49 protein-coding genes and 1 tRNA gene are annotated in these 52,776 nt (G+C 61.7%); 27 read left to right on the forward strand and 23 right to left on the reverse strand.

Features of this window, described 5'->3' with window-relative positions; genetic code table 11:
* Positions 1-1,119: 1,119 nt before the first annotated feature.
* From K9B37_RS22950 to K9B37_RS22960, 3 genes are all read right to left on the reverse strand, one after another.
* Complete coding sequence (locus K9B37_RS22950) at positions 1,120-1,257, reverse strand: hypothetical protein (protein WP_224315879.1); 138 nt, start codon at positions 1,255-1,257, stop codon at positions 1,120-1,122.
* 281 nt (positions 1,258-1,538) lie between these two features.
* Positions 1,539-2,735, reverse strand: a complete 1,197-nt coding sequence (gene uxuA, locus K9B37_RS22955) for a mannonate dehydratase (RefSeq protein ID WP_224315881.1) — start codon at positions 2,733-2,735, stop codon at positions 1,539-1,541.
* Positions 2,736-2,859: 124 nt separating this feature from the next.
* Entirely contained in the window at positions 2,860-3,576 is a 717-nt protein-coding gene (locus K9B37_RS22960; RefSeq protein ID WP_369414411.1) for a GntR family transcriptional regulator, read from the reverse strand.
* A gap of 239 nt (positions 3,577-3,815) precedes the next feature.
* Here K9B37_RS22960 and K9B37_RS22965 point away from each other — a divergent pair, with 239 nt between their 5' ends.
* From K9B37_RS22965 to K9B37_RS22985, 5 genes are all read left to right on the forward strand, one after another.
* On the forward strand, positions 3,816-4,103 hold the full coding sequence (locus K9B37_RS22965; protein WP_224315885.1) for a hypothetical protein: 288 nt from the start codon (positions 3,816-3,818) through the stop codon (positions 4,101-4,103).
* A gap of 318 nt (positions 4,104-4,421) precedes the next feature.
* Positions 4,422-4,826 (forward strand): DUF1236 domain-containing protein, encoded by a 405-nt coding sequence (locus K9B37_RS22970; protein WP_224315887.1) that lies wholly within the window; start codon positions 4,422-4,424, stop codon positions 4,824-4,826.
* Positions 4,827-5,044: 218 nt separating this feature from the next.
* Positions 5,045-5,287 (forward strand): hypothetical protein, encoded by a 243-nt coding sequence (locus tag K9B37_RS22975; protein WP_224315889.1) that lies wholly within the window; start codon positions 5,045-5,047, stop codon positions 5,285-5,287.
* A 464-nt stretch (positions 5,288-5,751) separates the two neighbouring features.
* On the forward strand, positions 5,752-6,843 hold the full coding sequence (locus tag K9B37_RS22980; protein WP_224315891.1) for a glycosyltransferase family 4 protein: 1,092 nt from the start codon (positions 5,752-5,754) through the stop codon (positions 6,841-6,843).
* Between the two features lie 2 nt (positions 6,844-6,845).
* Entirely contained in the window at positions 6,846-9,083 is a 2,238-nt protein-coding gene (locus K9B37_RS22985; RefSeq protein ID WP_439651781.1) for an amylo-alpha-1,6-glucosidase, read from the forward strand.
* Between the two features lie 69 nt (positions 9,084-9,152).
* On the opposite strand, the gene K9B37_RS22990 is transcribed toward K9B37_RS22985, so the two are convergent.
* A complete protein-coding gene (locus tag K9B37_RS22990) occupies positions 9,153-9,803 on the reverse strand; it encodes a glutathione S-transferase family protein (RefSeq protein WP_224315895.1) in 651 nt (216 codons plus the stop codon).
* Positions 9,804-10,143: 340 nt separating this feature from the next.
* Here K9B37_RS22990 and K9B37_RS22995 point away from each other — a divergent pair, with 340 nt between their 5' ends.
* From K9B37_RS22995 to K9B37_RS23035, 9 genes are all read left to right on the forward strand, one after another.
* Positions 10,144-11,016: an urea carboxylase-associated family protein gene (locus K9B37_RS22995; RefSeq protein WP_224315897.1), complete on the forward strand. Its 873-nt coding sequence runs from the start codon at positions 10,144-10,146 to the stop codon at positions 11,014-11,016.
* Positions 11,017-11,343: 327 nt separating this feature from the next.
* The gene (gene coaD / locus K9B37_RS23000) at positions 11,344-11,844 is read left to right on the forward strand and encodes a pantetheine-phosphate adenylyltransferase (RefSeq protein ID WP_224315974.1); all 501 of its coding nucleotides are present in this window, start codon (positions 11,344-11,346) and stop codon (positions 11,842-11,844) included.
* A gap of 29 nt (positions 11,845-11,873) precedes the next feature.
* Entirely contained in the window at positions 11,874-12,425 is a 552-nt protein-coding gene (locus K9B37_RS23005; protein WP_224315899.1) for a peptidylprolyl isomerase, read from the forward strand.
* Positions 12,422-12,928: a UCP034077 family protein gene (locus tag K9B37_RS23010; protein ID WP_224315901.1), complete on the forward strand. Its 507-nt coding sequence runs from the start codon at positions 12,422-12,424 to the stop codon at positions 12,926-12,928. The genes K9B37_RS23005 and K9B37_RS23010 overlap by 4 nt, the downstream gene beginning before the upstream one ends.
* 53 nt (positions 12,929-12,981) lie before the next feature.
* The gene (locus K9B37_RS23015; protein WP_224315902.1) at positions 12,982-13,449 is read left to right on the forward strand and encodes a peptidylprolyl isomerase; all 468 of its coding nucleotides are present in this window, start codon (positions 12,982-12,984) and stop codon (positions 13,447-13,449) included.
* Between the two features lie 144 nt (positions 13,450-13,593).
* On the forward strand, positions 13,594-14,712 hold the full coding sequence (queA, locus tag K9B37_RS23020; protein ID WP_224315904.1) for a tRNA preQ1(34) S-adenosylmethionine ribosyltransferase-isomerase QueA: 1,119 nt from the start codon (positions 13,594-13,596) through the stop codon (positions 14,710-14,712).
* A 13-nt stretch (positions 14,713-14,725) separates the two neighbouring features.
* A complete protein-coding gene (gene tgt, locus K9B37_RS23025) occupies positions 14,726-15,898 on the forward strand; it encodes a tRNA guanosine(34) transglycosylase Tgt (protein WP_224315906.1) in 1,173 nt (390 codons plus the stop codon).
* Between the two features lie 141 nt (positions 15,899-16,039).
* Positions 16,040-16,411 (forward strand): ArsR/SmtB family transcription factor, encoded by a 372-nt coding sequence (locus K9B37_RS23030; RefSeq protein WP_224315907.1) that lies wholly within the window; start codon positions 16,040-16,042, stop codon positions 16,409-16,411.
* Positions 16,408-16,920 carry an SRPBCC family protein gene (locus tag K9B37_RS23035; RefSeq protein WP_224315914.1) on the forward strand — a complete coding sequence of 171 codons (513 nt, stop codon included), beginning with the start codon at positions 16,408-16,410 and terminating at the stop codon, positions 16,918-16,920. Before K9B37_RS23030 ends, K9B37_RS23035 begins: the two co-directional genes overlap by 4 nt.
* Positions 16,921-16,977: 57 nt before the next feature.
* Here the strand turns inward: K9B37_RS23035 and K9B37_RS23040 are convergent, their stop codons facing one another.
* From K9B37_RS23040 to K9B37_RS23050, 3 genes are all read right to left on the reverse strand, one after another.
* The gene (locus K9B37_RS23040) at positions 16,978-19,371 is read right to left on the reverse strand and encodes a thiamine pyrophosphate-binding protein (RefSeq protein ID WP_224315916.1); all 2,394 of its coding nucleotides are present in this window, start codon (positions 19,369-19,371) and stop codon (positions 16,978-16,980) included.
* 78 nt (positions 19,372-19,449) lie between these two features.
* Positions 19,450-20,988 carry a monocarboxylate uptake permease MctP gene (mctP, locus tag K9B37_RS23045; RefSeq protein WP_224315918.1) on the reverse strand — a complete coding sequence of 513 codons (1,539 nt, stop codon included), beginning with the start codon at positions 20,986-20,988 and terminating at the stop codon, positions 19,450-19,452.
* 42 nt (positions 20,989-21,030) lie between these two features.
* Complete coding sequence (locus K9B37_RS23050) at positions 21,031-21,234, reverse strand: DUF3311 domain-containing protein (RefSeq protein WP_224315920.1); 204 nt, start codon at positions 21,232-21,234, stop codon at positions 21,031-21,033.
* A 227-nt stretch (positions 21,235-21,461) separates the two neighbouring features.
* Here K9B37_RS23050 and K9B37_RS23055 point away from each other — a divergent pair.
* A tRNA-Lys gene (locus K9B37_RS23055) sits at positions 21,462-21,537 on the forward strand.
* 15 nt (positions 21,538-21,552) lie between these two features.
* Here K9B37_RS23055 and K9B37_RS23060 read toward each other — a convergent pair.
* The gene (locus K9B37_RS23060; protein ID WP_224315923.1) at positions 21,553-21,750 is read right to left on the reverse strand and encodes a hypothetical protein; all 198 of its coding nucleotides are present in this window, start codon (positions 21,748-21,750) and stop codon (positions 21,553-21,555) included.
* Between the two features lie 46 nt (positions 21,751-21,796).
* Positions 21,797-22,552, reverse strand: coding sequence for an IclR family transcriptional regulator (locus K9B37_RS23065; protein ID WP_224315924.1), 756 nt, complete (start codon positions 22,550-22,552; stop codon positions 21,797-21,799).
* A gap of 109 nt (positions 22,553-22,661) precedes the next feature.
* Between K9B37_RS23065 and K9B37_RS23070 the strand changes: the two genes are divergently transcribed.
* From K9B37_RS23070 to K9B37_RS23085, 4 genes are all read left to right on the forward strand, one after another.
* Positions 22,662-24,362 carry a thiamine pyrophosphate-binding protein gene (locus K9B37_RS23070; protein WP_224315926.1) on the forward strand — a complete coding sequence of 567 codons (1,701 nt, stop codon included), beginning with the start codon at positions 22,662-22,664 and terminating at the stop codon, positions 24,360-24,362.
* 46 nt (positions 24,363-24,408) lie between these two features.
* Positions 24,409-25,218: an amino acid ABC transporter substrate-binding protein gene (locus tag K9B37_RS23075; protein WP_224315929.1), complete on the forward strand. Its 810-nt coding sequence runs from the start codon at positions 24,409-24,411 to the stop codon at positions 25,216-25,218.
* Positions 25,219-25,295: 77 nt separating this feature from the next.
* Positions 25,296-25,964, forward strand: a complete 669-nt coding sequence (locus K9B37_RS23080) for an amino acid ABC transporter permease (protein WP_224315931.1) — start codon at positions 25,296-25,298, stop codon at positions 25,962-25,964.
* A complete protein-coding gene (locus tag K9B37_RS23085; RefSeq protein ID WP_305072173.1) occupies positions 25,949-26,731 on the forward strand; it encodes an amino acid ABC transporter ATP-binding protein in 783 nt (260 codons plus the stop codon). The genes K9B37_RS23080 and K9B37_RS23085 overlap by 16 nt, the downstream gene beginning before the upstream one ends.
* A gap of 182 nt (positions 26,732-26,913) precedes the next feature.
* On the opposite strand, the gene K9B37_RS23090 is transcribed toward K9B37_RS23085, so the two are convergent.
* Genes K9B37_RS23090 through K9B37_RS23100 form a run of 3 tightly spaced genes read right to left on the reverse strand, consistent with a single transcriptional unit; the run spans position 26,914 to position 30,525 of the window.
* On the reverse strand, positions 26,914-28,074 hold the full coding sequence (locus K9B37_RS23090; protein ID WP_224315933.1) for a M20 aminoacylase family protein: 1,161 nt from the start codon (positions 28,072-28,074) through the stop codon (positions 26,914-26,916).
* Between the two features lie 10 nt (positions 28,075-28,084).
* Positions 28,085-29,320 (reverse strand): Zn-dependent hydrolase, encoded by a 1,236-nt coding sequence (locus K9B37_RS23095; RefSeq protein ID WP_224315935.1) that lies wholly within the window; start codon positions 29,318-29,320, stop codon positions 28,085-28,087.
* Positions 29,317-30,525, reverse strand: a complete 1,209-nt coding sequence (locus K9B37_RS23100) for a diaminopropionate ammonia-lyase (RefSeq protein ID WP_224315937.1) — start codon at positions 30,523-30,525, stop codon at positions 29,317-29,319. Before K9B37_RS23100 ends, K9B37_RS23095 begins: the two co-directional genes overlap by 4 nt.
* A gap of 107 nt (positions 30,526-30,632) precedes the next feature.
* Here K9B37_RS23100 and K9B37_RS23105 point away from each other — a divergent pair, with 107 nt between their 5' ends.
* The 3 genes from K9B37_RS23105 (at position 30,633) to K9B37_RS23115 (ending at position 33,408) form a co-directional block, all read left to right on the forward strand.
* On the forward strand, positions 30,633-31,118 hold the full coding sequence (locus tag K9B37_RS23105) for an Lrp/AsnC family transcriptional regulator (RefSeq protein WP_224315939.1): 486 nt from the start codon (positions 30,633-30,635) through the stop codon (positions 31,116-31,118).
* A 301-nt stretch (positions 31,119-31,419) separates the two neighbouring features.
* The gene (locus K9B37_RS23110; RefSeq protein WP_224315941.1) at positions 31,420-31,797 is read left to right on the forward strand and encodes a VOC family protein; all 378 of its coding nucleotides are present in this window, start codon (positions 31,420-31,422) and stop codon (positions 31,795-31,797) included.
* A gap of 327 nt (positions 31,798-32,124) precedes the next feature.
* The gene (locus K9B37_RS23115) at positions 32,125-33,408 is read left to right on the forward strand and encodes a transporter substrate-binding domain-containing protein (protein ID WP_224315942.1); all 1,284 of its coding nucleotides are present in this window, start codon (positions 32,125-32,127) and stop codon (positions 33,406-33,408) included.
* Positions 33,409-33,423: 15 nt separating this feature from the next.
* Here the strand turns inward: K9B37_RS23115 and K9B37_RS23120 are convergent, their stop codons facing one another.
* From K9B37_RS23120 to K9B37_RS23165, 10 genes are all read right to left on the reverse strand, one after another.
* Complete coding sequence (locus K9B37_RS23120) at positions 33,424-35,019, reverse strand: FAD-dependent oxidoreductase (protein WP_369414413.1); 1,596 nt, start codon at positions 35,017-35,019, stop codon at positions 33,424-33,426.
* 3 nt (positions 35,020-35,022) lie between these two features.
* A complete protein-coding gene (locus tag K9B37_RS23125; RefSeq protein ID WP_224315943.1) occupies positions 35,023-35,733 on the reverse strand; it encodes a GntR family transcriptional regulator in 711 nt (236 codons plus the stop codon).
* Positions 35,730-36,458 carry an N-acetylmannosamine-6-phosphate 2-epimerase gene (locus tag K9B37_RS23130; protein ID WP_224315951.1) on the reverse strand — a complete coding sequence of 243 codons (729 nt, stop codon included), beginning with the start codon at positions 36,456-36,458 and terminating at the stop codon, positions 35,730-35,732. Before K9B37_RS23130 ends, K9B37_RS23125 begins: the two co-directional genes overlap by 4 nt.
* Positions 36,458-37,444, reverse strand: coding sequence for an N-acetylglucosamine kinase (locus K9B37_RS23135; RefSeq protein ID WP_224315953.1), 987 nt, complete (start codon positions 37,442-37,444; stop codon positions 36,458-36,460). The genes K9B37_RS23130 and K9B37_RS23135 overlap by 1 nt, the downstream gene beginning before the upstream one ends.
* Positions 37,441-38,460: an ABC transporter ATP-binding protein gene (locus tag K9B37_RS23140; RefSeq protein WP_224315955.1), complete on the reverse strand. Its 1,020-nt coding sequence runs from the start codon at positions 38,458-38,460 to the stop codon at positions 37,441-37,443. Before K9B37_RS23140 ends, K9B37_RS23135 begins: the two co-directional genes overlap by 4 nt.
* Positions 38,444-39,445: an ABC transporter ATP-binding protein gene (locus K9B37_RS23145; RefSeq protein WP_439651783.1), complete on the reverse strand. Its 1,002-nt coding sequence runs from the start codon at positions 39,443-39,445 to the stop codon at positions 38,444-38,446. Before K9B37_RS23145 ends, K9B37_RS23140 begins: the two co-directional genes overlap by 17 nt.
* An 83-nt stretch (positions 39,446-39,528) precedes the next feature.
* Entirely contained in the window at positions 39,529-41,046 is a 1,518-nt protein-coding gene (locus K9B37_RS23150; RefSeq protein WP_224315959.1) for an ABC transporter substrate-binding protein, read from the reverse strand.
* A gap of 44 nt (positions 41,047-41,090) precedes the next feature.
* Entirely contained in the window at positions 41,091-41,972 is an 882-nt protein-coding gene (locus K9B37_RS23155) for an ABC transporter permease (protein WP_224315961.1), read from the reverse strand.
* Positions 41,969-42,892, reverse strand: coding sequence for an ABC transporter permease (locus tag K9B37_RS23160; protein ID WP_224315963.1), 924 nt, complete (start codon positions 42,890-42,892; stop codon positions 41,969-41,971). Before K9B37_RS23160 ends, K9B37_RS23155 begins: the two co-directional genes overlap by 4 nt.
* Before the next feature lie 20 nt (positions 42,893-42,912).
* On the reverse strand, positions 42,913-43,881 hold the full coding sequence (locus tag K9B37_RS23165; protein ID WP_224315965.1) for a Gfo/Idh/MocA family protein: 969 nt from the start codon (positions 43,879-43,881) through the stop codon (positions 42,913-42,915).
* 723 nt (positions 43,882-44,604) lie between these two features.
* On the opposite strand from K9B37_RS23165, the gene K9B37_RS23175 reads away from it, so the two are divergent.
* Positions 44,605-45,312, forward strand: coding sequence for a L,D-transpeptidase (locus K9B37_RS23175; RefSeq protein ID WP_224315966.1), 708 nt, complete (start codon positions 44,605-44,607; stop codon positions 45,310-45,312).
* Between the two features lie 375 nt (positions 45,313-45,687).
* On the opposite strand, the gene K9B37_RS23180 is transcribed toward K9B37_RS23175, so the two are convergent.
* On the reverse strand, positions 45,688-45,987 hold the full coding sequence (locus K9B37_RS23180) for an NUDIX hydrolase (protein WP_224315967.1): 300 nt from the start codon (positions 45,985-45,987) through the stop codon (positions 45,688-45,690).
* A gap of 187 nt (positions 45,988-46,174) precedes the next feature.
* On the opposite strand from K9B37_RS23180, the gene K9B37_RS23185 reads away from it, so the two are divergent.
* The 4 genes from K9B37_RS23185 to K9B37_RS24740 all read left to right on the forward strand — a co-directional run.
* Positions 46,175-47,692 (forward strand): DUF4153 domain-containing protein, encoded by a 1,518-nt coding sequence (locus K9B37_RS23185; protein ID WP_224315969.1) that lies wholly within the window; start codon positions 46,175-46,177, stop codon positions 47,690-47,692.
* 11 nt (positions 47,693-47,703) lie between these two features.
* A complete protein-coding gene (locus tag K9B37_RS23190) occupies positions 47,704-48,405 on the forward strand; it encodes a response regulator transcription factor (protein WP_439651782.1) in 702 nt (233 codons plus the stop codon).
* A complete protein-coding gene (locus tag K9B37_RS23195; RefSeq protein WP_369414414.1) occupies positions 48,402-49,988 on the forward strand; it encodes an ATP-binding protein in 1,587 nt (528 codons plus the stop codon). The genes K9B37_RS23190 and K9B37_RS23195 overlap by 4 nt, the downstream gene beginning before the upstream one ends.
* Positions 49,989-50,444: 456 nt before the next feature.
* Positions 50,445-52,776, forward strand: a 2,332-nt coding sequence (locus K9B37_RS24740; RefSeq protein ID WP_255616755.1) for a beta strand repeat-containing protein, incomplete at its 3' end; no start/stop codon positions are given.

Raw genomic sequence — 52,776 nt, forward strand, 5'->3', positions numbered from 1 at the left:
AAAGGCATCACTCCCGATGCCAAAACCTCAAAAGACCCTGCGGTCCCGAAGCTCGCCGCGCCGTCCGTCCCAGAACCGCGCCGCCGATGAACAGTCATCTACAAAAGACCCACTCCAGTGTCAACACAAAAACGGAAGAAATTTTCAGTTCTTGTAAGGCGACTTCCGAGTGTCATTCGTTTTTGGCAAAGTAATTGCGTTCGCGGAAACGTATAGTCTTCCGCGTTACTTTGCCAAATAGCTTGATGCCATTCGGCCTCTTGAGCGATTTGTCAGAGGAGCCTGTGAGCAGGTTTGAATTGCTTCAAACTCTTCAAGGCTCATGCATTGAGTCCGGAGCATAGAAACCCGCAAGGGAATCCGCTTCGAAAGCGTGCGGCAGAACCGATCGGTCCGAGAGCTGCATGCTTTCGAAAAGGCGCAGCGTTGCTTCCTGGAAGAGACCAGGGCCGACGATTGCCGTATCCGGGAAAAGCGCCTGCCTGCTTTTGCAGCGGCGCGGGGAGGGACACATAATCGATCTCCTGCGCTTTGCAAGAGAAAATGATCATGAGCCCACAAGGGGCCTATTCCACCGCGTCTTTATTGCCCGAAGAGTGTCGGGGTCTTTCAATAGATGGCTCGGCAATCGTCGTTAACAAGATGTAATTAACGGTCGTCACGTATGCAGGTGCGATCTGGATTTCCGCTGGTTCTCAGAGCAAGGCTTCCGGCTGCTTCAATCATGGCCTGTAGGATATTGGTCAAGCACCTGAAGCATCGGCTCATAGACGGACCTAGACCCAGCGTGGCCGATTGCGGACAAAGGCGAATGCCACGGATCTTCCGTGCGACATTGCCGGGACATAAGCGACCATCGTCATAGAGATCGATATGGTGTTCGTTCGTGATCTCGGCATGAAAATGCGCGGGCCTGGACGAAGTTTCTGTCCCCGCGCGGAGGGAGCTTGTCCAACGGGCAGCAGCAACTTGGTATCGGGCGAACGCTGGTGACGCGTCTCGTCATTGCTACCCCGTAACGGGGGCGGATATGGCCGCACTCCTTATACCAGTACAAGGTATTTCCACTTCCCGAGGTCCGACGGACGACTTCACCATTCCAGGCCGGCAGGAGCAGATCTAGTGCTTGGGCTTGGCCTTTTCCTGGAAGGCCTCGCTGACGGCCCAACGTTTTGACTCGCCGTGGAGGTTGTCCTTCGGACGTTCTTTGGCTGGCTTTTTGGATTCGCGGTTGCCGTGCTGTTCGCGGTGAGCCATGGCTCGCCTCCCGAGACAGTTGGATGCACACGAGTCAATCGGGAAAGGGCGAAGCTGTTCCGAGCGCGAGCGGAATTTGTGGCCATTGCCGACAGGCTTGGGATTTCCGCAGTTCCTGAAACCGTCGGGAGTTGGAATGGCAGGCCAGCTGCCTCGGCTACGAGTTCGAGAAGCTTCCGTCCGAGGATGGGCGATCCGACGAGCCGTCTGTTCCTCGACCACGCAACTGAAACCGAAAGGCCGAGATCTGAAGTCCCGGCCTCTCTCTTCCGAAGGGAGTCCTAGAGCGGTAGACCTCGAAGGGACGCGACTGCCGTCATGACTCCCCGTAGTTCCGCAAGGCCCCTGAGGCGGCCGATCGCCGGATAGCCCGGATGCGTCGGCTTGCCTACGTCGTCGAGCAGTTCGTGGCCATGGTCAGGACGCATGGGAATGCGCCACCGCGGATCGCCGAAATCCTTTCGGCGCTTCTGCTCCTCAAGGATCGTCGTCACGACGGCTACCATATCGGTATCGCCACCGAGATGATCGGCCTCCATGAACGATCCATCGGCATCCTTTGTGACATTCCGGAGATGAGCGAAATAGATCTTTTCAGCGAAGCGCCGTGCGATCGCGGGCACGTCGTTGGTGACGCCTGCACCGAGCGAGCCGCTGCACAAGGTAATGCCGTTCGCCGGGGAATTGACAGCGCCGATGATAAAGGCCAGATCATCCTCGTTCGAGACGATACGGGGCAGCCCCATTAAAGGGCGCGGTGGATCGTCGGGATGAATGCACATGCGGATGTTGACCTCTTCCGCTACCGGAATGACTTCACGTAGAAAGCGGGCGAGGTTCTCACGAAGGCGCGTTTTATCGACGTCGCGATAGCGATCGAGGATGCGCCGCAGGCCCGGAATATCGTATCGGTCATAGGCTCCCGGAAGACCGGCCATGATATTGGCCAGAAGTTTGCGGCGATCCGCTTCCGACGAGCGGTCGAACCATATCTTTGCGCGCGCGAGCACGTCCGGCGAGTGATCGCTCTCCGCACCAGTGCGTTCGAGCATGAAGCAGTCGAACGCAGCATATTCGTGAGCATTGAAGCGCAGCGCGGTTCCGCCGCCGGGCAGCGGATGGGCAAGTTCCGTCCGCGTCCAGTCAACCACCGGCATGAAGTTGTAGCACACTGTCGTTACGCCGCACTGTGCTAGGTTGCGCAGGGACTGGCGATAATTGTCGAACAGCGGTCCAAGATCTCCCTCGCCGATCTTGATACTTTCATGGATAGGAAGGCTCTCGACGACGCTCCAGCGGAGGCCCAGCGAAGGATCTGCTGCAATCATCGCCTTTCGAGTCTCGATTTCCTCCACTGTCCACACGACCCCATAAGGGATCTGGTGGAGGGCTGTCACGATTCCGGTCGCGCCGGTCTGACGGATGTGCGGAAGCTGGACGACGTCGTCGGGACCGAACCAGCGCCAAGTCTGTTCCATGGTGGTAACCTCGTGAGAAAACCGGGCCTATGCGCCGGGACTGCGGTTGGGTTTCTGACCGGTAAGGCGAGCTAGGGAGTCAAGCTCTGCTCCAGGGGGGACCGGAAGGAAGGTGAAATCGATTTCATGCGTCATCGAGAATGAGATCCGGATATTCGGCTGCAAGTGCTTCGGCGCTTTTCAGGACTTCAGACAAGTGAACCCTTATGGCCGCCTCGGCTGCGGCTGGGTCTCGCTCGAGAACTGCAGTCAGAATATTTCTGTGCTGGGTGATCAGAGCCGACACCGGCGTAATGACCGGGAGGCTCAAGAAGCGCACACGGTCGAATTGCGATTTTTCTCGTTCAAGAACGGCCCAGATCTGGGCAATTCCGATGTCATCTGCCAGTGCGCGATGAAACGCATCGTCCGCCGCCGTGAACAGTTCGGGGTCGGTCTGGACGCGTTCCTGTTCCTCAAGGGCGGCCGCAATTCTGTCCTGCGCTTCCTGCGAGAGCCCGCGTTCAGTTGCACGTCGAGCGATGGCCACTTCAAGCGACTCGCGCACGAAGCGCGCCCTCTGCATGGCAGCCAGCGAAATGCGACTTACGAAGCTGCCACGCTGAGGCTGAACATCGATCAGGCCCTCTTCGACGAGACGAATGAGCGCCTCTCGGACCGGGGCCCGGCTCGTGCCGAAGCGAAGCGCAAGTTCATTCTCGGAGAGACGGGCGCCAGGTTTTAAGCGGAGGGTCACAATATCATGACGGATCTGACTGTGGATCCCGCGTACCGTTGCAGAGGGGAGGGAGGCTCCAGGGCCTGACAGCCGCTCTACCTGTTCTCGCATGTTTGAGGGCATCAGAAATTCGCTTCCGCGATCCAAAGGATTCTTGTCGACTAGTCGACAAGTAGCACAACATCTTGTCTTGAATCAAGCCGTCCGTAGGCAATTAGAGCTCATGCTGGATGTGCTTCCGGGGACAGCGATAGTCGGAAAGTCTGATGAAAGGAAAGAGATCACCGGGCTAACCCGGAATAACTGCCGTTGATTGACCGGAAGCTGATTATGAATCTGGAAGTTCAGTGGCGGAGTCCCGTATGGCCGACATCATCGCTCTCGCAGATCTAAGGGCAAGCGCGAAGCACAATGAGGTCCTCTCCCTTTTTAAGGGACGGAAGTCGAAAGGCCGATCACGAAAGGCGCTGACGAAGTCGGAATTCCCGAGCGCCCGCCCAGGCATCTCTGGCAATCTGAACGATCTCTATGAGCAAGCAAGCGCCGTCCTCATGAGACATTATGACGGCGATCCAAACGTACCGGACATCGTGGCCGAGAGATGCCTCGACTTGCTGAAAGCTCTTTCCGCACATGCGAAGCCTGAATAGGCCCGCCTCGAAAGATCACATTCTACATATTAGAGAGCGCAGCGAACGTCCTCCGTCTCTCGCTCGATGGACGCGGCTTTGGACGGTGCAGGATGCGGTGAAAGCGAGGGATCATACAGCAGCTTAACCTGTCTTCTGTAACATAAAGTGTGCTCTGGTCAGCATCCACGTAGGAAGATAAGCAAATTTTCTTTTATTCAGGTTCCATTCATACGTCCGGCTGCGGAAACATACTTTAACCTGCTTTGAAACTACTTCAGGTCCTGTGCGTTGCATGGCAACGGGTGAAGAGCCCGGGAAGCTTTTCAGGAGTTGAACATGTCAAGGAAGATCCTTCTCGCGGCTGCCGCCGTTGCCCTTCTTGCGCCTGTGAGCGCATTCGCTCAGGGAGGGGCTGCCGCTGGAGCTGCGACGGGAGCCGTAGGCGGTGCGGTTGTTGGCGGACCTGTCGGTGCTGCCGTTGGTGGTGTCACGGGTGCAATCGTCGGCGGTATTGCCGATCAGCAGCAGCCTGAATTCCGCCAGTATGTGACGACCCAGAAGGTCCCCTCGTACACCTACAAGGAAGAGGTTCGTGTAGGCTCGGTTCTGCCGGAATCTGGGGTGACGTACCACGAGGTGCCCGCCCAGTATAAGGTAAAGGGATATCGATACACGGTCGTGAACAATACTCCCGTGCTCGTTGAGCCGAAGACCCGTAAGATCGTACAGGTCATTCACTAGAAACGATCACCAGACATCCGGCCTAGAAGGATGCCCCGGCAGCGCAATCTTCGCTGCCGGGGATCGTTGCCATGAGGTTTAAGACGCTCAGATCGTGTTGAAACGCAGCTATACTGCTAGTCGGGCGTCGCGGTGCGCTCGAGATCCAAATGCAGCCTTGATAGAGGTGCTCTAATCCCCAGATCGAGACAAAGTCTCGACGGCATTGGGAGACCCCTATGGATGACAGGTTATCACGCGAAGAGGTGAGCGCGTTGGTTGGGCCCGCGGACGACGAGGTGCTGACCGAGATCCTTAAGCTCGGCGTTAATCGAACCGAGCTCACGGAGGCCTATGCATGGCTGGAGAACGGCGAAGTCCTATCGAAGGATGGCAGACATCCACCGTCGGGTCGCGTCGCTCGCCTGATCGAAATTCTTCAAGCCTGCGACGAGGATCTGTCTGAAGCTCCAAAGCCATAAGTCGCAGGCAGTTGTGTAGATATGTCGTTAGAGGCTGTCCTTGGGGGCTGGCGTTTCCGCGAATAGTGAAACTGCTTCGCAGCGATGCATTCTCAAGAAACGCCATTCCACGGGGCCACCATATCGGCGCTGCTCGACCTTATTTCATGAGCTTTGAGCATTCTTGTCTCTGGCATTTAGCATGCCCTGAATCTCATTACGCTCAAAATGACGAAGTGATCTCCATTACTTAGGGAACCGATGAGCGAGATACCCGATATATGTATCGGATGCTGATTGAAGAGCGTGGCTGAGACGTAAAATGAGGAGCGCGCATAGGGCGGACCACTTCGCTTGCCGATAGGTCGCCTTGCGAGCCTGAGTGTGCATCCTGCCTCGTTAGCGCCTTGTGACACGCGGGTCCGCTTGACGCCACCGTGTGAAGCTCACCGTCGATTCTTCGCTCTTCGAGGAGATTTTGGTCGATGAAGATTGCCCAGGTGGCTCCCCTGTACGAAAGCGTTCCGCCGCAACTCTATGGCGGAACGGAAAGGATTGTCTCTTATCTCACCGAAGAACTGGTAAGACAGGGCCATGATGTGACCTTGTTTGCATCCGGTGATTCTGTGACCAATGCCGAGTTGGTACCATGCTGCAGCATGGCTCTTCGGCTCAATTCCGCTATCAGAGATCCGTTGCCCTATCACATCATGATGCTTGATCAGGTTAGGCAACGGGCTCGCGATTTCGACGTCGTCCATTTCCATACCGATCTGCTGCATTTCCCCTTCGTCCGCGAAATTGCGGACAGGGCAGTTACGACAACACATGGGCGTCTTGATCTCGCAGATCTGGCTCCGTTCTATAAAGCATTTTTGGACGCCCCGCTGGTCTCAATCTCGGATGACCAACGTAAACCAATCCCGGATGTAAATTGGATTGATACCGTCCATCATGGCCTGCCTGAGAATCTCCTGCCGTTCCATGCAAATGCAACCGGAGGATACCTTGCGTTTCTTGGGCGGATCTCGCCGGAGAAGGGGCCAGATCGCGCAATTGAGATTGCCGCCAAGACCGGAATGCCGCTCAAGATAGCGGCGAAGGTCGACAGAATCGACCAGGCGTATTGGGACGAAGTCATCAAGCCTATGGTTGAGGCTCAAGACAATGTCGAGTTCATCGGCGAGATCAACGAGAGCCAGAAAGCCGACTTTCTGGGCAAAGCTGCTGCCCTTCTCTTTCCGATCGACTGGCCCGAGCCGTTCGGAATCGTGATGATCGAAGCGATGGCGTGCGGAACACCCGTAATCGCTTTTCGATCGGGGTCTGTTCCGGAAGTTGTCGATCATGGAAGATCCGGTTTCATTGTCGACACGGTGGAGGAGGCTGTCGAGGCCGTTCATGCGCTCAGGCTGTTGGCTCGCGCTGAGGTGCGTCGCTGCTTCCAGGAGCGCTTCACGGTCGAGCGAATGGCTCGTGACTATCTTGAAGTCTATCGTAGCCTGCCCGGCTTACGTCGAGATGCGGTTCACCGCCGGATAAATGGAAAAGCGGCGTCGCTGCATGTGGTGGCATAGTCATGCGTATTGAAGCGACCGTCTTGGGTGAGGGGGACGTGGTGACTGATCTGAAAGTTCAATCGGTGGACGAGACGCCAGATGCATCCCCTGATCAATTTGCAGTCATATCGCAGTCGTCTCTGCAGGAGCGGAGGCCGCGCGTTCTCAAGCATGGCGATACTTTCGGCGTGTTCGATCGCAACGGGGACATTCTTTCGGGCGAGGGAAATCCGGATGGCTTGTTTCACCGTGACACACGGCATCTCTCCCACTTGGATCTTCTGATCAATGGCACGCATCCCATTCTTCTATCTTCCACGCTTCGTGACGATAATGCCGTTCTCACGTGTGATTTGACCAATCCAGACCTGCCAGACGACGCAGGGCGGCTCTTTCTAGAGCATGATGTCATTCATATTCGCCGGTCGAAGTTCCTTTGGAGAGCTGCTGGGTATGAACGTCTGCTGGTTCGCAACTTCGGAGACCGGCCTCAACATCTGACGTTGGAGCTGCGGTTCGAGGCGGACTTCGCGGATCTGTTTGAAGTTCGAGGCATGCGGCGCCAGCGCAGGGGTACATTTTATCCGGCCGAGGTCGGGACCGGAAGCGTCACTCTGTCCTATCGTGGTCTCGACGATGAAACGAGGATCACGCGTCTTCGCTTTGACCCGCCTCCGACGCGCCTTGAATCGCGAAGGGCGGTATTCGATGTGGACGTCAGGCCAGGACAGCGTGCGGTGATCTTCGTCGAAATCCACTGTGATGGCGATCTGCCGCAGCGGCGCCCACGGGAGCACTATCTCCTGTCGATGGTCGAAGCACGGCGACGCGCGCGGCAGTCGTCCTCTCGCGCGACATTGATCAATACCTCGAACGAGATTTTCAACGAGGCCCTGCGCCGCTCCCTTTCCGACCTTTATATGCTGGTAACAGATACGCGTGAGGGGCCCTATCCTTACGCTGGAACCCCGTGGTTCAGTACTGCGTTTGGCCGTGACGCTCTGATCACGGCCTATCAGACCCTATGGATGGATCCGGCCCTGGCGCAGGGTGTTCTCGGATTCCTGGCGGCCAACCAGGCTCAGATCGAGGATCCCGCCGCGGACGCTGAACCGGGCAAGATCCTTCATGAAGTTCGTTATGGCGAGATGGCCGAACTTGGCGAAGTGCCCTTCCGCCGATATTACGGCAGTGTCGACTCGACGCCATTGTTCGTGATGCTGGCCGGCGCTTATCTTGAGCGCACGAACGATGTTCAGACTCTGGAGAAACTCTGGCCCCATATCGAGGCCGCTTTGCACTGGCAAAAAATCTTCGGCGACCGGGATGGAGACGGATTCCTCGAATACGGCCGGCGAACGACGGAGGGGCTCGTCAATCAAGGCTGGAAGGATAGTCACGACTCCATTTTCCATGCGGATGGTAGTATGGCGCGTGGGCCGATTGCGCTCTGCGAGGTACAAGGCTATGCCTTCGCTGCCAAACAGGCAGCATCCCGAATTGCACGCTCTCTGGGAAGGGTTGATCAGGCTATTGTGCTGGAGACGGAGGCTGAAGCGCTGAGGCAGCAGTTCGACGATGCGTTTTGGTGCGAGGATCTCGGCACTTATGCCTTGGCATTGGACGGTGAGAAGCGACCTTGTCGAGTCCGTTCCTCCAACGCAGGGCATGCGCTATTCACGGGCATCGCGCGGCCCGAGCGCGCGGCCCAGCTGGCCGAGACGCTCATGAACTCCGCTTCATTTTCTGGCTTTGGCGTAAGGACGATCGCCTCTGCGGAGGCGCGCTACAATCCGATGTCATATCACAACGGTTCGGTGTGGCCGCACGACAACGCGCTGATTGCGCTGGGTTTGGCCCGATACGGCTTCAAGCAGGAGGCCGCGAGGATCTTTGAAGGGCTCTTCCACGCATCCGTGTATATAGACCTCAGGCGTTTGCCCGAGCTTTTCTGTGGTTTTCCCAGACGCCGCGGACAAGGGCCGACGCTGTATCCGGTCGCATGTGCGCCTCAGGCCTGGGCGGCGGCGACACCGTTCAGCTTGGTGCAGGCCTGCCTTGGCATGGATTTTGATCCTGCGACCAAGGCGGTGCGGCTGAACCGGCCCGTCCTGCCGGATTTCCTCGATGAACTCGTCCTGCGAAACGTCGTCCTTGGGGAATGCCGGCTTGATCTGGCGGTCCAGCGGGCGGGTCGCGAGGTGGCAGCCCACGTCCTGAGCCGGACGGGGGATGTGAAGGTCGTCATTACGAACTGATCTTAAGGTCAGGACCCATCGACTGCGCGAAAGGCTGGGAGACCGCGTCGCGCCCAGAGAGGTCTGTTGTCACCTCGTCGATGCCGCGGTGAAAACCGCCAATTGAGCGTCGAATGCACGTTTGTAGGCGGGCCGCGCTTCACCACGGGCGGCATAAGCGGAAAGGTTCGGATATTCGTCCAGAAGACCCGAACTTTTCAACCTGAGTAGTACCGACGTCATCAGAAGGTCCCCGGCACTGAACTCGCCGTCGAGCCAGTCGGCGTCGCTAAGGTGACCGGAAAGCTCGCTCAATCGCTTACGGATGCGCCCCTCGACGACGGTCATGCGTTGCTCGTGCCAGGCTTCGTCGCGCTCGACGAGCCTGGCGATTGCGCGATCAACGATCGGCGGCTCCATCGTGTTGAGCGCGGCAAACATCCATGTGATCGCTCGCGCCCGGGCATTCACATTGTGTGGGAGCAAGCCCGCATGGCGCTCCGCGATATGGAACACGATCGCTCCCGACTCGAACAGGACGAGATCGCCTTCTTCATAGGTCGGGATCTGTCCGAAAGGATGGAGCGCAAGGTGTGGGGGAGCCTTCATCGCTTCGAACGAAAGGAGACGAACGTCGTAAGGTTGGCCCACTTCTTCGAGTGCCCAGCGAACGCGCATATCGCGCGCCAGACCCTTGCCGCCGTCGGGCGACCGTTCAAAGGCGGTGATGGTGGGGGTCATTGGAAGCTTCCGGGGGAATGACGCCACAGCACATTACGTCGTCGATTGTTAACGCTTGTTTCATGGCGATGTCTCTCCCTGGTCTGACATCCGCTCAGTCAGCATGGAAGGGCTTGGCGAGCTCGAATTCCATGTCATGTGACGTCGACATTCAAGTGCAGCGGGAGAAACTGCCAATGTATGATCAATTCTGGCTGACGAAGGCTCAGCTCAGGTGTCTTGAGTCCCTTTTCCGCGGATGAACGGCATTCCGCGTGTGACATTCTCACAGTGTCCTTCAGCTAGCCACCCGCAACGGCTTCTCGATAAAGTGGCCGGTGACGACTCGCTGGAGGAACGAATGAAGCTGGAAAAAGGTGAGGGGCCTGAGCCGCTGGATTCCGGGGCGCGCAGGAAAATTCCGCCGGTCATCTGCTATCCGACGGACAGCTTGGCACCGCCAGATCTTCCGGCCTATCGGGCTGCGCGGGACGGTTGGCAGAAGGTGGACGAGGTCATCGTGCCGCCGCGCGACGCGCGTACCTTCGAGGTGCCCGCGGGTTCCTTTTTCCGCATCGTCTCGATCGAAGGACCGCAAGTGGGTGATCTTAACCTGTGGTCGATGCAGGATCTGAAGGAGCGCTTCTTTTCCGGCAAGACGCGGGCGCTGCATGGTACCCATCTTTCGACCGGTGACCGTCTCTGGTCGTCGCTGCCTTATCTTCGGCCGATGGCGACCATCACGCAGGATACGCTCGACTGGTATGGTTTCGACGAGTGGGGCGGCTCCGTTCATGATGTGATCGGCACACGCTGCGATCCTTATACGCACCGGCTTCTGTCCGGGCATGACTATCATCACTGCTGCCACTCCAATCTGACGCGCGCCCTCGCACATCGCCTGCACCGACCGCTCGCCGAAGTTGAGCCTGCGGTCCATGACGTGCTCAACGTCTTCATGTGCACCGGTTTCACGCGCGATACGGGGCAGTATTTCATGAAGGCGAGTCCCGTCAGGCCGGGCGACTTCCTCGAGTTTTTCGCGGAAATCGATCTTCTCGGCGCCCTGTCAGCCTGTCCGGGGGGCGATTGCAGCTCCGAGCATTCGAGCGATGTCGCCGCCTGCCATCCGTTGCTCGTCGAGATCTATCGGCCGAAAGCGCCGCCCGTGGGATGGGTCTCGCCGGCGCGGAGCGCCTATCATGGAGGACATGGCGAAGAAGCGCCTTCGTAGGATATTATTCCGCAGTCTCTGATCTGGGGTGGGGCGCCGGCGTAAGGACACAGCCCGGCTTTAATGAGGCCCTAGGGAAAAAGTGAACAATGTCCGCGTCGCCCCAGTCCGTAGGGCCTCTCGTTGGGAAAAGTCATGTGAATCAGCCCAGACTCACAAGGGCGGCCGGGCTTAGAACGGCGATAGCGGTGATTGCTACGATCAGAAGGCGGAACAGCATGGGACCCTCCTTCAAGGTCGTGGGGAAGATGGCATTCCGTGGACCGAGCTGCGGTGCGCGCCCGCACGGCTTGCTCCGAAGCTTTTCTCAAGCTACGCCTTGACGCGATGAACCGCACCGCACTCTATACCGGCAGCTTCGATCCCGTGACCAACGGCCATGTCGACGTGGTCCGGCAGGCTTGTCGCCTGGCCGATCGGCTCGTTCTCGCCATCGGGGTGCATTCGTCCAAGACGCCCGTCTTCCCTGCCGAGGAGCGGGCCGAGTTGCTTCGTGCTGTCTGCGGGCCGCTTCTGGCCACGACCGGGACCGACCTGGAGGTCGTAACGTTCAACGATCTTGCGGTGGAGGCCGCCCGGCGCCACGGCGCCACGCTGATCGTCCGCGGCCTGAGGGACGGGACGGATTTCGACTACGAGATTCAGATGGCCTCCATGAATGCCGCGATGGCGCCGGAGATCCAGACGGTCTTTTTGCCGGCCTCGCCTCCGGTTCGCCCCATCACCGCCACGCTTGTACGTCAGATCGCCGGAATGGGCGGCGATGTCTCAGCCTTCGTGCCGGACCTTGTCGCCGCGCGACTGAAGGCCAAATTCCAGCGGCAATGACGCCGCTTATCCTCGAAGGAGTGTACTTCATGAAGCGTTTGCTCGCAGCCGGAGCGCTCGTGCTCGCCGGTCTAGCCCCCGCTGCCGCCCAGCAGGCCACGGATCCGCAGAACACGGTCTATCTCGATACGAAGGACGGCCGCATCACCATCCTCCTGCGCCCGGATCTGGCCCCCAAGCACGTGGAGCAGATCAAGGCGCTAACCAAGCGTGGCTTCTACAACGGCGTGCCGTTCCATCGGGTGATCGGAGGCTTCATGGCCCAGACCGGCGATCCGACGGGCACCGGCACGGGCAAGTCCGACCTGCCGAACGTCCCGGCGGAGTTCACCAAGACGCAGTATAAGCGCGGCTCGGTCGGCATGGCCCGTTCGTCGGATCCGAATTCGGCCAATAGCCAGTTCTTCATCTGCTACGAGGGCTGTGGCCCGCTCACCGGCCAATACACGCTCTTCGGCGAGGTGGTGTCCGGCATGGACGTCGTGGACAAGATCAAGAAGGGCGATCCCGCTGCCAACGGCATGGTCAGCGGTCCCGACAAGATCGTGAAGATGCAGGTCGCCGCCGACGCGAAGTCATGACCATTCCGGCGACACGATCGGCGCGGCGGCTCATCGCTGCGTTTCTTCTCGCGGCGGCCTGGGCTGGACCGGTTGCCGCGCAGGACTTGTCGCCTCGGGAAGATCACGACGATCCACTCCGGCGGCTCGATCCGAGCCCGAGCCTGCCGGAGGGCATCAACGGCACGATTCGCCCGGGAGAGGGCGAACGGACCGAAAAGATCGACAACCTGAATGGCATTTTTAGCGCGTTACAGGCCTGCTGGCGGCCACCCGCCGGCAGTGGGTTTTCCGGACAGGAGGTCACCTTGCGCATCGCGTTCAAGCGCAACGGCGACGTTCTCGGAAAGCCCCGCATCACCTATTATCGGGCCGGGAACATGCCGGATCAGCGCGAGCCATTCACGCGGTCCATTCAAGAAGCCTTCACGCGCTGCACGCCCCTTCCATTCTCGGAAAAGCTCGGCGGAGCCGTCGCGGGTCGCATTTTCACCTTCCGTTTCTCCGACACGCGGCCTATGTGATCGGCAGAAGCGACGTATCTCGCAGTTACAGTATTTTCAGTCAGGAGAAGACGATGGCCGATCCCGAGAACACACTCATTCTGGAAACCACCAAGGGCCGCGTGGTTATCGAGCTTCGCCCCGACCTCGCCCCGAAGCATGTGGAGCGCATCAAGACTCTGGCGCGGCAGGGCTTTTATGACGGCATCGTGTTCCATCGGGTGATCGACGGCTTCATGGCTCAGACCGGCTGCCCGCAGGGCACCGGTACCGGCGGTTCCGATCTGCCTGACCTCCAGGCCGAGTTCAACGCCGAGCCGCATGTGCGGGGAACGGTGTCGATGGCGCGTACCAACTATCCGCACTCCGCCAATTCGCAGTTCTTCATCTGCTTCGACGATGCCCGCTTCCTCGACAAGCAATACACCGTCTGGGGCAAGGTAACGGAAGGCATGGAGAACGTGGACAAGATCAAGCGCGGCGAGCCTGTTCGTGATCCGGACAGCATCGTCTCCATGAAGGTCGCGGCGGACGTGGCCTAAATCGCTTCTCCCGGCAAGGGAGAGGCTACGCGAAGTCCGGATGAGGGGAGCGCACCGTTGAGGTCAACGTGGCGACCATGTAACCCCTCATCCCAGCCCTCTCCCTAATGGAGAGGGAGTTCGCGGGTGGCCTAGCCAAATTTCATGCGTGTCGATCTCTTCGATTTCGATCTGCCCGAAGACCGCATCGCGCTCCGCCCCGCGGAGCCGCGCGATTCCGCGCGCATGCTCATTGTTCGGCCAGGTGATGTGTCCTTTGAGGACCGCATCGTGCGCGATCTGCCGGAACTCCTGCAGCCCGGCGATGTGCTGGTTCTCAACGATACGAGGGTTATCCCGTCTCGCCTCTATGGTCTGCGCATGCGCGAAGAAACCGCCGCGCGCGTCGAGATCATGCTGCATAAGCGGGAAGGGAACGATCGCTGGCGTGCCTTCGCCCGCCCGGCGAAGAAGCTGCAAGTCGGGGACCGGATCCGTTTCGGTGAAGCCTCCGAGAGCACCTCCTGCGAGCTCGTTCGACTCGATGCCGAGGTCGAAGCGAAGGGTGAGGGCGGGGATGTCACCCTGCGCTTTTCGTTCACCGGTCCCTTTCTGGACGAGGCCATCGCTCGTCTCGGGGAATTGCCGCTGCCACCCTACATCGCGGGAAAGCGCGCGACCGATGACCGGGACAGGACGGATTATCAGACGGTCTACGCGCGCGACGAGGGGGCTGTGGCCGCGCCGACCGCGGGCCTGCACTTCACCGACGACCTGTTCCGCCGCCTCGATGCGCGCGGGATCACGCGCCATTTCGTGACGCTGCATGTGGGTGCCGGCACGTTTCTGCCGGTGAAGGCAGACGACACCGCCGAGCACAAGATGCACGCGGAATGGGGCTCGGTTTCCGAGGCGACCGCGCGTGCGCTGAACGAAGCGAGGGCCCGGGGAGGGCGCGTCGTCGCCGTCGGTACCACGTCCTTGCGTCTTCTCGAAAGCGCTGCGCGGGAAGACGGAATGATCCTGCCGTTTTCCGGTGATACGGATATTTTCATTACGCCCGGCTATCGTTTTCGCGGCGTCGACGTGCTGATGACGAACTTCCATCTGCCACGCTCGACGCTCTTCATGCTGGTCTCCGCCTTCGCCGGACTAGACAGGATGCGCGCTGCCTATGCGCATGCCATTGCGACAGGCTATCGCTTCTACTCCTATGGGGATGCGAGCTTGGTGTTTCGCGCGGACTCCGACGCCGTCCTCGAGGATCGCGCGGGACGGGACTAACAAAGAGGTTTTGATGACGACCGATCAGTTCACATTCACGGTGGCGAAGACCGACGGTACGGCCCGAACCGGCGAGATTCGCATGCCGCGCGGAGTGATCCGGACGCCTGCTTTCATGCCGGTCGGCACTGCCGCGACCGTGAAGGCGATGTATCCCGACCAGGTGAAAGCGCTCGGCGCCGACGTGGTTCTCGGAAACACGTACCACCTCATGCTGCGTCCGGGTGCCGAACGTGTGGCGAAGCTCGGTGGTCTGCACAAGTTCATGAACTGGCCCTATCCGATTCTGACGGATTCCGGCGGGTTCCAGGTCATGTCCCTTGCGGCGTTACGCAAGATCGATGAGACCGGCGTTACGTTCCAGTCGCATATCGACGGCTCGACCCATGTGATGACCCCGGAGCGCTCCATCGAGATCCAGGGCCTGCTCGGTTCCGACATTCAGATGCAGCTCGACGAGTGCGTGCGTCTTCCATGTTCCGACGAGGTGGCCGAGAACGCCATGCGCCTGTCGCTGCGGTGGGCGGAGCGCTGCCGCATCGCTTTTGGCGAGCAGCCCGGCAAGGCCATGTTCGGCATCGTGCAGGGGGGAGCGGTCGAACGGCTCCGCATCGAAAGCGCGAAGGAACTCGCCAACCTCGACCTCAAGGGCTATGCGATCGGTGGTCTGGCGGTCGGAGAGCCGCAGGACGTGATGTTGCGGGTGATCGAGGCGGTCGAGCCCCATATGCCCAAGGAGAAGCCGCGCTACCTGATGGGCGTCGGCACGCCGGACGACATCGTCGAGGCCGTGAGCAGGGGCGTCGACATGTTCGACTGCGTCATGCCGACCCGCGCAGGCCGGCATGGGCAGGTCTTCACGCGTTTCGGGCGCATGAATCTGCGCAACGCCAAGCATGCGGAAGACACTCGTCCTCTTGACGAGGGTTCGAAATGCCCGGCGTCCAACGGCTATTCCCGAGCCTATCTCCATCATCTCGTCCGCTCCAACGAGATCCTCGGCATGATGCTGCTGACCTGGAACAACCTTGCTTACTACCAGGACTTGATGGCCGGCCTGCGAAAGGCCATCGCTGAGGGCCGGCTGGAAGACCACATTGCCGAGGTGAAGGAAGGCTGGGCGAAGGGTGATCGGGACGGTATCGCCGACCACATCGACAACATGGCGACGGGCGGCGAAGACTGATCGGTCCGCGAGTACTGCCCGGTTTCTATTCAATGATTTGACAGCAGCCGTTCGCCGGGCCGGCCATAGCTCGCCCAGCGCGCTTGACTCCGTCGACTCAGTATAATAACCATATGGTTATATAACCGTATGGCTAATAACGTGAACGCAGCTCAACGCCTCGATGCCACCTTTGCGGCTCTCGCCGATCCGACGAGGCGCGCCATTCTCGCGCGGCTCTCTCTCGGTGAGGCTTCAGTCTCGGAATTGGCACGGCCCTTCGCTATCAGCCAGCCCGCGATCTCCAAGCATCTGAAGGTGCTGGAAGAGGCGGGCCTCATCAGCCGCGGTCGGGAGGCGCAGAAGCGTCCCTGCCGTCTCGTCGGAAAACCGCTCGCCGATATCAGCGAATGGCTTGAGGCTTATCGCCGCCATTGGGAGGGCAACTTCCAGCGCCTCGATGCCTTGCTCGACGAACTGAAAGCCCAGGAACCACAAGCGGGCGCGGAGCGCCCTGAAGGAGGAAGCTTATGAAGAACGCCGGAACATTGGTCGTGACGACACCCTCGGACCGCGAGATCGTCATGACGAGGGTCTTCGACGCGCCGCGCGATCTGGTCTTCGACGCCCACACCAAGCCACAGCTCTTGAAGCGGTGGCTTACGGGTCCCGATGGCTGGACGATGGACGTCTGCGACGTCGACCTGCGAGTCGGAGGTACCTATCGCTTCGTCTGGCGTCACGCGGCCGGTGGCAGCGAGATGGGAATGGGCGGTGTCTATCGCGAGATCGTGCGGCCGGAGTGCATCGTGCAGACCGAGCGCTTCGATCAGGCCTGGTATCCGGGCGAGGGGCTCGGAACGCTGGTTCTGCGGGAGCAGGACGGTCGGACGACCCTGACGAGCACGATGCTCTACGAGTCGAAAGAGACCCGCGACATGGTTCTCAAGTCCGGCATGGAGGGTGGCGTGTCGGCGAGTTACGACCGGCTTGCGACTGTACTGGAATCGCAGATATCTGGCGCGACGAAGGGCGCGGCCTGATCCTTCCTCGATCGTCATTCCAGGGCCACGTGCGACCCTGGAATGACGAGTTGGTCGTCAGCCCAAGGCGCGCAAGTGCCGGATCGGTCGACCCGGCGCGATCATTTCCGCAGCGGCAATGATGCCTTGCGCGTCGATGCCGAAATGGCGGTAAAGATCCTGCACAGTGCCGGTTTGGCCGAAATGCTCGACGCCGAGCGAGCGCGTGCGATGACCCATGACCGAGCCGAGCCACGCCAACGTCGCCGGGTGACCGTCAAGAACCGTGACCAGCCCGCAATGGAGGGGCACTTCACCAAGCAGGCGCTCGATATGGCTGCGCGCATGGACGAGCCCACGCTCACGGGCGCGCTGCGCTGCCGTCCACCCGGCATTCAAGCGGTCTGCCGACGTGATGGCAAGCAGACCTACATCGCGACGGTCCTCCGCCATGAGGCCTAGAGCCTCGATGGCTTCCGGCGCCACCGCGCCCGTATAGGCGACCACGACCTGGGCATTGGGGCCTGGCTTTCGCATCCAGTAGGCGCCATCGACGATGTCGGACGCGAGATCCGGGCTCATATCCCGCTGCGGCTGGTCGACGCTGCGCGTCGACAGGCGCAGATAGACGGACCCGCCGGTCTCGTCACGCAACCAGGACCGTTCGTTCGGCTCGCCTTCCCCGTCGCGCTGCAGGTAGTCGAAAGCCCAGCGGAGGATCACCGAAAGCTCGTCCACGAAGGCCGGCTCGAAAGAGGCGAGCCCATCCTGGGCCATGCCGATGAGAGGCGTTCCGATCGACTGATGCGCTCCGCCTTCCGGGGCAAGCGTGACGCCGGAGGGCGTCGCGGCGACGATGAACCGGGCGTCCTGGTAGCAGGCATAGTTCAGGGCATCGAGACCACGGGCGATGAACGGGTCGTACAGGGTGCCGATCGGCAGGAGCCGCTCGCCGAACAGGGAATGCGACAGCCCCAGCGCCGAAAGCAGGATGAACAGGTTCATCTCGGCGATGCCGAGTTCGATATGCTGCCCCTTCGGGCTGAAGTCCCAGGTGAAGGTGGATGGAATGCGTTCGGATCGGAAGATGTCCCTCATCTCCTCCCTGGCGAACAGGCCACGGCGGTTCACCCACGCTCCGAGATTGGTCGAGACGGTCACGTCCGGGGCGGTCGTGACAATACGATCCGCCAGGGGCTCACTGGAGCGCGCGAGCTCGTTGAGGATGAGACCAAACCCCTGCTGGGTCGACATGGTCGGCTGCTGCGGCGTGACGAGCGCAGCCGGGACAGGCACTTTCTCTGCTTCGTAACGGCGCTTGCCGCGTGCATTGAACGGGACCGAGGCCAGGAACCGCTCGAGATCCGCCTGCGGCAGGCTCAAGCCATCGAACTTGTCCCATTCATGTCCGGGCCGCACCTCGGCGCTGGCACGGAAACCTTCCATCTGGGCCGGAGTGAGCAAGCCGGCGTGATTGTCCTTATGGCCGGCGAGCGGCAGGCCGAAGCCTTTGATCGTATAGGCGATGAAGACGGTCGGCCGGTCATGGTCGACGGCCTCGAAGGCTTGGAGCAGGCTCGGCAGGTCGTGTCCGCCGAGATTGGACATGAGCCGTGCCAGCTCCGCGTCGGAGCGCCGCTCAATGAGGCGTGTCACGTCACCCTGGTCGCCCAGATCATCCAGGAGACGCTTGCGCCAAGCCGCCCCGCCCTGGAAGGTGAGGGCGGAGTAGAGCTGATTGGGACACGAATCGATCCACTCGCGCAGGCGTTCGCCTCCAGGCTCGCGGAAGGCCTCCTGCATCAGCGAGCCATGCTTGAGCACCACCACGTCCCAGCCGAAAGACCGGAAGAGCGCTTCGAAGCGGGCATAAAGCCCCTCACGCACGACCGCGTCGAGGCTCTGGCGGTTGTAGTCGATGATCCACCAGGTGTTCCGCAGACCCTGCTTCCAGCCTTCCAGGAGAGCTTCGAAGATGTTGCCTTCGTCCATCTCCGCATCGCCGACGAGGGCGATCATGCGGCCTTCCGGGTTCTCCTTCCGCCAACCATGGGCCTTGACGTAGTCCTGGACGAGGCTCGCAAAGAGGGTCTGGGCGACGCCGAGGCCCACCGAACCCGTGGAGAAATCGACATCGTCGATGTCCTTGGTCCGGGAAGGGTAGGACTGCGCCCCCTTATAGCCGCGGAAGTTCTCGAGCTTTTCGCGGGTCTGGTGACCCAAGAGATACTGGATGGCATGGAAGATCGGGCTCGCATGGGGCTTTACCGCCACGCGATCCTCGGGCTTCAGCACCGCGAGGTAGAGGGCCGTCATGATCGTGGAAAGCGAAGCGGACGAGGCCTGATGTCCCCCGATCTTCAACCCGTCCCGATTGGAGCGCAGATGATTGGCATTGTGGATCGTCCAACTGGAAAGCCAGAGGATCTTGCGCTCGAACTCGGTCAGGTAGGGCAGGCGGGGATCGGTCATCGTGCCAACTCGGAAATGCGGTTGCTCCGAGGATAGACACTGGTTCTCGCGCGGACAATCACGACAGGCGTCGGGCTGCTACATTTGATAGTCTGCTGCCGCCGTCTGGTCCTCCCCACGGGTCCCTCGGACCGGGTTGAGCAGGGCAGACAGCACAATCGACAACGCAAAGTTCAAGCCAAGCGCATAAAGCGCCGCGTAGCCGGGAATGGTAAGGCTGCCGAGCGAAAGGGGCACGACGGCTGACTGGAACGCCTGCGATGCGGCCATCCAGGTTCCGGTCAGGATGCCGACAGCCCAGCCGATCAGGAGCGCCCAGGGGTTCAGCCAGGGCGTGTAAAGGCTCACGATGACGGCAGGAATGGTCTGGCTGATCCAGATGCCGCCCAGAAGCTGGAGTTGAATCGCATATTGCAGCGGCAGGAAGATAATGAAGACAAGCGCTCCGAATTTGACGATGAGCGATACGATCTTCGCATTCTTCGCCTCCTGCTGCGGTGTCCGGTCCGGATTGATGAACGGGACGTAGATGTTGCGCGTGAACAGATTCGAGGCCGCTATCGACATGATCGCTGCCGGGACGAGACCCCCGATGGCAATGGCGGCGAAGGCGACGCCCGCAAACCAGCTCGGGAAGGTGTGGAGGATAAGCGCCGGGACGGCGAAGTTCGTTCCGTAGCGCGCGAATTGATCGGCGAATTCCGGCAATTTGTTCACGTTGAGTGCGAGCGCCATGAATCCTGTCAGGGCCAGAAGGCCGAGGAGGAAGGAATAGGCCGGCAGATAGGCTGCGTTGCGACGGATCACCTCGCGTCCACTCGAACTCAGGATTGCGGTGACGGTGTGAGGATAGAGAAACAGGGCGAAGGCGGAACCGAGCGCCAGGGTCGCATAGGCGGAGTATTGTCCTAGATTTCCATCCTTCGGAGAGGTGAGAAGCAGCTTCGACTCAGGCACTGCCGCAAACAGATTCCCATACCCGCCAAGCTCGATCGGAATCACGACGACCATCGCGATGACCGTGACATAGATCAACAGATCCTTGACGACCGCGATCATCGCCGGTGCACGCAGTCCGCTCGTGTAGGTGAAGGCGGCCAGAATCACGAATGCGATGATGAGCGGCAGGTCGCCAAGGAACCCCTGGGCCTGCACGCCCATGGCGCCGATCACCACTTCGATGCCCAGAAGTTGGAGCGCGATGTAGGGCATGGTCGCAATAATGCCCGTCAGCGCAATGGCGAGGGCAAGCCAGCGATTGCCATAGCGCCCTTGGACGAAGTCGGCTGCCGTAATGTAGTTGTGCTTGTGTGCCACTGCCCACATGCGTGGCAGAATCAGGAAGACCAGCGGGTAGACGATGATCGTGTAGGGCAGGGCGAAGAAGCCGATCGCGCCTGCGCCGAAAACGAGGGCCGGCACTGCGATGAAGGTGTAGGCCGTGTAGGCGTCGCCGCCGAGCAGGAACCAGACAACCAGCGTGCCGAGCCGCCGGCCGGCGAGACCCCACTCATGCAGCAGATCGAGGTCCCCCCGCCGCCAGTTTGCGGCAAAGAAGCCGAGGACCGTGATGAAACCGAAAAGCAGGACGAAGATGATCAGCGCGGTCCAGTTCATGTTCGTCCTCCTCGGGACAAACGACCCGCAAGGCGAAAGGCTCTAGCCGGTCAGGCGGCGCACCAGAACGATCAGGCCCGAGGTGATGAAAACCCAGGCAAATTGATACCAGTAGAAGAATGGGACGCCCCAGAGCCGTGGCTCGATCGAATTATAGAACGGCACCCAGAGCAGGGCGATGAAGGGTATAATCAGCAACAGGTTCCAGGCGAGAGAGCGTTGCTGCGGTTCGCGGGGCGCGGGCATCCGACAGACCCTTTCCCAGACTCGACGTCCTGGTATGACGGCAAGGTGGACGCGAGCCTTCGGTAAGAAACGGGACGGTTCGCCTTGGTTCCAAAAATCGGTGCTCTTTCGCAGCAAATGCCCGCTTTTTTCGCCAACTTCGGCATGACCGCGGGGAATAACCGGTCGCTATGGGCATTTTCGATTGACCGCGTCGCCGAGAGCCCCTATTTCGGGCTCACCTCTGGGAGCGCGTAGCTCAGCCGGTAGAGCATCTGACTTTTAATCAGAGGGTCCTGGGTTCGAGTCCCAGCGCGCTCACCATTATTTCCCAGAGGGTTACAGGGCATTGTTGAAGCTTAGCTTCATGCCCTGTTGTCGGCTCTTGTTCTTGAACAGTTCTGCGAGACCACGGGTGAACACTCTCGCGTCCTTCGCCGGCGCGACAGGTATGACGAGCGGCAAAGTCGGAATGAACAGGACGAGAGCGAAGGGGACCCGAACGTGGTCTTTCCACCTCGGCGAATCCGATTTCAATTTGTTCGCGTCTCGGAATCCTTCCTTCGGTAAGCGCTTTCGTACCCTACAACACCCACCGCTTGTCGCCGATGCGGGTACCGAAGCTCCGGGCGAACATGAGGAGTGCGTCGATAATCGGCTGATCTCCGGTCTTTTCGATTGAAAACAACGGGTACGAAACGCTGATGGCAACGCCCATCGACTTCTGCGGATCCTCGAACCCCACGGAGATCGCCTTCACGCCCTCAAACAGTTCCTGATTCGAAACCGCATAGCCCCGCATTCGCGTCATGGCGATATCGCGCAGCAACTCATCAATGGATGTCTTGGTCTGCGTCGTCAGCGACTCCGGATCGGCGGAGAAGAGTGCGCGGATCTCCTGGTCGGACTTGAGAGCGAGCAATGCCTTGCCCATGGCCGCGGCATGAGCCGGCAACCTGTGGCCCGGTTCGACCGCGAATTGGATAGGCTGGGGACCTCGAACTGTCTTGAGAACAAGGACCTCCGTACCTGAGGGCACGCCCAGCCATACCGTGTGCTCCGTCTGGCGAGCGAGTTCCTCCATTTCCTTCCGGGCCTCTTCCACCAAGTCGAAGTTCCGGTGGAAGCTCGCAGCAATCTCCACCGACAGGATACCTGCCCGATATCGTTGCGTGACGGGATCCTGTTCGAGCAGTCCGCCTCGAGCGAGGGATGCCAGAAGCCGCGAGGCATTGCCTCTCGTCATCTTGAGGTGACGGCTGGTTTCCCCAACCCGCAACTCTCCACCGCTGTCGACGAGGAGCCGGAGGGCGCTCATCGCCTTGTCTATGGATTTCATGGATCCTGTTCTTCTCTTTAGTCGCTTGACGGAAGGTAAAACGCGTGCCTACGATAATAAACAACATGTTGTATATTATGCAACATTCAAATGAACGAGGGAGGATGGAATGCGGGGTAGCGGGGGAGCATTGGTCTACGAGACCCTGAAGAGTCATGGGGTCTCATGCATCTTTGGGATGGAGGATCCCGTCCATCTCTTCCATGCAGTTGACCGATCTTTCACTCGGATCGTGACCGTCCGGGACGAGAAGCACGCCGCAATCATGGCCCACGGCTACGCCCAAGTGACGGGGCGGCCAGGCGTTTGTGCCGCCACCTTCGGACCGGGCGCCACGAATCTCATCACCGGCCTCTTGGAGGCCCAGCGCTCGTCGGTGCCTGTGATCGCGCTGGTTCAGGACCACTCGCTGGCGCTCAAGGACAAGCACGCCAGCAGCGCGCTCGATCACGCGACCGCTCTGGCCCCCTACGTCAAGAACGTGATCCGCATCGATGCGGCGGAGCAGGCAGGCGATGCCGTGCGGAAGGCCTTCCGGATCGCGACAACGGGCCGCCCCGGACCGGTGGTGCTTCTCTGTCCCAACGACGTCATGGCCGCCGAGGCGGAAGCTGAGACCTGGGCGGACGAGAACTACGCACACTTCCCGGCCAATCGGGTAAGGGCAAGCCGCCAGTCGATCCAGGAGGCGGCCAGCTTGCTTGCCAAGGCCAAGCGGCCTCTGCTGATCGCCGGAGGTGGGGCCATTATCTCAGGGGCCCAGGACGAGATACGGATGCTCGCCGAGCTGTTCGATATTCCCGTCGCGACGACGATGACGGGCCGAGGCGCGATCGAGGATAGTCATCCCCTCGCAGCAGGGCCACTCGGGTCCACGACAGGCGGGCGGTACGGCCGCGGGCAAATTTCCAACACGCTTTTCGCAGAGGCGGACGTCGCCTTCGTAATGGGGTCTCGCACCGGGCAAATCTGCTACAGCAACTGGACCCTTCCGAAGCCGGGGACGAAACTCATCCATCTCGATATCGATCCCGAGGAGGTCGGCAGGAACTTTCCCACACACGTTGCCATGGTCGGCGATGTGCGGGACACGCTACGCGACCTTCTGATGCATTGCGCTGAACTCGGGCTTGCGAGGACGAGTCAGGAGGGAAGGCGGCGTGTCGACGGCCTGAAGGAAGCTTGGTCCGCGGAGTTTTTGCCGATTGCCCGATCGTCGCAGTGCCCGATCCGACCGGAGCGTCTGTTGGCAGAGATTTCTGGACAGGCGGACGATGCGACACTCGTGGTCACCGATGCGAGCTACATCACCGGATGGGCCATGAGCCATATCGACGTACCACGCGCCGGACGCTTCATCCTCTCGCCGCGCGGCACTGGTGGGATCGGCTGGAGCCTTCCTGCCGCCATTGGCGCCAAGTTGGCGGATCCAGCGCGTAAGGTCGTCTGCCTAACCGGGGATGGCGCCTTCGGCTATGTGTTCAACGAGTTGGAGACCGCAGCCCGCTACGGGGTGGACGTGCTTGTCGTCGTCTTCAACAACGGCACCCTGGGCTTCCAGCGACACTGGGAGCAAAAGCTGATGGGAAGCTATCTGGAGTGCGACTTCCTCGACATCGACTATTCCGAGGTCGGACGGGCCCTGAAATGCCGGGGGGAGCGCGTCACAGACGCGCAAGCCATCGAAGCAGCGATCGAGCGAGGTCTCTGCGCGGGCGGTCCTTACGTGATCGACGTCGTCATCGACCCGAACGCGACCGCTCCGATCGTTGGATTCGAGGACATCCTCGAGCGCGACGCAGTCCACTGAGACAACCCGACCCGAACGCATGTCTGACAAACAAGAGGGAGCGACCATGCGAAAGATCATAGCAACAGCCATAGCGACAGCGGCATTTGCCCTGGCGGCCTTATCGTCGACAGTCGCGTCTGCCGGCCCGACGCTCGACAGGATCATGTCCGAGAAGAAGCTGGTCGTCGGAGTGGCGCCCTGGAATAAGTTCGTTCTGCTCAATCCGAAGACGAACGAGTACGAGGGATATATCGTCGACGACATTCGTAACTTCGAGGCCATGACCGGAATCAAGGTCGAATTGGTCAATACGACCTGGAGCGGTCTCGTCGCAGGACTTCAGGCCGGCAAGTGGGACGTCGTGATGAGCGGTCTCGGAGCCACGCCTGAGCGGGCCACCGCCGTCGCCTTCGGTGAGCCTTTCGGGTACCTTTCCTCGACTGCCGTCGTGCGGGCCGACAGTTCCATCAACTCGCTGGCTGACCTCGACAAGGAAGGCAACGTCATCTCTGTGGTTTCGGGGACTTCCGCCCAGCAATTCAGCCAGCGCACGTTCAAGAAGGCAAAGATAACGCCGCTGGCGGATACCGGAGCAGCCGTTCTCGAGGTCATGCAGGGCCGTGCGACCGCCTATATCGGTGATTCCGTCTCGAACGAGCTGCGAGCCAAGGAAAGGCCGACCGAGCTGCGAAACGTCAAGTTCGGCAGCAACGAGACCGAGTGGACCACGATGAACCATGCCGTCCGGTATGGCGATCTCGATCTCATGGTCTTCCTCGATACGTACATCCGCTCCATGAAGCTGCGCGGATGGTATCGCGGCCTTGCCGAGAAGTGGGGCCTGCCCATCGAGCTTGCCACTGGGCCTCGCTGATGGACACGTGCGGGACGGGGCTCCCGTCCCGCACGATGACAGCGCACCCGATGAAATAGGCGAAAGGCCCAGGATCCATGGACTACAAGTTTCAGTTCGGCGTGCTGACGGACTACGGCCCCTATCTCGCGGGCGGTCTGTGGCATGCCTGGTGGACGAGCCTGCCGAGCATCGTCCTGACCACGATCCTCGGGGTCGTGCTGGCAGCGATGAGCATGTCCAGGAAGTGGATCCTGCGGGGCTTCTCGCTCGTCTTCGTGGACCTTTTCCGTACACTTCCCGTGGTCGTTCTGCTCATATGGATTCACTACGTGATGCCTATCCTGACGGGGATCTCGCTGTCCCCGACGATGAGCTCCATTATCGCACTGTCGCTGAACGGAGCCGCTCTCGCCTGCGAGGCTTTCCGCGGTGGCCTTGAGGCGATTCCCACGACCCAGGCACAGGCGGCGCAATCGCTGGGCTTCTCCCGCTGGCAGGTCATGCGCTACGTCACGCTCCCGCAGGCCGCCTTCACCACCTTGCCGTCGCTGACAAACGTGCACATTACGGTGATCAAGAATGTGACCGTGACTGTCCTGATCGCCGTGCCAGAGGTCATGTTCAGGGCTCAGGAATTGACGGTTCAGTTCTTTCGGCCCCTCGAATTCTATACGGGAGCGGCGGCTCTCTACGTGGCCCTCATCTGGGGCTATGCCCTGTTCATGCGTTCGCTCGAGAGGCTTCAGAAATGGCAACCAATCTGATGCTGGCGGCGACCGAACCCGCGGACACCTACATCCGCTTCCGCGATGTGCAGAAGTCTTACGGAGCGGTAAGCGTCCTTAACGGCATCTCCCTCGACGTCGCGAAGGGCGAGGTTCTCGTGCTCTGCGGCCCGAGTGGGTGCGGGAAGAGCACGCTCCTGCGATGCATTAACGGCCTCGAACCCATCAGCAGCGGGACGATTTCTGTCGGCGAACACCGCGTTGACGGTGCCTCGCAGGACACGTTGCAGAAGATTCGCCTGTCGACGGGATTCGTCTTCCAGAATTTCAACCTCTTCCCGCACATGACGGCGCTTGAGAATATCACGATCGCGCCTCGGAAGATCCTGGGTTTGCCGCAGCGCGAAGCGGCTGCGGAGGGGATGAAGCTTCTTGAGCAGGTAGGCATGGCTGAGAAAGCGAACGTCTATCCGTTCCAGCTTTCGGGCGGTCAACGCCAGCGCGTGGCCATCGCCCGTGCACTTGCCATGAAGCCATCCCTGATGCTGTTCGACGAGCCGACCTCGGCGCTAGACCCGGAGATGCGCGAGGAGGTGCTACAGGTGATCCGCCAAGTTCATCACGAGCATAACATGACGATGATCGTCGTCACCCACGAAATCGGCTTCGCGAAAAGCGTTGCGAGCCGAGCGATGCTGTTGGACGCCGGCAGGATCGTCGAGGAAGCCTCGGCACGGGTCTTCTTCGAGCATCCCGTCGAGGAGCGCACGCGCCGCTTCCTTCGCGCCATCAGCAATGACTTATGAAAGAGCTTCCCTGACGCGTCCCAGTCGGGAAGGGCGTTTCTTGGCATGATGCGGACGGATGGGCTTGGTCCGCTCTGATTGGCAATGTAGGCGTCCTTTGGGCGGTAGGATCGTCGTGGCTCGACCCCGAGCAGCCCTACAAGTGACTTCCCGTGAGGTCCGGCGTGCCGGATCGGTGACGGTCAGATGGACGGCAATCGATGTCGGATGATGGCGGCGTGAAAACGTGCGCCATAGATCAGCCCGTCATCGTTGAAGTCATAGGCCGGGTTATGCAGGGGCGCGGAATCCTCGCCGTTGCCGACGAATACGAAGCAGCCGGGCACATGCTCCAGGAATCGGGCGAAATCCTCCGAACCTGTCATCGGCTCGCGGGCAGTCGAGACGTGCTCCGGCTCGAACACGGTCCGTGCTGCGGCGAAGGCCTCGTCCACCAATGCGGCATCGTTCAGGAGCGGCACGAACTCGCGCGTGTAGGTCACCTCGGCGGCGACGTTGTAGGTCAGCGCCGTTCCCTCCGCGATGATGCGCAGCTGCTTCTCGATCTCCGCGCTGACCTCGGGCCGGAAGCTTCGGGCATCACCCAGAATGCGCGCCAGCCCCGGGAGCGCATTGCGCGTACCGTCGGTGATCAGCTCGGTCACGGATACAACGCCGATGTCTGTCGGGCTCAGGCGGCGCGAGACGATGGTCTGGAGGTTTATCACCGTGGCACAGGCGGCGACCAGCACCTCATTGCCCCAGTGCGGGCGGGCGGCATGGCCGCCGACGCCTTTCAGAACGATCTCGAAGTTGTCCTCGGCCGACATGATCGGTCCGACGCGTGTCTGAAAGTGCCCGACCGGAAGACCCGGCATGTTGTGCAGGCCATAGACCTCCTCGAACGGGAAGCGCTCCATGAGCCCATCAGCCAACATGGAGAGCGCACCTTTGCCCCATTCCTCGGCGGGCTGGAAGATGAAGCGCACGGTGCCGTCGAAACCGCCTTCCTCGGCGAGGAGCTTTGCGGCCCCGAGCAGCATGGTGGTGTGGCCGTCATGGCCGCAGGCGTGCATTGTGCCGGGGTTCTGCGAGCGGTGGTCCTGCGTGCTCTGTTCGGTAATGCGCAGGGCGTCCATGTCGGCTCGGAGCGCGATTGCTCGGTTGCCGCTGCCGCGTTTGAGCGTGCCGACGACGCCAGTCCCACCTACGCCCTCGGCGACCTCGTCGAGGCCAAACTCCCGTAGTTTGGCAGCGACGAAGGCACTCGTGCGCTTCTCCTCGAAGCCGAACTCCGGATGAGCATGGAGATCGCGCCGCCAAGCGGTCATCTCGCGTACGAGGGCATCCGGATCCATGGCCATGGCTGTCTCCTTATTGGGCTGCGAGGTGGCTGACGACATCGAGCAGAATGTTGGCGCCTGCGACGAGGTCGATATCCGTCGTATGCTCACGTGGATTGTGGCTGATGCCGCCGAAGCTCGGCACGAAGATCATGGCCGACGGCGCGATGCGGGCAATCATCTGGGCGTCGTGACCCGCGCCCGAGGTCATGCGCTTCGAGGTCAGTCCACGCCTGCGGGCAGCCTCTTCCACCAGCTCCACGATGCTGCTGTCGAAGGTCACCGGCTCGAAGCGGGCCAGCCGCTCAACCGAGATCGTGACCTCCTCGGCGGCCGCGAGGTCCTTCAGGTACGCGGCAAGGGCTACTTCCTCCGCCCGGAGGCGCCCTTCGTCAGGGTCGCGCAGGTCCACCGTGAAGGTGGCACGCGACGGGATGACATTGATCGCGTTCGGCTCGAAGCTCATGCAGCCGACCGTCGCAACGGTGGGCGCGTTCGAGGCCTGGGCCCGGTCCCGCAGGAAGGTAATCACGCGGGCTGCGGCATGGCCGGCATCCCGACGCATCGACATCGGCGTCGTGCCGGCGTGATTGGCATCGCCGTCGACGGTGATGCGCTGCCAGGAGATACCCTGAAGGTTCTCGACCGCGCCAATGGGTATGCCCTCGCGCTCCAGAACTGGTCCTTGCTCGATGTGCAGTTCGATATAGGCGTGCGGCTTGAGGAAGCCCGGCTTCTTGGCTCCGGCATAGCCAATCCGCTCGAGTTCGATCCCAAGCACGGTGCCATCGGTGCCGACTGTCGTCAGCGCCTCCTCAACAGGGAGTCCTCCCACATGGACGAGCGAGCCCATCATGTCCGGTGCATACCGGACACCCTCCTCGTTAGTGAAGGCGGCAACTGCAATGGCGCGGGCAGGGGCGTAGCCCGACGCCTTCAGAGTCTCGATCACCTCGAGACCCGAGAGCACGCCGTAGCAGCCGTCATAGATGCCGGCATTGATGACGGTGTCGATGTGCGAGCCGAGCAGGACGGGCGCCTCGTCGGCGATATCGGCAGTTCTCCAGATCCCGAAGATGTTGCCGATCCGATCGATTGCAACATCCAGACCTGCGGCTCGGATCCATGCAACGACAACATCGCGTCCCGCTTTGTCGGCGTCGGAGCCGGCGAGCCGGACCAACCTGCCATCCCCGTCCCGGCCGATTTGTCCAAGAGCATGGAGGCGGCCGAGCAGGCGTTCCGCGTTGATCGACCGTGCGGTCATACGTCCGCTCCTTGCCTACGGGTTGCAACCACATCGGGCGCCATTCCGACCAGCGCGGTGTAGCGCTCCGGATCAGTTGCACCTTCCGTATTGATGATGAAGACGCGGGACGCTTCGTTGAGCTGAAGGGCCTCTCGGATGTCAGGATCCGCGTTGGCGCGCATGAGGCCGGCAAGACCTGCGCCGCCGCTCTCGCCTGCCACGATGGCGGGGTCGCTGTCGGTGGGCCGGGCGAGGCGGTTCATCGCCGCGACTGCATCGTCCTCCCCGACGGTCATGAAGGCATCAGCGACGCGGGACAGCACCCGCCAGGCGATCAGCGATGGCTCGTAGCATTCGAGCATCGCCATGACGGTCGGCTCGCCATGCTCGATCCTGACCGGATGCCCTGCCCGCGCGGACTCGAAGAGGCAGGCGGCGCGCGCGGGATCGACCACGACGAAGGTCGGCCGCCGGCTTCCGAGCACGAGAGCGAGATGTCCTGCCACGGCAGCCGCGACGCCGCCGACGCCCGCCTGCACAAAGACGTGGGTAGGCACCTCGGGAAGCTGTCGCAGAGCTTCGCGCACCATGGCGGTATAGCCCTGCATGACCAGTCCGGGAATGCGCTCGTAGCCTGGCCAGGAAGTGTCGGAGACGACAATCCAGCCCTTCTCGACCGCGACGCGTGCCGCCTCGGCGACCGAGTCGTCATAGGTGCCGTCGACACGGATTATCTCGGCACCAAAGCGGGCGATGGCGGCCACGCGCTCATCGCTCACGCCGGAATGCACAAAGATGGCCGCCCGGGCGCCGACGAGCTGCGCTCCCTGAGCCACCGAACGGCCGTGATTGCCGTCGGTGGCGCAAGCGACCGTCATGCCGGTTGCGACGGTCCGGACCACCGATGAGTGCAGTTCGGCATAATCGACGCTCCGGCCAAGCCTGCGGCCGGCTTCTTCCAGCGCGAGCTGGATGACGGCGTAGGCACCGCCGAGGGCCTTGAAGCTGCCGAGGCCCAAGCGGAAGCCCTCATCCTTAATGTGGATCGCTTCCACGCCGAGTTCGGCGGCTAGGGTCGGCAGTGCGTGCAGAGGCGTCGGGGCATGATTGGCGCGAAAGCGAAGATATCGCTCGACCTCCTCGGCTGCCGCTGCGCCCAAGGTTTCGGCATCAACCGGATCAAGGGGCTCGCAATGGTCACGGTGATGGTTGGGCAGGAACATTGCCGTCCTCGCAGATGGAGTGTCGAGAAGTTATTGCAAGTTGAGCGATAAAGGCGCTCTATTTTGGCACTCCAAATGCAATATTTTCTCGCGAGGATTCTATTTCGATGGGTAAGTCATTACCGTCGTCTGCAATTGACAGCTTCGATCTGGCAATCCTGGGCGTACTTCAAAAAGACAATTCAACGCCGTACCGCGTGATCGGAGAGGCAGTGAGCCTGTCCGCGCCAGCCGTCCAGCGGCGCGTTCGGCGGATGGAGGAGGCCGGAATCATCAGTGCCAACGTCGCGGTCGTCGATCCAGCCCGGATCGGCCAGTCCATCACTCTCTTCGTCGAACTTGAGGTGATCAGCGAGACAGCAGAGTTGATCGATGCCGCCAAGCGGGAGTTCGCCTCGGTTCCAGAGGTGCAGCAATGCTACTATGTCACCGGCGAGGCCGATTTCGTCTTGGTGGTAGTGGTGCCGACGATGGGTGACTACGAGGCCCTCACACGTCGCCTGTTCTTCGGCAACAACAACGTGAAGAGGTTTCGCACGTTCGTTGCCATGGACCGTGTCAAGGTCGGACTGGCGGTTCCTCTGCCGGAATAGTGAACTTCGCGGCTCCTGCCGAACTTGGGGAGCAGGGAAGGACGGGTTATGACACAAGGGGGAAGTCAGCCGAACGTCTGGACTGGCGGAGCAAGCAGACCTCTACACCGTCGCGTTCAAGGATGGTCTGTGATCCATTCCGGACTATTCGGCTGCTCTATCCCATAGGTCCGTTCTGCGAAATCGCCTTTAGGAGCCTACCTCTGAGTCACACGGCCCAATTCTGTGCCACCAAGTCCGTTGATGTACATCAGGATAGCGGATATTTGGCCTCGCGCAGGCCCACCCGTCAGGAGAACTCATGTTTGACCACGTCAAATTCGGAGTCAGCGACTATGCGGCGAGCAAAGCGTTCTTTCTCAAGGCACTCGAACCGCTCGGCGTAGCTGTTGTCTGGGAGGGGCCGTTGGGTGTCGAGCTTAGCCCAAAGGGTAAGGCTTCATTGTGCCTGTACCAAACCGAAGAGAAACCGGCGCATCTTCACTTGGCGTTCGCGGCCGAGAACCGCCAGCAAGTCGAAGCTTTCTATCGCGCAGCTCTAGAGGCGGGTGGTAAAGACAACGGTGAGCCTGGTCTGCGCCCGCACTACCACGCGAACTACTATGCAGCTTTCGTCACTGGTCCGGACGGGCACAACATTGAAGTGGTTTGCCACAAACCCGAGGCCGTAAGCCTTTAATAAACATGGCACTCAATGGCGCTTCCACTCGCAAGGTCAGGAATTGGCGCGAGGCAGACGAAAGCCGAGTGTCGGTAGTTGCGGAGAGAGCGGACCCACACACGGCCAGAGGTAAAGGCTCAGGTTGACCATGAACGGACGTTTCTCTCAGCTTCGGCCGCGGTTTACCCGGCGTCGCTTTTCCGTCGAAACAGGAAGGCATATCCTATTCGCATAAGTGAAAGTCCTGCGTTGGACTTGGGCTCACGACGAGCCGCCTTCGATCGACAGCTTTGCTGACGTCGCTTCCTTACCCGAGTGATTTGCGTAGCCAACGGAGCCTTGCGCATGACACACGTCCGGGGATGGTGCATCCGGCTTTTCTGCCTCACAAGCTTAATCGGACCTGGGCTGCTCCTGACGGGCTGCGATCAGGTGTACGCCCAGGAGACCCCGGCGCGGGAGCTGGTGGTAGCAACGAAGGAGGCCGCCCCCTTTGCTATCAAGGCACCGGATGGCACCTGGAAAGGCATCAGCATCGAACTCTGGCGGAAGATCGCCGAGCAGGCCAAGCTATCTTACAGGTTTGTCGAAGACACCTCCGTCGAAGGGCTTCTCGAGGGCACGGCGGCGGGACGTTACGATGCTGCCGTCGCCGCTCTGACCATCACGGCCGAGCGGGACCGGATCCTCGATTTCAGCCAGCCCTTCTATCTCAGCGGGCTGGGCATTGCCGTTCCCTCGGCCTCACCGACTGCCTGGATGCTCATTGTCCGGACACTGACCTCGGTCGGCTTCCTTCAGGCGATCCTAGCCCTGATCGGCCTGACGCTCGTGGTCGGTCTGCTGATCTGGTTCATCGAGCGTCGCCACAACGAGGATTTCGGCGGGGGAGTGATCAAGGGATTAGGCACGAGCATCTGGTGGTCGGCAGAAGCGATGACCCAGGCTAGCACGGGACATCTCACCCCCAAGACAGGCCTCGGGCGAGCCCTGGCGATTCTGTGGATGGTCGCCTCGATCGTCGCCATCGCGGTGTTCACCGCAAGCGTTACCTCGACCCTGACGGCGGGCAAGCTGCAAGGGCTGGTCACCACCGTGAACGACCTCACATCCGTTCGGGTCGGAGCGGTCCAGGGATCGGCGACCGAACAGTACCTCACGGCACGCAGAATCCCTTACAGGCGGTTTCCCTCGCCCCAGGGCGGGCTGGCCGCGATCCGGAACGGGACGCTGGACGCCTTCGTCTACGACAAGCCTCTGCTGGCCTGGATCGTGCGAGAGCAGTTCGCCTCATCCATCACCATGCTCGACCTGACGTTCGATCAGCAGATGTATGGCATCGCTCTGCCGCTCGGCAGCCGATCGACGTGGCGATGCTCGACACGGTCGAGGGAGAGTGGTGGCGCCAGACGCTATTCAGCTACCTTGGCGAGCGATGAGCCCCTTTGCGGGACGAATGTCCGAACGGGGCACAATGCTGAAGTAAACAGAACCTCCGCGTCAAATAGGGAATCCAGACGTTCCAATAGGGCGGGGGAATTTCAGAGCCTGATCCATGGGAGACTTCCGGAAGCGTTCCATTCAAACTCCCGTAATCCGGACGACTGGCGATACATGGCGTTGGGATGACGCCAAGCATGGACCTTAAACTGGAAGCCTCTCATCGCCTCGCCAGCGCAAGTCTGCACCCGCTTGCTGTAACACCGCCTGAAATTCCTCGAGAATGCCGTCACTCTCCTGAACCGCTCGTGGAGCGAAGCTGCGTCGCACGCAGAAGGCCGCCAGACGCCCTGCTGCCTCACCTATGGACCACTCGGCGGGATGGACACGATAGCATCCGTTGGTGATGTGGGTCGTTCCGATCGTCTTGCCCGCCGCTATCAAGTTCTCGACCCGCTCAGGAATGAGCGCACCGAGCGGTATCTCGAACGGATGCGAAGCCACATCGAGATAGGGATCTCCGTCCGTCGTTGGATGGAGATCGATGCGATAGGCTCCGGTTCCCACGCTATCGCGATAACTGATCGCTCCCGCATCGCCTCGCACGGACACGGCTAAATCTTGTTCGACCACCGTCGTTACGGCGCGGAGACGCCTTGCCTCTCGGATGTAGGGCGCCTGTGCAAGCCCGTCGTCCGTGCCGAGCACATCGGGGCGCAGCCTCAATCCCGAATATCCGATACCCCCGTCGGGACGCGGCGCCTCCGTCTGCAACCAATAGAACAAGGACAGGCTCAGGGCGCGTGCACGGGCCCGATGGACCTCTGCATCTGGTACGCCGAACAGCGGTCCCTCGAGGTAGTCATTCATCGGCCAGTTCACGAGCGTAACGTCGCTCGGGAAATATCCGCTTTCGAACTGGCTTCGATCGAGGATGCGCCGGTAGCTCCAGAGATCCGGCTGACGCAGAGCCTCCTCGTGAGATTCCCTTTCGGCAAAATTGGGCCGAAATCGCGGTGTTACAGGCTTCAATGTCCGCGGATTGGGATAGGTCCAGCTCAGGAGCGGCCCAGGCCAGCCCGGGGGAGTGACTTTACGCCAATAATCGTAGTCCGCTGGACGGTCGATCACGTGATTAGCGTCGACATGGTCCATGGCGAAGACCACCGTGACGCCCTGCATAGCGAGTGGGCGAGCCGTCGAGGGGGCGCTTGGCTCGCCTGTATCCGACGTGGATTCGATCCCGGTTCTATGCTCGACCTGTGCGAGCGGCAGCAGATCCCCACATTCCGTCGCCTCCAGGAAGTAGGAAGCCTCGATGACGATCTCGACGCCATCCGAGAGCCTTACGCTTGCCGCCGCGATCCGGTCCCCATGTGTTTGCGCCGAAACGAGCTCCGCCCGGCGATGTATCGTGAGCCGGCCCGCTACGACGTGCGGGAGAAGCATCGACTCGAGTATCGCGTGGGAAACGCGGGGGTCGTGACACAAGGGCGAGACCCAGCCGCCTCCCGGATTGAGATTCGGGTCTGCTGTCCCCCCGGGCTTGAGAGGGAAGAACCGACGATAGTGCGCTCTGACGGCTTCGCGGAAGCTTCGGTAAAGGGCCGTGGAACCATGACTCTCGATCCAAGGGTGCTCGTCCGGCGGGACGGCCTGGGATGTCAACTGACCGCCGATCCAGTCGTACGGCTCGATCATGATGGCGCGGCACCCCATGGAACATGCGGCCAGTGCGGACGCCACCCCTCCAACCCCGCCACCGAGGATAAGGATGTCTGTGCGGATATTTTGCATCATTGCTTACTCGCGAGGGGTGGCGTCGCGCCGGATTGTCATGAAGAAATCGTACCGGTCACCACGGTAAGTCGTGACGGCACGCTCGATTGCGCGGTGACGGGGGTCGAATCCGATCCGGCAAACCTCCAGGAGAGGCGCGTTGCGTGAAACCTGAAGAAGCCGTGCCTGCGCCGCGGTTGGCGCCACCGCCCTCACGTGCTGACGCGCAAAGACCACTTCGACCCCATATTGCCGCCGCATGATGTCGTAGAGGGATCCTGAGAGATCCTCGCGCAGCAGACCGGGAAAGTACTCGGCGGGAAGATGAACCTGCTCGATGCACATCGGCGCCCCGTCGGCAGTACGCAGCCGATCAATGCAATGCAGCAGGCTTCCCGGGGCGAGGCTGAATTCCTCGGCTATGCTGCCTTCTGCGAGGGCTTGGCGGACGTTGAGCACCGTGGTCGCCGGGTGCATCCCCCGTTCGACCATATCCTCCGTGAAGCTGGTCAATCCGGTTCCCTTGGAGATGCGCCTGTCCGAGACGAAGGTGCCCTTTCCCCTCACGCTATAGATCAAGCCCGCTTCCGTCAGCTCGCGCAGCCATTGCCGGAGGCTGGTTCGGCTCACGCCCAATTCCTCGGCAAGGTCGCGCTCGCGCGGCAACATCTCGTGCGGTGCCATCGCATACACTCTTTGGGAAAGTGCCTCCCGGACGTCCCGCAATCGGCTCATGCTTCCTCTCCGACTGACTCAGCCGAAAATGGCTGGATTCGAGCTTCAACCAGACGACGGGTCAGCGCTAAAGGGTCGGTGATGGCTCCGCCGACAACCACGCTCCATGCTCCAACCTGGAAGGCGGCCCGAACATGTTCGGGGGTTCGGTAGCGGCCTTCGGCGATAACCGGCACCTTCAGACGCCGACACAGCTCTTCCACAAGGCCGAGATCGGGCTCCTGCGGAACGGGGCCGCCGGTGTATCCCGACAGCGTGGTCCCGACCAGGTCAGCACCCGCCTCAACCGCTGCCAACGCGGCATCGATATGGTCGACGTCAGCCATGAACAGCGCTCCGGCCCGATGCGTCGCGGCGACGAGCTGCCGTGTGGTCTCTCCGGAGGCCCTGGCGCGTCCTGTCGCGTCCGCGGCGACGATCTGGGCGCCTGACGAGGCAAGGGCCTCCACATCGTCGACACGGGGCGTGATGTACACAGGGCTCCCAGGCTCGTCCCGTTTGATGAGTCCGATGACCGGGCGCCCGAGCCTTACGATAGCCTGGACGTCGTCACAGCCCTGCGCGCGGATCCCTGCCGCGCCTCCCATGATCGCCGCCTCTGCCATCGCGACCATGTGGGATGTGCCGCGCATCGGGCTGCCCACTGGGGCCTGACAGGAAACCACCAAGTGTCCGCGCAGCGCAGCGAGGCTATCGTCCCGGGCGCTGGGTCCGAGAAGTCCCATCAAACCGTACCTCTCATTGCCGATGCCCGATCGGGTTCCACACTGCCCGTCGCCACATCCCGTTCAACCAGGCTTCCGAAAGCGGCGGTGTTGGGCAACATGATCAGCTCGAGAGCTCCCATCAGTGGGTCAGCGATTGCCGAAACCATGAAGGCTTGTGGGTTCATTTGGCGCAACGTTTCCTCGAAAGTCGATCCGATCAGGTCGAGTGCAGCGAACAGGCCTCCTGTCGCAGCGACGGGAACGTCCTGTCGATCCATTCCCGACTTGCGCAATGCAAAAGAAACGGTTTGGGCAAGGTGGATACCTGCCTCTGCCCAGATGGCTCTCGCGACCTCATCGCCCTGCCTGGCAATCTCCGCTATGTCGTAAGCCAGGGCTGCGACGCGATCCGGTGTCACCGCACCACTCCGCCACAGTTCGGGCAGTCGGTCCGCCGGACCAAACCGCCTTTCCACGGCATCGAGGAGACGTCCACGAATGCCCGCATCCCGTCCTCTCAAAGCCCGTCGGATACCCTCGCGTCCGATCCAGTAGCCGGATCCGTGGTCACCGAGTTCTCCGCCCCATCCGTCAGCACGACCCCAACGGCTCTCCATATCCGTTGCAAGCGCCACGGTACCGGTCCCAGCCGCCACGACAGCACCGGCGCGAGGCCCAAGTGCACCGAGGTAGGCAGTGACGCTGTCGTCCGCGGCAGTCACGGACACGGGACAGCAGGTTCCGCTAAGCGCCGTGGAAAGCTCCTGTATCGGCACCGGATTCCCGTTCAATCCCGTCATGCCAATTCCGATATGGACATGGGCGTCCGCTGGAATTGACGCAGCCTTGATGCCATTTGCGACGGCCGTCACCACGCCAGGCAGGCCGGCGGACCAGAACCCCGCAGCCTCAAAGCGCTCCACCCGCGATCCACAACGGACCATGAGCCGGGTTCCCCCTTGGCCGACATCGATTCCAACATGCATGTCGTCATTCGTCGTCATGGCGTCCCAATAGGTGCCGCCTCGGCGACGACCTCCTCCGCGAAGTGGCAGGCCGTTTTCCGACCGGCCACCTCTCTCAATTTCGGTTCTTCGATACGGCACCGCGCACGCGCCATCCAACAGCGCGTGTGGAAGCGACATCCGGGCGGTGGCGCGAGCGGCGAAGGCAACTCACCCTTCAAGACGATCCGTGACGGTCGCGACACTGCCCAAGGCCGCGACACCGGGGCGGCCGACATCAGGGCCAGGGTGTAGGGATGGGCTGGTCTCGCGTAGATCGGACCGATGGGTCCGGTTTCCACGATCCGGCCGAGGTACATCACTGCGATCGTGTCACTGACATGCCTGACGACGGACAGGTCATGAGCGATGAACACGTAAGTCAGGCCAAGCTCATGCTGGAGCTCGGCCAGCAGATTGAGGGTCTGTGCCTGGACGGACACGTCCAGCGCGCTGACCGGTTCGTCGCACACCAGCAGGCGTGGGCGTAGCGCAAGGGCACGGGCAATGCCGATGCGTTGCCTCTGCCCACCTGAAAACTGGTGCGGGAAACGGTTCGAAAGTGCCGGGTCGAGGCCGACCCTTCGCATCAGCAGCGCTGTCTCGGCCTTGCGCTCGGATTCAGGCACCAGGTCCGGATGAACCAGCCAACCTTCCCCAATGATCTGCTCGACCGTTTTGCGCGGATTGAGCGACGCGAAAGGGTCTTGGTAGATCATCTGGATGTGGCGTGCGAGCTGCCGGCGTCTTTTCGGCGTCGCGAGCTCGATCCGCTCTCCAGCGAAGGAGATAGCCCCGGAATTTGGCGTTTCGAGCCCTATGATCGCCCGTGCCGTCGTCGACTTGCCGCATCCTGACTCACCGACGATCCCCAACGTCTTGCCCTGCATCACGCTGAAGCTGACGCCATCGACTCCGCGCACTTCCGCCTTCGTACGGCGCAGGAAGCCCGACCGGATCGCGAAAGAGACGCGAAGATCCTCGATCGACAGAAGTGGTTCAGGAGACCGGGTCAAGGCGAACCACCTCCTCGGCGAAATGACAAGCTGCCTTGCGGCGGTCGCCCATCGCCCGGAGGGCCGGCCGCTCGACGGAGCAGACGGGCCTCGCGAATGCGCAGCGGGGATGGAAGGGGCAGCCGGAAGGGCGTTCCTTTGGGTTGGGCGGCATGCCCGGAATGGCTGCGAGGAGTCCGGGCGATTCCTCCAGGGAGGGGATCGAGGACATGAGGCCGCGGGTATAGGGATGCGCGGGATTGTCGTAGACATCCCTTACTGGCCCAGTTTCGACGATCCGTCCGGCATACATGACAGCCACGCGATCCGTCACATCCGCGACGACACCCAGGTCATGCGTGATGAGGAGAAGGGACATGCCCGTCTCCCGTTGGAGATCGCGGATCAGCTCCATGATCTGCGCCTGGACGGTTACGTCGAGGGCCGTGGTCGGCTCGTCGGCGATGAGAAGCCGGGGTTTCAGAGCAATCGCCATGGCGATGACAAGGCGTTGCCTCATGCCTCCCGAGAACTGGTGCGGGTAGGCGTCGAGGCGGCGTCGCGCATCCGGAATGCCGACAGCATCGACTACCTCGGCAGCGGCCAGCCATGCAGCCCGCCGATCCAATCCCTGGCGCACGCGGAACAGCTCCGCGATCTGGTCCCCGACCGTGAAGACGGGATTGAGTGCCGTCAGCGGATCCTGAAACACCATTCCCATCCTGGTGCCGCAGAGATCTCTGGTTCTTGACCGGGGAAGGCTCACCAAGTCTTCTCCTGCAAACACGATCCGCCCGCTCGTGATCGCGGCATTGCGGGGCAGGAGCGCCATGATGGCCTGCGCTGTGACTGACTTTCCGGAACCTGACTCTCCGAGAAGAGACAATGTCTCCCCGGCGCGAAGGTCGAACGACACATCCTCGACCGCGAGAAAAGCATCCTCGTTCCCGCCGAAACGCACGGCGAGGGAATCCACGGAAAGCAATGTGTCAGCAGGGCGCGTTATCATCGATTTCGGTTTCCGGGGTTGCGGGGGCGGGAAGGGCGCCCCCGCTCGACCCAGTCGCGGGACAGCAGACTAGTCGTGGGTCACTTCTTGCTCACGCTGTCGAATCGGGGCATCGCGTTCGGCGTCGGTTTGAAGCCCGTCACGTTGGTGCGGTAAGCCGCGTGCACCATCATGTCGAGCGGGAAGATGCCCACCGCCTCATCCCAGATGATGCGACCGGCCTCCGCATACAGTTCGGCCCTCTTTCCCTGATCGAGCTCGGCCCGCGCGGCCAGAAGCAACTCATCCAGCTTCGGATTGGCATAACCCATGCGCTTGGCCGTCGAGAGATAGAGCCGGGCCAAGGTGAAATCGGCATCGCCGGTGAGGGTATTGCCGTCGGTGAGGGTGCTGTCCCAATCGAGCTTCAGGAGGCGGTCGAGCCATGTGGCGCGCTCCAGTTCCTGCGGCACGACCTTGACGCCGATCTTGGCCCAGTAGCTGACCAGAGTTTCCGCGAACTCACGAACCGCGGTGCAGCACTGGCTGCTCCACATCATCGTGGTCTCGAATCCGTTCGCGTAGCCCGCGTCCGCAAGGAGTTGCTTCGCCTTCGCCACGTCATAGGCGTACGGCTTCTGAACCGACGAGCCGAATACGGCCTGCGGGATCGGCCCCTTTGCGACGGTTGCGGTGCCTGGAAAGAGATCCTTCTGGATTTGCGCGAAATCGACCGCATGCCACATGGCCTGCCGGACACGGGCATCGGTAAACGGCTTTCTGGAGCTGTTGAACCAGAAGTAATAGTTCGAATAGGTCGGGAAGGACTCAACCTTCAGGCCCTGGCTCCCCCTAACCTGATCGACCTGATCCGGAGGAAGTCCCCACGTGAAGTCGATCTCGTTGTTCTCGAGGGCCGTGATGCGCCCGGAGACCTCAGGGATGTAGCGATACTCGATCTGCGCCAGCTTCGGCTTCTCGCCCCAATAACTGTCGTTCCGGACAAGGCGCACCTGTTGTCCGGCCGTGAATGCGGCCACCTTGAATGGGCCCGTCCCATAGGGGGCATTGAAGAACGCCGTATCCCGGATCTTCGCCGCCGGCGCGATCCCCAACATGGTGAGATTGCTCAGCATGGTCCCCACAGGCTGCGTCGTCCTGATCTTCAACGTTTTTTCATCAGGCGCCTCGATCGTGTCGACGGCCGCCCAAAGCCCAGCCAATGGACCCTTCTCGGCGATCAGTCGGTCGAGTGACGCTTTGGCGTCGGCGCTCGTCAGGGGCGAGCCATCGGCAAAGCGCACCCCCGACTTCAGGTGGAAGGTCCATGTGAGTTTGTCAGGATTCTCCCAGCTCTCCGCCAGCCAGGGAACGATGGATCCGTCCTGCCGCATCACCAGCGGCTCCAGGACTTCCTGGGCCACCGTGAGTGTTGGCTGATCCGCCGCCTTTGCGCCGAACGGGTCCAGCGACACGATCGCGACCGGATTGGCCACCCGCAACGTCTCCGCCGCACCCTGCGCGCGGGCCTGCAAGACGGGTCCGAACGACGTGCCTACTGTGATCGCGAGTCCTAAAATTAGTCCGATGCCTTGCGGGCGAAGGCGCATTGTCGTCATGGCTATATCCCTCCCTTGTTGCGGCGCCGCGCACAGAACGCAGATCACCGGGTCGTCAAATTCGGATCGAAACGATCGCGCAGTCGGTCTCCCAGGATGCCGACCGCAATTACGAGAGCAGACAGGACGAGGCCGGGCATCGTGGATATCCACCATGCGGTCACGAGGTAATTGCGTCCGTTCGCGATTGAGATGCCCCAGCTCGGCGTCCCGGGTGGCATCCCAAGTCCGAGGAAGCTCAGTGATGCCTCCGCCACGATGACGAGGCCGAACTGAACGGTTGCGACGACGAGAATCGGCGCGACGACAGCGGGAAGGATGCAGTGCCGGACAATATGGAGATGGCTCGCGCCAAGTGTCCGCGACGCATTGACGAAGTCGCGTACCCTTACAGCCAGCGTCTGCGCTCTGGCGACCCGCGCAAACACGACCCAGCGGGTCAGCGCCAGCACGAGAATGACGTTGACCAGGCTTGGTCCGAGAACCGCTGCGATAAGAACGGCAAGGAGGATGGACGGGAAGGCAAGCTGGATATCGGCAAGCCGCATCACGACCGTATCGAGCCATCCTCCGCGATATCCTGCCAGCACGCCAAGGGCTGTCCCGACAGTTCCTGCGAGGAGCAAGGTCAGGATGCCGACGGTCAGGGAAATTTGGGCCCCCGCGATGACTTGTCCGAAGAGATCACGCCCGACCTGATCGGTTCCGAACAGCGCAAGTGAGCCATCACGCAGTTCCGTCAATGGAGGACGCAGCCGCTGACTGGTGTTGGTCGCGACAGGATCGTAGTGCGTGAGGAACGGGCCAAAGACGGCCGCGAGGACATAAAGCGTGCAGAACAGGGCCGGCACGAGAAGCCTAAGATCGAGCTTCCCTCGACGGGGCGACTTGGCATGGGGGGAGGGCGCTGCGGGAGCTACGCTCATGACCCTACCCGTACGCGAGGATCGAGATAGCCGTACAACAGATCGACGATCAGGTTGATGGAGACAAAACCCAGCACAAGCACGACGACGCAGGCCTGGACAACCGAATAGTCGCGCGCCGCGATGGAATCGATGAGGAGACGGCCGAGCCCCGGCCACGCGAAGACCGTTTCCACGATGACCGCTCCGCCTAGGAGCCCCCCCAGTTCCAGGCCGACGACGGTGACCACCGGGATGAGCATGTTTCGCAATGCATGCCGTCCGACCACCCGTGGCTCGCGCAGTCCCTTTGCGCGGGCGGTCTGAACGTAGCCTTCTCCCAGGACTTCGAGCAGACCGGATCGCACGAGGCGCACGATAATGCTCAACAGGGGTAAGGCTAGCGTGACAGCCGGCATAAGGATCGCTTCAGGCGTTTCCGCTCCGCCGCTGGGGAGAATGCGCAGCATGCGGGAGAAGATCATGACGAGCATGATTCCGACCCAGAAGCTCGGTAGTGCCTGTCCGGTCATGGATAGGGAGGAAATGATCCGGTCGCTCCAACCATTGGGGCGAAGGGCACAAAGAATGCCCAATGGGAAGCCGATCATGAGCGCGATGCAGAGCGCGGCCAATGCCAGAGACAGAGTCGCTGTGAACGCTTGCGAGATCGCCTGGGTTGCTGGCATCCCAAGCCTGAAGGAGGACCCGAAGTCGAACGTTGCCATGCGTGCCAGGAAGTGCATGTACTGGCCGAGCAACGAACCATCGAGCCCGTATTCCGTACGAAGAGCGGCAACCTGCTCAGGGGTTGCGGACGGACCCAACACCACGAGAGCGGGATCCCCCGGCACGGCGCGAATGGCGACGAAGATGATCGTCGCCGCCCCGAGGATGACGACGAGAGACGACAGAATTCGATAGCCCAGATACCTGGTCATCGCGCGCCCTCGGGTAAGTCCTACGAACGCATTGCTGCTTCGACGGCCTCGACGAGTGCCACGGCTGCCCGACCCTCGCTTCCCGGTACCGGCGACGGCTCCTTGTAAAGCGCGGCGCGGACGAAGGCATCCAACTCGGTCCGGAGATTCGAGGCCCCGTTCCCCTCTCGGCTCGGCCAGAAGTAGGTGTCCATATTCACGGCATTGCCCTCTCTAGGCACCATGAGGAGGTCCGTATGGCTCAAGGTCACCTCAATGGCTGCCTTCGAACCAATGATGCGAAGGCCGGCATCGGCGCGGGAGGGACGGCTGTGCGGAAGGGTCCAACTGTTTTCCATCGTGGCGATGGCTCCCCCGTCGAGTCTCAGCAACGCATGGACGATATCCTCCGTGCCCGGGGAGAGGACGTTGCGTCCGAGCGCGGCCACGACCTCGGCCTCCTGGCCAGTGACGAAACGGAGCAGGTCGGCGTCATGGATGCCCAGGAACCAAGCCACTGAGGTTCGGTCCCAAATCCCGACGCCAACCGCCTGGGAGGTCGACCGCCACACCTTCGCGTGCCAGATCTCTCCGATATCCCCGCTCCGGACGAGTTCACGGGCGCGGATGACACGCGGATCGAACCGCAAGATTTGCCCGATCATCAAGGCGTCCGGATCAGGGCAGTTGGCCAGGATCCGATCACAGCTCTCGGTGGAGAGTGACATCGGCTTCTCGAGAAGAACCCGCTTCCCCGCAGCGAGCGCCCTAATCGTCGGCTCCTCGTGAAGATGATCTGGCAGGCAGATCGAAACGGCGTCGACCTGGTCAAGGAGCTGATCGAGCGACGCATATGCCGGGACGCCGAACTCAGCCTCTGCCTTGCTGCGTCGAGCCTCGTCAGCCTCTGCTATCCCAACGAAGTCTGCCTCTGGCAAGGTCTTCAAAACCCTTGCATGCAGATGCCCCTGTACGCCGACGCCCACAACACCGATCCGCAACCGATCCATCGCGTAGCCACCCCAATAGGTATGTACCTAATTTTGTCAGGTATATACCTAAGCTCCGAGGAGGGTCCGCTGTCAACCCATTATTCGGGCGCGCTCAGAGGCAGCCGCTCACGGCCTGACACGAGCTCGTCCTAGTGGCTATGCCGATCGTCTCCATCGTCTCGGGTACATTTATCTAACCTTACGGAAGGGTGGCGCGGGATCGATCGAATGTGCGTTTCGAGGTTATGGTGACGCGACCGATGGCCGGATAGGAACAGGCATCTCACACGTGAGGCGTGCCTGTATCAGCTTGCGAAAGGCTGACGGCGCGAGCATCAGGTCTGGACTTAATCGGCAAGGCGCGGAATTTCGTGTGTTGCCGCCTGACCGAACGTCAATTCCTGAACCGAGATCGAAGGGCAAATTCGACCCTAAGCGGACACTCATGCTTCAGCGCGGCGCTCTTCGTGCGCTGGTTCCTAGACGTCGCAGATCGTGTCCGCATTCATCGCCGCGATGCCGAGGCCAACTATCAGATCGGGCCACGTCGAGCGCCACGCGAAGTGAGACCGCGAGACTGCGTGGACGTTGCCGACTTTGGTGCATGGCAAGCCTCGTGCGGCGAAGGCCCGAGCTTGCCAGTCGAGCCGTTTGACGGCAATCTAAGCTGAGCAAGACGTTCAGCAGGTGCGTGCCGGAGTATTTTCTCGTCGGGCCATAGGACATGGGAGCTGCCAAATCATGATCATGAATGGTGGGAATGCCGATGCTGGAGAGATAGACGAGGCAGCTTTGCTCGGGCGTCGGGCAGGGCTTCTCAGCCGCCGGTCGTTTCTGATCGGCTCGGCCGTCGGTGTCGGCACGCTGGGGCTGGCCGGTTGCGCATCTGACGGCATGAGCCTCTCCGAGGCGGCGAGGGTCTACGGGCCGGTGCCCGAGGAGAAATTCCCGATCCCGGCGGTCGATGTCAGCAAGGTCGATCCGAAATACTATCGCCGGACCGTTCGCTACGACACCAAAGAGGCGCCCGGCACGATTATCGTCGACCCCTCCAATTACTACGTTTATCGCATCGAGGAGGGCGGATCTGCCACCCGCTATGGTGCCAATGTCGGCCGCGACGGGTTTCGGTGGAGTGGTGACGCTTATGTCGGGCGCAAGGCCGAATGGGCGACCTGGACCCCGCCCGCGGCAATGATCCGGCGCCAGCCCGAGGCGGCCAAATACGCCGGCGGCATGCCGGGTGGCCTCGACAATCCGCTCGGCGCGCGCACGCTTTATCTCTATCAGAACGGCGCGTACACGCTCTACACGATCTACGCCAGTAGTGACGCCGAATCGATTGGCACAGGCATCACAAGCGGCTGCGTCGGCCTCCTCAGTCAGGACATGATCCACCTGTACTCACGGACGCCAGTCAAGACGAAGGTGATTGTCCTGCCGGCATAGCAACGGCGTCAGCCCCGGTCTTGGCGCTGCCGGCGCGGGCAGTGCAAGCAATAGGCCTGTTCTTGGAGTTTGAGTGATTGTGCGCGTGACGATACAGGTCGACGACGCGACCTTTATCGTCACGCAAGACTCCACGTTCGCGACGCCGGTATCCAGATTGTTGAAGTGGATGCTGGAGATGGGCGTTCCTGCTCTCGGTGCCGCCTAGGCGCTCGGTGGTCTTTGCTACCGAATGCTGGATAGGATTCCATCCGCGATATCCGTGCCACATTCCGGTTGGATTGGATTTCACAAACCCAGGCTTTATGAAACGGCCTGCTGTTCCAAGAGCAACCGGGGCTTGGATGCCTTCGGTTCAAGCGGAGCATCGCCGAGCTAGCCATATTCAGTGTCGGGCTGCCGTTGCTCGATGTGCTGGATCGCCCAGCGCAAATAAGGGATCAGGTCATGAAAGAGGGCAGGGATCGGCGCCCATAGCAGGGCATCATGCTTGTCAGGCTCGCAGATTGCGGGCTCTTCCGTCCATTCGGTTGCGACGACGAAGTGACACAGCCAATCGCTTCCTTCGGTCAGGCAGCCGTTCGTGACCGGCTGCACGGCATCTGCACAGAAATCCTGAGAAACTGCGAAACGCGACCGCAGCGCCTGCACGACGGCCCGGCAGGGTGCTGGCATGGTTTCATCTGGATCATGGCGCCAAGCCGTCATTCCCGACTGTCTCACGAAAGACGGTTGGTGGCTGTGCGACGTCACGCCAAGCCCGGCTACCCTCGTCATCTCCCGGCGGCCCCAACCGGGCGTCGGTTGCCGCGTGCATTCGGTTGAAGCCGCCCTTCGTGCCCCCTCACTGGATAGCCCGCCCATGAACGACGCCGTCGACACAGAAGTCTCTCCGCTCCGTCCCACGCCTGCTCCCAAACTTGCCCTGGCCGCTGGTCTCGCGGCCTTCGGCGATTGGCTGTTCTATGGTCATGAAATTGGCATATCCGTCGCTCTCTTTCTGGTAGGCCTCTTCGGCGCTGCATGTCTCACGCGCCCCCATCAGAACAGAGATCGCCTCTTTTCGAGCGCCGGGATCGTCGTCGCGGCGCTCCTGCCGCTCATCGTGGAGGTCCGAGCTCTCTCGGTTCTCTGCGGCATTCTGGGCACGACGCTCGCAGCCGCTGTCATATCCGGGGCGTCGGATCGCGGGATGGCGACCTTGATTGCGACGATGCAAAGACTTGTCCTGACTGGACCTTTCCGTTTGATCCCTGACCTCGTTCGAGCCAGGCGCGAAGCGAACCTTCGACAACGGGCGTCTCGCCCCCTGGGCGTGCTCGCCGGCTGGGTCGTTCCCGTCCTATGCGGTTGCGTCTTCGTTGCGCTGTTCGCCATGGCCAATCCGATGGTCGAAGAATGGTTGGCGATCATCGACCCATCCCGTCAGGACTGGCACGTCGACGGCGGGCGGACGCTGCTGTGGGGCATTCTGCTTTCCCTCGCGTGGCCTTTCGTTGCGACGCGCGTGAGCAATAGGCTGCCCTTCGGTGCTGGCCTCCTGGCATTGAATGTTCCTGAGATCGATGAAGACAGCCGCTTCCTCGGCACGGCGGCAATCAGGCGCTCCCTCATCCTGTTCAATCTACTGTTCGCCGTCCAAACCCTGCTTGATGTCGTTTATCTCTGGGGCGGCGCTACTCTTCCGGCCGGGATGACCTACGCGGCCTATGCACACCGTGGAGCATACCCGCTAATCGCGACGGCCCTTCTTGCGGCGGCCTTCGTGCTCACGACCCTTCGTCCTGGAGGACCGGGTGAACGATCGGCCTCGATCCGGAGGCTGGTGTATCTCTGGGTGGGACAGAATGTCATTCTGGTAATCTCATCGATCCTCCGCCTCGACCTGTATGTGGCGACCTATTCTCTCTCCCTCATGCGCATTGCAGCCTTTATCTGGATGCTTCTCGTCGGAGCGGGTCTGATCCTGATCATCGTGCGTATTGCCCTGCGCCGATCCAATCTCTGGCTCGTCAGGGCGAACCTGTTGACTGTCGCCGTCACCCTCTACGCTTGCAGTTTCATGGACTTTTCCGCCATCGCCGCGAACTACAACCTGTCCTCTCGGCGTGAAACCCTCGTCTCGGCCTTAGCCCCTGACCTGGGATACGTCAGGCAGCTCGGGCCGCACGCCATCCCGGCCCTTGACCGATATATCGCCCGTCATGGCGTTTCGGCGTCCTCCGACCTCGTTCGCTGGCGCAACTGGGCGGCATCGGATCTCCTCCGTCGGTTGGACGACTGGCGTGCTTGGAGCCTGAGGGACTGGCGCCTGAAACGCTACCTTGTCCGTCAGGCCGATGATAAGGGAAAGGCAATGGCCTCCGGCCAAGGGCTCTAGGAGTGAGTGTCGTGCATCGGGTTCTCGTCGTGGATGACGATCCACACATTCGGGACGTCATCTGCTTTGCCCTGGAAAAGGCGGGAATGATGCCGTCGGTTGCGCGCGACGGACGGGAGGCACTGATCCGCTTCCGCGAGACATCTCCCGACATGGTCGTGCTCGACGTCGGACTTCCGGAAGCCGATGGCCTCGAAGTTTGTCGCCAGATCCGCAAGCTGTCCGACGTTCCCATTCTTTTTCTCTCGGCCCGGGACGAGGAGATCGATCGCGTGCTGGGGCTGGAGATCGGTGGTGACGATTACGTCACGAAGCCGTTCAGCCCACGCGAATTGGTCGCGCGGATCAATGTCATCTTCAGACGGATCACCGCCCGGAACAGCCGGGAGCGTCTGGACGGCGGGGTTCTATCCCGTGGCCGCCTTCGCATGGACAGCGTTGGCCACATCGTGGAGTTCGATGGCGCGCCCGTGCCTCTCACGGCGGTCGAGTTCGCGATTCTGAAGGCGTTCGTGACCAGACCGGACATGGTATTCACCCGCGATCGGATCATGGATGCCGCATACGGCACCCAGATTCATGTCTCCGACCGAACTATCGACAGCCATGTCCGCAATATCAGGGCGAAGTTCGGCTCGGCCGGGTGCAGTTCGATTATCGAGACGGTGCACAGTGTCGGCTTTCGGCTCGGCACTTGCGAGACCGCCCTGTGACAGCGCGGGCGAGGGCCAAGTGGCGCCCGACCCTTGGCATGATCGTCTTCGCGGTTCTGACCACTGTGATGGCATTGCCGCTGGTAGGGCTGGTCTTCTTTCGCCTTTACGAGAATGAGCTCGTCCGCCAGACCGAGACCGAGCTGATCGGGCAAAGTGCCGTCCTTGCCGCGATCTTCACCCAGGAGGCCGAGGCTCTGCCGAACACGGTCCTGGGAGCGCCCATCGTGCACGAACATATCGATTTGCCGGACAGTCCCTATCGGCCGGTCACGGCGACACTCGATCTTTCCGACGCGGAAGTGCTTGGCCGCCGACCGGACGCCGCGCCCGCACCCTTGCCGCCATCATCAGAGTTTCTCGCCGTCGGGGCGCAGCTCCAGGAGATCGCTCTGCGGACCCAGATCGTCACCCTTGCGGGATTCAGGATCCTCGACCCACAGGGCGTCGTGATTGCGGGGCGTGAGGAGAGGGGTCTGTCGCTCGCGCATATCGACGAGGTTGCCGAGGCGCTCAAGGGCCGATACCGCTCGGCCCTACGCATGCGAGCCGTCGATCAGCCATCGCCGCCCTTGTACTCGCTCAGCCGCGGGACGCAGGTGCGTGTCTTCGCAGCCATGCCGGTCTTCGTGGGAGATCGCGTCGCTGGCGTCATCTATGCCTCTCGGACACCGAACAACATTCTTCGGAGCGTGTACGGCGAGCGCCGCAAATTCGTTATCGCCGGACTGACTCTGCTGGGTGCCACCCTGGCAATCGGTTTTCTGTTCTCTCGCATCATTACGGGGCCGATCCATGCCTTGGTGGCACGGACCGTGGAAATCGGGCGCGGAAACCGAGCGGCGCTTCGCCCGCTCGCCCACCACGGTACGCGGGAGATCGCACTTCTGGCAGGAAGCTTCATTGAGATGGCCGAGCGCCTCCATGAACGGTCCGACTACATCGCGACGTTCGCGGCGCATGTATCCCACGAACTGAAGTCGCCGCTGACGGCCATACGAGGCGCCGCGGAGCTGCTGGCGGATGAGGCAGGGGCCGTCCCAGGAAGCATGTCCCAGGCGGAACGCACCCGATTTCTCCAAAACATCATTACCGACACCAAACGGCTGACGGCCATGCTGCACCGACTGCGGGAACTCTCGCGTGCCGAGAGCCAGCCGACAGACGGGAAAACGAGCCTGGTCCCGATCGTTGAGGCGCTCCGCCGCAGCTTTCCGATGCTTTCGGTTCGTGCGGACGGACGTTCCGGCGAAGCGGTGGCGATGTCGGCAGAGAATGCCATTATCGTTTTCTCCCATCTTGCCGACAATTCGGTCCGTCATCATGCAACGGAACTCGTCCTGCACGTCAGTCGACAGGCTGACGAAGTTCGGATCGAGGTGCGGGACAATGGCAACGGCATCCCGAGGGCGGTTCGGGACAAGATTTTCGATGCATTCTTCACCACCCGGCGTGAGCACGGCGGGACGGGGATGGGATTAGCCATCGTTGCGGCTCTGCTGCGCGCTCACCATGGATCGATCCGGATGCTCGAGGCGACGCAGGGCGCGGTTTTCGAAGTCCGTCTTCCCACAGCCCCGTGACGGGTTGTACCGGGTACCGGCTGCCACGATATGGTTTCGCGGACACTTAAAGCAGTGTCGGTCGCATTGACCCAGGATCCGGAGAGGGTTTCAAGATGCTCCTGCGTGTCTGTCCACGGTCTTTCATTCTCCGGGAGAACATGGCCAACAGCAGATGATGTCGGAGTGATCGCGACAGCCTCGACCGACCCTTTGGTGGGTAACTAAACGCCTGCAATATCGCACAGGCTGAATCCCACACGGCGATGCTGAGAGACGGGTACTCGGCCTCGGACCGATCCCAGAGGTCTGTCGATGCCGTGAGAGTGTGGCCGAAAGGATGCAGCCCGTTGGAATCTCGGTTCTGTCGGGTGTCTAAGACAAAAATCCCTCTATTCACCGCCGGGCACCTATCTAAACAGAGAGGATTGCGATCAGTCCGCGCCTCATGCGGCTGAGGCGAGACGGGGGCAAAGCATGGATCGGACAATGGCGGCGCGCCGTGGGCAGCGCGGCGGCACGGTGGGCGTCGTCTCGACCGAACCGGTCTCACGCGCGACGCGACGTCGATGGTCTCTGGTCTGCCTCATCCTCGTCGGAGCGGGAAGCGCGCAAGCCACCGATTATACGGTCTCGACCGAGGCCCAGCTGCGGGCGGCTTTGGTCAGCGCGCAAAACGGCGACAGCATCATCTTCCAGAACCACATCGCCATCACGCCACCGAGCGGCGCCGGGACCGGCGACCTGCCGGCTGTCATGGCCAGCATCACGATCAACGGCAACGGCTACGCGCTCAACGGCAGCGGCGCCAACCGCGGCCTGTTCGTCTATAGCGGCACGGTTGCCATCAACAATCTGACCATCGTCAACACGCTCGCCCGCGGCGGCAACAGCGGCAACGGCGGCGGTGGTATGGGGGCAGGTGGCGGGTTGTTCGTCGCGCCGAGCGCCAACGTCACCATCACCAATGTCTCGTTCAGCCTCACCCAGGCGATAGGCGGTAGTTCGGGCGTGACCAGCGGAACTGGAGGCGGCGGACTCGGAGGCGATGGCGGCACTTGCTGCAATGGCGGCGGCGGCGGCATCGGCAACATGGCGCGGGGGGGCGCGGCTGGCGGCGGCGGCGGTCAGGCGGGCATCGTCACCGGCGCGGCATCGGGCGGAGCAGGCGCCAATGGCGGGGCAGGTGGCGCTGACGGCGGCGGTGGCGGTGGCGGCAATGGCAATCCTGGCGGCGGCGGCGGTGTCGGCGGTGTTGCCGCTGCTGTCGGCGGTTTCGGCGGCAATGGCGGCTTCGGCGGAGGTGGCGGTGGCGGGGTTGGTGGCAGCGGCGGCTTCGGCGGTGGCGGCGCCGGTAATGCGCTCGCTATCGGTGGAGTCGGTGGTTTCGGCGGCGGCGGTGGGGGCTTGGGCAGCCGTCCCGGAGGTTTCGGCGGCGGCTCAGGTAATAGTTCCATCGGCGGCGGTGGCGCGGGCATGGGTGGCGCGGTCTTCGTGGCCAAAGGCGGCTCGCTGACCGTCAACGGCAGCGGCACCGCTTCAGGCGGCACGGTGCAGGGCGGCACGGGGGCCAACGCTGGCGCGGCGTTCGGCTCCGGCTTTTTCGTGCAGGGTTCGGCGCTGACCTTCGGCTCTGGCACCTACACCATCACCGGTGACATCGCCGACCAGGACGGCTCGGGCGGTGCTGCCGTTTCGGACGGTCTCGGCGGCACTGGCGGTGCGACCTCAATCGCCAAGACAGGCGCCGGCACGCTGACGCTCAACGGCACCAACACCTATTCGGGTGGCACTACGATTACCAACGGCACGGTGGTTGGTTCTGCGAAGAGCTTCGGCTCCGGGAGCATCACCAATGACGCCGCGCTGGTCCTCAACCAGGCAACGACCGCGACGCTGACCAACACGATCTCGGGCCTCGGCTCTCTGACCAAGCTCGGCACCGGCACGCTGACGCTGTCTGGCGTCAACACCTACTCGGGCGGCACGAGCGTGCTGACCGGCACGCTCGAGATTCAGAATGCCGCAGCGCTCGGCACAGGCGGCGTCACCTTGAACGGCGGCCAGCTGCGCTCCACCATCGCCGGCACCGCAACCCTGCCCAATCCGCTCAGCGTCTCCAATGTCGGCGTCCTGACGGTCGCTCCTGGGCAAACGCTCAACATCGATCTCGCCAGCGTCGCCGACGGCGCCACCGTGCTGCTCGGCTCGGCCAGCGATACCGGCACGCTCGTCACCACCGGGGCTGCCATCGCCACCGCCGGCTCTTCCATCGTCGAGGTCAATGGCGGCACGGTCCGTGCCGGCTCCGCGCAGCTGCCCGGCCTGGTCGGATCCGCCAGCAAGCTGACCCTGGCCCGCAACGCCACCCTCGACTTGGCGGGATACGGCGCTTCGATCCGCGATCTTTATGGCGCCGGCACGCTGACCGGCAACGGCGGCACGCTGCAGATTCTGGCCGGCGACTTCGACGGCCGCCTCACCGGGGCTGTCGGATTGGACAAGGTCTCAGCGGAGCCGCTCAACCTCGACGGTGTCTCCAGCTATACCGGCCCGACCACCGTGCGAGCCGGCTATCTCGGCGTGAACGGTTCGCTGGCCTCGGCCGTGAGCGTGCTCAACGGGGCGGCGCTCGGCGGCTCGGGCATGATCGGCGGCCTCGCCGTGCAGAGCGGCGGCACCGTGGCGCCGGGCAACTCGATCGGCACGCTGTCGGTCAATGGCAACGTCTCCTTTGCGCCCGGTTCGGTCTATGCGGTCGAGATCAACGCCGCCGGTCAAAGCGACCGCCTCGCCGCCACCGGCACCG

Origin of the sequence: Microvirga puerhi, from assembly GCF_020089865.1 — a bacterium.
In the GTDB taxonomy this organism is placed as follows: domain Bacteria; phylum Pseudomonadota; class Alphaproteobacteria; order Rhizobiales; family Beijerinckiaceae; genus Microvirga; species Microvirga puerhi.

Bases quoted from the DNA above. Each gene is read 5' to 3' on its own strand.
- K9B37_RS23175 (WP_224315966.1), top strand. From the start codon at position 44,605: ATGATCATGAATGGTGGGAATGCCGATGCTGGAGAGATAGACGAGGCA.
- K9B37_RS23130 (WP_224315951.1), bottom strand. From the start codon at position 36,458: ATGGGACTTCTCGGACCCAGCGCCCGGGACGATAGCCTCGCTGCGCTG.
- tgt (WP_224315906.1), top strand. From the start codon at position 14,726: ATGACGACCGATCAGTTCACATTCACGGTGGCGAAGACCGACGGTACG.
- K9B37_RS23075 (WP_224315929.1), top strand. From the start codon at position 24,409: ATGCGAAAGATCATAGCAACAGCCATAGCGACAGCGGCATTTGCCCTG.
- K9B37_RS23185 (WP_224315969.1), top strand. From the start codon at position 46,175: ATGAACGACGCCGTCGACACAGAAGTCTCTCCGCTCCGTCCCACGCCT.
- K9B37_RS23100 (WP_224315937.1), bottom strand. From the start codon at position 30,525: ATGTTCCTGCCCAACCATCACCGTGACCATTGCGAGCCCCTTGATCCG.
- K9B37_RS23010 (WP_224315901.1), top strand. From the start codon at position 12,422: ATGACCATTCCGGCGACACGATCGGCGCGGCGGCTCATCGCTGCGTTT.
- K9B37_RS22990 (WP_224315895.1), bottom strand. From the start codon at position 9,803: ATGACCCCCACCATCACCGCCTTTGAACGGTCGCCCGACGGCGGCAAG.
- K9B37_RS23085 (WP_305072173.1), top strand. From the start codon at position 25,949: ATGGCAACCAATCTGATGCTGGCGGCGACCGAACCCGCGGACACCTAC.
- K9B37_RS23115 (WP_224315942.1), top strand. From the start codon at position 32,125: ATGACACACGTCCGGGGATGGTGCATCCGGCTTTTCTGCCTCACAAGC.
- K9B37_RS23065 (WP_224315924.1), bottom strand. From the start codon at position 22,552: ATGAAATCCATAGACAAGGCGATGAGCGCCCTCCGGCTCCTCGTCGAC.
- K9B37_RS23070 (WP_224315926.1), top strand. From the start codon at position 22,662: ATGCGGGGTAGCGGGGGAGCATTGGTCTACGAGACCCTGAAGAGTCAT.
- K9B37_RS23080 (WP_224315931.1), top strand. From the start codon at position 25,296: ATGGACTACAAGTTTCAGTTCGGCGTGCTGACGGACTACGGCCCCTAT.
- K9B37_RS23090 (WP_224315933.1), bottom strand. From the start codon at position 28,074: ATGGCCATGGATCCGGATGCCCTCGTACGCGAGATGACCGCTTGGCGG.
- K9B37_RS23005 (WP_224315899.1), top strand. From the start codon at position 11,874: ATGAAGCGTTTGCTCGCAGCCGGAGCGCTCGTGCTCGCCGGTCTAGCC.
- K9B37_RS22985 (WP_439651781.1), top strand. From the start codon at position 6,846: ATGCGTATTGAAGCGACCGTCTTGGGTGAGGGGGACGTGGTGACTGAT.
- K9B37_RS23120 (WP_369414413.1), bottom strand. From the start codon at position 35,019: ATGATGCAAAATATCCGCACAGACATCCTTATCCTCGGTGGCGGGGTT.
- K9B37_RS23150 (WP_224315959.1), bottom strand. From the start codon at position 41,046: ATGACGACAATGCGCCTTCGCCCGCAAGGCATCGGACTAATTTTAGGA.
- K9B37_RS23035 (WP_224315914.1), top strand. From the start codon at position 16,408: ATGAAGAACGCCGGAACATTGGTCGTGACGACACCCTCGGACCGCGAG.
- queA (WP_224315904.1), top strand. From the start codon at position 13,594: ATGCGTGTCGATCTCTTCGATTTCGATCTGCCCGAAGACCGCATCGCG.
- K9B37_RS22965 (WP_224315885.1), top strand. From the start codon at position 3,816: ATGGCCGACATCATCGCTCTCGCAGATCTAAGGGCAAGCGCGAAGCAC.
- K9B37_RS23160 (WP_224315963.1), bottom strand. From the start codon at position 42,892: ATGACCAGGTATCTGGGCTATCGAATTCTGTCGTCTCTCGTCGTCATC.
- uxuA (WP_224315881.1), bottom strand. From the start codon at position 2,735: ATGGAACAGACTTGGCGCTGGTTCGGTCCCGACGACGTCGTCCAGCTT.
- K9B37_RS22980 (WP_224315891.1), top strand. From the start codon at position 5,752: ATGAAGATTGCCCAGGTGGCTCCCCTGTACGAAAGCGTTCCGCCGCAA.
- K9B37_RS22960 (WP_369414411.1), bottom strand. From the start codon at position 3,576: ATGCCCTCAAACATGCGAGAACAGGTAGAGCGGCTGTCAGGCCCTGGA.
- K9B37_RS23135 (WP_224315953.1), bottom strand. From the start codon at position 37,444: ATGACGACGAATGACGACATGCATGTTGGAATCGATGTCGGCCAAGGG.
- K9B37_RS23105 (WP_224315939.1), top strand. From the start codon at position 30,633: ATGGGTAAGTCATTACCGTCGTCTGCAATTGACAGCTTCGATCTGGCA.
- K9B37_RS22970 (WP_224315887.1), top strand. From the start codon at position 4,422: ATGTCAAGGAAGATCCTTCTCGCGGCTGCCGCCGTTGCCCTTCTTGCG.
- K9B37_RS23165 (WP_224315965.1), bottom strand. From the start codon at position 43,881: ATGGATCGGTTGCGGATCGGTGTTGTGGGCGTCGGCGTACAGGGGCAT.
- coaD (WP_224315974.1), top strand. From the start codon at position 11,344: ATGAACCGCACCGCACTCTATACCGGCAGCTTCGATCCCGTGACCAAC.
- K9B37_RS22995 (WP_224315897.1), top strand. From the start codon at position 10,144: ATGAAGCTGGAAAAAGGTGAGGGGCCTGAGCCGCTGGATTCCGGGGCG.
- K9B37_RS23050 (WP_224315920.1), bottom strand. From the start codon at position 21,234: ATGCCCGCGCCCCGCGAACCGCAGCAACGCTCTCTCGCCTGGAACCTG.
- K9B37_RS23040 (WP_224315916.1), bottom strand. From the start codon at position 19,371: ATGACCGATCCCCGCCTGCCCTACCTGACCGAGTTCGAGCGCAAGATC.
- K9B37_RS22950 (WP_224315879.1), bottom strand. From the start codon at position 1,257: ATGGCTCACCGCGAACAGCACGGCAACCGCGAATCCAAAAAGCCAGCC.
- K9B37_RS22975 (WP_224315889.1), top strand. From the start codon at position 5,045: ATGGATGACAGGTTATCACGCGAAGAGGTGAGCGCGTTGGTTGGGCCC.
- K9B37_RS23125 (WP_224315943.1), bottom strand. From the start codon at position 35,733: ATGAGCCGATTGCGGGACGTCCGGGAGGCACTTTCCCAAAGAGTGTAT.
- K9B37_RS23095 (WP_224315935.1), bottom strand. From the start codon at position 29,320: ATGACCGCACGGTCGATCAACGCGGAACGCCTGCTCGGCCGCCTCCAT.
- K9B37_RS23155 (WP_224315961.1), bottom strand. From the start codon at position 41,972: ATGAGCGTAGCTCCCGCAGCGCCCTCCCCCCATGCCAAGTCGCCCCGT.
- mctP (WP_224315918.1), bottom strand. From the start codon at position 20,988: ATGAACTGGACCGCGCTGATCATCTTCGTCCTGCTTTTCGGTTTCATC.
- K9B37_RS23180 (WP_224315967.1), bottom strand. From the start codon at position 45,987: ATGCCAGCACCCTGCCGGGCCGTCGTGCAGGCGCTGCGGTCGCGTTTC.
- K9B37_RS23015 (WP_224315902.1), top strand. From the start codon at position 12,982: ATGGCCGATCCCGAGAACACACTCATTCTGGAAACCACCAAGGGCCGC.
- K9B37_RS23110 (WP_224315941.1), top strand. From the start codon at position 31,420: ATGTTTGACCACGTCAAATTCGGAGTCAGCGACTATGCGGCGAGCAAA.